The organism is Kitasatospora sp. NPDC048286 (assembly GCF_043201735.1).
Classification (GTDB): Bacteria; Actinomycetota; Actinomycetes; order Streptomycetales; family Streptomycetaceae; genus Kitasatospora.
On sequence record NZ_JBICZE010000001.1, the window covers coordinates 394,724 to 450,406 of the forward strand.

52 protein-coding genes and 1 tRNA gene (1 of these 53 running past the window's edge) are annotated in these 55,683 nt (G+C 73.7%); 22 read left to right on the forward strand and 31 right to left on the reverse strand.

Features of this window, described 5'->3' with window-relative positions; genetic code table 11:
• Window positions 1-511, forward strand: the 3' portion of a protein-coding gene (locus tag ACGF13_RS01875) for an immune inhibitor A domain-containing protein (RefSeq protein ID WP_392867804.1). The gene continues 1,871 nt to the left of window position 1, outside the view; 511 of the gene's 2,382 nt are visible here — the last part of the coding sequence; its start codon lies beyond the left edge, outside the window; it ends in the stop codon at window positions 509-511.
• 159 nt (window positions 512-670) lie between these two features.
• On the opposite strand, the gene ACGF13_RS01880 is transcribed toward ACGF13_RS01875, so the two are convergent.
• Entirely contained in the window at window positions 671-1,882 is a 1,212-nt protein-coding gene (locus ACGF13_RS01880; protein ID WP_392867806.1) for a threonine aldolase family protein, read from the reverse strand.
• A gap of 359 nt (window positions 1,883-2,241) precedes the next feature.
• Between ACGF13_RS01880 and ACGF13_RS01885 the strand changes: the two genes are divergently transcribed.
• Window positions 2,242-3,186, forward strand: a complete 945-nt coding sequence (locus ACGF13_RS01885) for a M23 family metallopeptidase (protein WP_392867809.1) — start codon at window positions 2,242-2,244, stop codon at window positions 3,184-3,186.
• A gap of 15 nt (window positions 3,187-3,201) precedes the next feature.
• Here ACGF13_RS01885 and ACGF13_RS01890 read toward each other — a convergent pair whose 3' ends face one another.
• Window positions 3,202-3,834 (reverse strand): TetR/AcrR family transcriptional regulator, encoded by a 633-nt coding sequence (locus tag ACGF13_RS01890; protein WP_392867811.1) that lies wholly within the window; start codon window positions 3,832-3,834, stop codon window positions 3,202-3,204.
• A gap of 222 nt (window positions 3,835-4,056) precedes the next feature.
• Here ACGF13_RS01890 and ACGF13_RS01895 point away from each other — a divergent pair, with 222 nt between their 5' ends.
• Window positions 4,057-5,652 carry an MDR family MFS transporter gene (locus tag ACGF13_RS01895; protein WP_392867813.1) on the forward strand — a complete coding sequence of 532 codons (1,596 nt, stop codon included), beginning with the start codon at window positions 4,057-4,059 and terminating at the stop codon, window positions 5,650-5,652.
• A gap of 199 nt (window positions 5,653-5,851) precedes the next feature.
• On the opposite strand, the gene ACGF13_RS01900 is transcribed toward ACGF13_RS01895, so the two are convergent.
• Window positions 5,852-6,775, reverse strand: coding sequence for an A/G-specific adenine glycosylase (locus ACGF13_RS01900; RefSeq protein ID WP_392867816.1), 924 nt, complete (start codon window positions 6,773-6,775; stop codon window positions 5,852-5,854).
• 193 nt (window positions 6,776-6,968) lie between these two features.
• Here ACGF13_RS01900 and ACGF13_RS01905 point away from each other — a divergent pair, with 193 nt between their 5' ends.
• Window positions 6,969-7,820: a hypothetical protein gene (locus ACGF13_RS01905; protein ID WP_392867819.1), complete on the forward strand. Its 852-nt coding sequence runs from the start codon at window positions 6,969-6,971 to the stop codon at window positions 7,818-7,820.
• A gap of 197 nt (window positions 7,821-8,017) precedes the next feature.
• Here the strand turns inward: ACGF13_RS01905 and disA are convergent, their stop codons facing one another.
• On the reverse strand, window positions 8,018-9,076 hold the full coding sequence (disA, locus tag ACGF13_RS01910) for a DNA integrity scanning diadenylate cyclase DisA (protein WP_270151163.1): 1,059 nt from the start codon (window positions 9,074-9,076) through the stop codon (window positions 8,018-8,020).
• A 200-nt stretch (window positions 9,077-9,276) separates the two neighbouring features.
• Window positions 9,277-10,800, reverse strand: coding sequence for a DNA repair protein RadA (gene radA / locus ACGF13_RS01915; protein ID WP_392867822.1), 1,524 nt, complete (start codon window positions 10,798-10,800; stop codon window positions 9,277-9,279).
• 238 nt (window positions 10,801-11,038) lie between these two features.
• On the opposite strand from radA, the gene ACGF13_RS01920 reads away from it, so the two are divergent.
• The gene (locus ACGF13_RS01920) at window positions 11,039-12,865 is read left to right on the forward strand and encodes a hypothetical protein (protein WP_392867825.1); all 1,827 of its coding nucleotides are present in this window, start codon (window positions 11,039-11,041) and stop codon (window positions 12,863-12,865) included.
• 213 nt (window positions 12,866-13,078) lie between these two features.
• Here the strand turns inward: ACGF13_RS01920 and ACGF13_RS01925 are convergent, their stop codons facing one another.
• Complete coding sequence (locus ACGF13_RS01925; RefSeq protein WP_392867828.1) at window positions 13,079-14,413, reverse strand: DUF1254 domain-containing protein; 1,335 nt, start codon at window positions 14,411-14,413, stop codon at window positions 13,079-13,081.
• Window positions 14,414-14,644: 231 nt separating this feature from the next.
• On the opposite strand from ACGF13_RS01925, the gene ACGF13_RS01930 reads away from it, so the two are divergent.
• Window positions 14,645-15,685 carry an NAD-dependent epimerase/dehydratase family protein gene (locus ACGF13_RS01930; RefSeq protein WP_392867831.1) on the forward strand — a complete coding sequence of 347 codons (1,041 nt, stop codon included), beginning with the start codon at window positions 14,645-14,647 and terminating at the stop codon, window positions 15,683-15,685.
• A gap of 116 nt (window positions 15,686-15,801) precedes the next feature.
• Here ACGF13_RS01930 and ACGF13_RS01935 read toward each other — a convergent pair whose 3' ends face one another.
• The 5 genes from ACGF13_RS01935 to ACGF13_RS01955 form a co-directional block, all read right to left on the reverse strand.
• The gene (locus ACGF13_RS01935) at window positions 15,802-16,851 is read right to left on the reverse strand and encodes a family 2 encapsulin nanocompartment cargo protein polyprenyl transferase (RefSeq protein ID WP_392867833.1); all 1,050 of its coding nucleotides are present in this window, start codon (window positions 16,849-16,851) and stop codon (window positions 15,802-15,804) included.
• Between the two features lie 223 nt (window positions 16,852-17,074).
• Window positions 17,075-18,499 (reverse strand): family 2B encapsulin nanocompartment shell protein, encoded by a 1,425-nt coding sequence (locus ACGF13_RS01940; RefSeq protein WP_392867834.1) that lies wholly within the window; start codon window positions 18,497-18,499, stop codon window positions 17,075-17,077.
• Window positions 18,500-18,907: 408 nt separating this feature from the next.
• Entirely contained in the window at window positions 18,908-19,456 is a 549-nt protein-coding gene (locus ACGF13_RS01945; protein ID WP_392867837.1) for a methylated-DNA--[protein]-cysteine S-methyltransferase, read from the reverse strand.
• 131 nt (window positions 19,457-19,587) lie between these two features.
• Complete coding sequence (locus tag ACGF13_RS01950; protein ID WP_392867840.1) at window positions 19,588-19,821, reverse strand: hypothetical protein; 234 nt, start codon at window positions 19,819-19,821, stop codon at window positions 19,588-19,590.
• Window positions 19,822-19,989: 168 nt separating this feature from the next.
• Entirely contained in the window at window positions 19,990-20,349 is a 360-nt protein-coding gene (locus ACGF13_RS01955; protein WP_392867842.1) for a hypothetical protein, read from the reverse strand.
• Between the two features lie 563 nt (window positions 20,350-20,912).
• On the opposite strand from ACGF13_RS01955, the gene ACGF13_RS01960 reads away from it, so the two are divergent.
• The 7 genes from ACGF13_RS01960 (at window position 20,913) to ACGF13_RS01990 (ending at window position 28,123) form a co-directional block, all read left to right on the forward strand.
• Window positions 20,913-21,404 carry a sortase-dependent protein gene (locus ACGF13_RS01960; protein WP_392867845.1) on the forward strand — a complete coding sequence of 164 codons (492 nt, stop codon included), beginning with the start codon at window positions 20,913-20,915 and terminating at the stop codon, window positions 21,402-21,404.
• A gap of 82 nt (window positions 21,405-21,486) precedes the next feature.
• Complete coding sequence (locus ACGF13_RS01965; RefSeq protein WP_392867847.1) at window positions 21,487-22,236, forward strand: class F sortase; 750 nt, start codon at window positions 21,487-21,489, stop codon at window positions 22,234-22,236.
• A gap of 124 nt (window positions 22,237-22,360) precedes the next feature.
• Entirely contained in the window at window positions 22,361-23,233 is an 873-nt protein-coding gene (locus ACGF13_RS01970; protein ID WP_392867850.1) for a hypothetical protein, read from the forward strand.
• On the forward strand, window positions 23,230-24,036 hold the full coding sequence (locus tag ACGF13_RS01975) for a response regulator (protein WP_392867852.1): 807 nt from the start codon (window positions 23,230-23,232) through the stop codon (window positions 24,034-24,036). Before ACGF13_RS01970 ends, ACGF13_RS01975 begins: the two co-directional genes overlap by 4 nt.
• Window positions 24,033-25,238: a sensor histidine kinase gene (locus tag ACGF13_RS01980; protein ID WP_392867855.1), complete on the forward strand. Its 1,206-nt coding sequence runs from the start codon at window positions 24,033-24,035 to the stop codon at window positions 25,236-25,238. Before ACGF13_RS01975 ends, ACGF13_RS01980 begins: the two co-directional genes overlap by 4 nt.
• 340 nt (window positions 25,239-25,578) lie before the next feature.
• The gene (locus ACGF13_RS01985) at window positions 25,579-25,782 is read left to right on the forward strand and encodes a hypothetical protein (RefSeq protein ID WP_392867858.1); all 204 of its coding nucleotides are present in this window, start codon (window positions 25,579-25,581) and stop codon (window positions 25,780-25,782) included.
• A gap of 1,396 nt (window positions 25,783-27,178) precedes the next feature.
• On the forward strand, window positions 27,179-28,123 hold the full coding sequence (locus tag ACGF13_RS01990; RefSeq protein ID WP_392867860.1) for a nuclease-related domain-containing protein: 945 nt from the start codon (window positions 27,179-27,181) through the stop codon (window positions 28,121-28,123).
• A 278-nt stretch (window positions 28,124-28,401) separates the two neighbouring features.
• Here the strand turns inward: ACGF13_RS01990 and ACGF13_RS01995 are convergent.
• Window positions 28,402-28,475 (reverse strand) — tRNA-Thr (locus ACGF13_RS01995).
• Window positions 28,476-28,759: 284 nt separating this feature from the next.
• Here ACGF13_RS01995 and ACGF13_RS02000 point away from each other — a divergent pair.
• From ACGF13_RS02000 to ACGF13_RS02010, 3 genes are all read left to right on the forward strand, one after another.
• Window positions 28,760-29,851, forward strand: coding sequence for an ABC transporter ATP-binding protein (locus ACGF13_RS02000; protein ID WP_392867863.1), 1,092 nt, complete (start codon window positions 28,760-28,762; stop codon window positions 29,849-29,851).
• 210 nt (window positions 29,852-30,061) lie between these two features.
• Window positions 30,062-30,517: a hypothetical protein gene (locus ACGF13_RS02005; RefSeq protein ID WP_392867866.1), complete on the forward strand. Its 456-nt coding sequence runs from the start codon at window positions 30,062-30,064 to the stop codon at window positions 30,515-30,517.
• A 141-nt stretch (window positions 30,518-30,658) separates the two neighbouring features.
• Window positions 30,659-31,450: an NDP-sugar synthase gene (locus tag ACGF13_RS02010; protein ID WP_392867868.1), complete on the forward strand. Its 792-nt coding sequence runs from the start codon at window positions 30,659-30,661 to the stop codon at window positions 31,448-31,450.
• A 125-nt stretch (window positions 31,451-31,575) separates the two neighbouring features.
• On the opposite strand, the gene ACGF13_RS02015 is transcribed toward ACGF13_RS02010, so the two are convergent.
• The 7 genes from ACGF13_RS02015 to ACGF13_RS02045 all read right to left on the reverse strand — a co-directional run bounded on the left by ACGF13_RS02015 (window position 31,576) and on the right by ACGF13_RS02045 (window position 38,651).
• Window positions 31,576-33,234 carry a DoxX family membrane protein gene (locus ACGF13_RS02015; protein WP_392867871.1) on the reverse strand — a complete coding sequence of 553 codons (1,659 nt, stop codon included), beginning with the start codon at window positions 33,232-33,234 and terminating at the stop codon, window positions 31,576-31,578.
• Between the two features lie 204 nt (window positions 33,235-33,438).
• Complete coding sequence (gene rlmB, locus ACGF13_RS02020; RefSeq protein ID WP_392867873.1) at window positions 33,439-34,431, reverse strand: 23S rRNA (guanosine(2251)-2'-O)-methyltransferase RlmB; 993 nt, start codon at window positions 34,429-34,431, stop codon at window positions 33,439-33,441.
• 137 nt (window positions 34,432-34,568) lie between these two features.
• Entirely contained in the window at window positions 34,569-35,963 is a 1,395-nt protein-coding gene (cysS, locus tag ACGF13_RS02025) for a cysteine--tRNA ligase (RefSeq protein ID WP_392867876.1), read from the reverse strand.
• A gap of 94 nt (window positions 35,964-36,057) precedes the next feature.
• Complete coding sequence (locus ACGF13_RS02030) at window positions 36,058-36,453, reverse strand: PPOX class F420-dependent oxidoreductase (protein ID WP_392867878.1); 396 nt, start codon at window positions 36,451-36,453, stop codon at window positions 36,058-36,060.
• A gap of 142 nt (window positions 36,454-36,595) precedes the next feature.
• Complete coding sequence (gene ispF, locus ACGF13_RS02035; RefSeq protein ID WP_392867881.1) at window positions 36,596-37,126, reverse strand: 2-C-methyl-D-erythritol 2,4-cyclodiphosphate synthase; 531 nt, start codon at window positions 37,124-37,126, stop codon at window positions 36,596-36,598.
• Entirely contained in the window at window positions 37,116-37,871 is a 756-nt protein-coding gene (gene ispD, locus ACGF13_RS02040) for a 2-C-methyl-D-erythritol 4-phosphate cytidylyltransferase (RefSeq protein ID WP_392868763.1), read from the reverse strand. The genes ispF and ispD overlap by 11 nt, the downstream gene beginning before the upstream one ends.
• A 297-nt stretch (window positions 37,872-38,168) precedes the next feature.
• Window positions 38,169-38,651 carry a CarD family transcriptional regulator gene (locus ACGF13_RS02045; protein WP_014136563.1) on the reverse strand — a complete coding sequence of 161 codons (483 nt, stop codon included), beginning with the start codon at window positions 38,649-38,651 and terminating at the stop codon, window positions 38,169-38,171.
• A 427-nt stretch (window positions 38,652-39,078) separates the two neighbouring features.
• Between ACGF13_RS02045 and ACGF13_RS02050 the strand changes: the two genes are divergently transcribed.
• A complete protein-coding gene (locus tag ACGF13_RS02050) occupies window positions 39,079-39,744 on the forward strand; it encodes a DUF461 domain-containing protein (protein WP_392867884.1) in 666 nt (221 codons plus the stop codon).
• Between the two features lie 102 nt (window positions 39,745-39,846).
• Here the strand turns inward: ACGF13_RS02050 and ACGF13_RS02055 are convergent, their stop codons facing one another.
• Complete coding sequence (locus tag ACGF13_RS02055) at window positions 39,847-40,542, reverse strand: response regulator (RefSeq protein ID WP_392867887.1); 696 nt, start codon at window positions 40,540-40,542, stop codon at window positions 39,847-39,849.
• A gap of 2 nt (window positions 40,543-40,544) precedes the next feature.
• Complete coding sequence (locus tag ACGF13_RS02060; protein ID WP_392867890.1) at window positions 40,545-41,939, reverse strand: sensor histidine kinase; 1,395 nt, start codon at window positions 41,937-41,939, stop codon at window positions 40,545-40,547.
• Window positions 41,940-42,245: 306 nt separating this feature from the next.
• Here ACGF13_RS02060 and phoU point away from each other — a divergent pair, with 306 nt between their 5' ends.
• Window positions 42,246-42,935 carry a phosphate signaling complex protein PhoU gene (gene phoU, locus ACGF13_RS02065; protein WP_392867892.1) on the forward strand — a complete coding sequence of 230 codons (690 nt, stop codon included), beginning with the start codon at window positions 42,246-42,248 and terminating at the stop codon, window positions 42,933-42,935.
• Window positions 42,936-43,162: 227 nt separating this feature from the next.
• The gene (locus ACGF13_RS02070) at window positions 43,163-43,342 is read left to right on the forward strand and encodes a hypothetical protein (RefSeq protein WP_316522953.1); all 180 of its coding nucleotides are present in this window, start codon (window positions 43,163-43,165) and stop codon (window positions 43,340-43,342) included.
• 84 nt (window positions 43,343-43,426) lie between these two features.
• On the opposite strand, the gene ACGF13_RS02075 is transcribed toward ACGF13_RS02070, so the two are convergent.
• Together ACGF13_RS02075 and ACGF13_RS02080 are read right to left on the reverse strand one after the other, a co-directional pair.
• Window positions 43,427-44,023, reverse strand: a complete 597-nt coding sequence (locus ACGF13_RS02075; RefSeq protein WP_392867894.1) for a lytic polysaccharide monooxygenase — start codon at window positions 44,021-44,023, stop codon at window positions 43,427-43,429.
• Between the two features lie 274 nt (window positions 44,024-44,297).
• Window positions 44,298-45,056, reverse strand: a complete 759-nt coding sequence (locus ACGF13_RS02080) for a phosphoglyceromutase (protein WP_392867897.1) — start codon at window positions 45,054-45,056, stop codon at window positions 44,298-44,300.
• Window positions 45,057-45,205: 149 nt separating this feature from the next.
• On the opposite strand from ACGF13_RS02080, the gene ACGF13_RS02085 reads away from it, so the two are divergent.
• The gene (locus ACGF13_RS02085; protein ID WP_392867899.1) at window positions 45,206-46,495 is read left to right on the forward strand and encodes an MDR family MFS transporter; all 1,290 of its coding nucleotides are present in this window, start codon (window positions 45,206-45,208) and stop codon (window positions 46,493-46,495) included.
• A gap of 9 nt (window positions 46,496-46,504) precedes the next feature.
• On the opposite strand, the gene ACGF13_RS02090 is transcribed toward ACGF13_RS02085, so the two are convergent.
• Together ACGF13_RS02090 and mshA are read right to left on the reverse strand one after the other, a co-directional pair.
• On the reverse strand, window positions 46,505-47,059 hold the full coding sequence (locus ACGF13_RS02090) for a YbjN domain-containing protein (protein ID WP_392867901.1): 555 nt from the start codon (window positions 47,057-47,059) through the stop codon (window positions 46,505-46,507).
• Window positions 47,060-47,129: 70 nt separating this feature from the next.
• Window positions 47,130-48,503, reverse strand: a complete 1,374-nt coding sequence (gene mshA / locus ACGF13_RS02095) for a D-inositol-3-phosphate glycosyltransferase (protein ID WP_392867903.1) — start codon at window positions 48,501-48,503, stop codon at window positions 47,130-47,132.
• Window positions 48,504-48,717: 214 nt separating this feature from the next.
• Between mshA and ACGF13_RS02100 the strand changes: the two genes are divergently transcribed.
• Complete coding sequence (locus tag ACGF13_RS02100; RefSeq protein WP_392867906.1) at window positions 48,718-49,551, forward strand: class I SAM-dependent methyltransferase; 834 nt, start codon at window positions 48,718-48,720, stop codon at window positions 49,549-49,551.
• A gap of 253 nt (window positions 49,552-49,804) precedes the next feature.
• Here ACGF13_RS02100 and ACGF13_RS02105 read toward each other — a convergent pair whose 3' ends face one another.
• On the reverse strand, window positions 49,805-50,371 hold the full coding sequence (locus ACGF13_RS02105; protein WP_392867907.1) for an O-acetyl-ADP-ribose deacetylase: 567 nt from the start codon (window positions 50,369-50,371) through the stop codon (window positions 49,805-49,807).
• Between the two features lie 234 nt (window positions 50,372-50,605).
• Here ACGF13_RS02105 and ACGF13_RS02110 point away from each other — a divergent pair, with 234 nt between their 5' ends.
• A complete protein-coding gene (locus ACGF13_RS02110; protein WP_392867909.1) occupies window positions 50,606-52,102 on the forward strand; it encodes a PP2C family protein-serine/threonine phosphatase in 1,497 nt (498 codons plus the stop codon).
• Window positions 52,103-52,215: 113 nt separating this feature from the next.
• Here the strand turns inward: ACGF13_RS02110 and ACGF13_RS02115 are convergent, their stop codons facing one another.
• From ACGF13_RS02115 to ACGF13_RS02135, 5 genes are all read right to left on the reverse strand, one after another.
• Window positions 52,216-52,485, reverse strand: a complete 270-nt coding sequence (locus tag ACGF13_RS02115) for a DUF2516 family protein (protein ID WP_392868765.1) — start codon at window positions 52,483-52,485, stop codon at window positions 52,216-52,218.
• 198 nt (window positions 52,486-52,683) lie between these two features.
• Window positions 52,684-53,199 carry a hypothetical protein gene (locus ACGF13_RS02120; RefSeq protein WP_392867912.1) on the reverse strand — a complete coding sequence of 172 codons (516 nt, stop codon included), beginning with the start codon at window positions 53,197-53,199 and terminating at the stop codon, window positions 52,684-52,686.
• Window positions 53,200-53,201: 2 nt separating this feature from the next.
• Window positions 53,202-53,609 (reverse strand): helix-turn-helix domain-containing protein, encoded by a 408-nt coding sequence (locus ACGF13_RS02125; protein WP_392867915.1) that lies wholly within the window; start codon window positions 53,607-53,609, stop codon window positions 53,202-53,204.
• Between the two features lie 106 nt (window positions 53,610-53,715).
• Complete coding sequence (locus ACGF13_RS02130; RefSeq protein WP_392867917.1) at window positions 53,716-54,519, reverse strand: alpha/beta fold hydrolase; 804 nt, start codon at window positions 54,517-54,519, stop codon at window positions 53,716-53,718.
• A 61-nt stretch (window positions 54,520-54,580) separates the two neighbouring features.
• Window positions 54,581-55,678 (reverse strand): MerR family transcriptional regulator, encoded by a 1,098-nt coding sequence (locus ACGF13_RS02135; protein ID WP_392867919.1) that lies wholly within the window; start codon window positions 55,676-55,678, stop codon window positions 54,581-54,583.
• Window positions 55,679-55,683 lie beyond the last annotated feature (5 nt).

A 55,683-nucleotide genomic window follows, 5' to 3' on the forward strand; every position in this document is an offset into this window, starting at 1 on the left:
CGCGCAGTACTACATCGCGGAGAACCGGCAGTACGTGTCCTTCGACCAGACGCTGAAGACCGGCCCGTACAACTTCGGCTTCGCCGACAAGCCGAACTGGGTCGAGCACTACTCGTACCAGCCCGGCCTGCTGATCTGGTACTGGGACGAGTCGCAGACCGACAACAACGTCAGCGCCCACCCGGGCCACGGCCTGGTCCTGCCGGTCGACTCGCACCCGGCTCCGCTGAAGTGGACCGACGGCAGCCTGATGCGTCCGCGCATGCAGGGCTACGACTCCACCTTCGGCTCCCGCCGCACCTCGGGGCTGACCCTGCACAAGGCCGGCGCCGAGACCGTCATCCCGAAGGCCAAGGGCGTCGACGAGTTCAACGACCTGAAGTCCTGGTGGAACAAGGACAACCCGTACAGCGGTGTCGACGTCCCGAAGACCGGGACCAGCATCGAGGTCGAGAACGAGTCCTCGAACTACCTGGAGACCTGGATCCGGGTCCGCCCGGTCGACAACTGATCGCCACCCCGGTAGCGATCGGCCTGTGACCAGGCAGCTCTGACAACTCCACGTCCGGCCCGTCCCCGCAGCGCGCGGGGGCGGGCCGGACGCTTTTTGTCGGGCCCGGCCGGCGTCGGGCCGGACGCCCTGTCGGGTCGGTCGGGGTCGGGCCGGGGTTCAGGACCGCCCGGCTCCGGGGCCGGCCGGCAGCCGGTCCAGGAAAGCGGCGACCGCCACCGCGACGTCCGCGCCGGTCCAGTCGAGGGCGGGCGCGGCGACCGTGACCTCGGTCATCGAGAGCCCGGGCGGCCCGCACTCGCGCCAGGCGCCGAACAGCCCGATCCCGGTGTCCTCGGCCAGCCCCAGTCCGGCCTCCTCCAAATCCGCGGCCGGGTACGGCAGCCAGAGCTGGAACTGGTGGGTGTGCGGCGGGGCCGGCTGCACCCGGGCGCCGGGGACGGCGGCGACCGCCCGGGCCAGCGCCCCGGCGACCGTCCGGGCGTGCGCCACGTACCCGGCCAGCCGCGGCAGTTCGCGCTCCAGCCCGGCCAGGGCGGCCAGCGCGAACGGCCACTGCTGGTAGAGCTGCCCGCCGTAGCGGTGCCGCCAGGCCCGGGCGGTGCGGACGAAGCCGCCCGGGCCGGCCAGCGCGGCGCCGCTGATGCCGCCGAGCGTCTTGTAGAAGGAGACGTAGACCGAGTCGGCCAGGGCGGCGACCTCCGGCAGCGGCCGGCCGAGGGCGACCGCGGACTCCCAGATCCGGGCGCCGTCCAGGTGCAGCGCCGCACCGTGCTCCTCCCGCACCACCGCGGCCAGCTCCACCAGCTCCGCCCAGCCGGGCAGCACGAACCCGGCGTCGCGTAGCGGCAGCTCCAGGCTCAGCGCGGCGTACGGCTCGTCCAGGGCGCGCAGTTCCCCGGCGGTGGGCTGGCGCGGCGCGGTGGTCGGCCAGAGGCTGCGCAGGCCGGACAGGACGCCGAGCGCGTGCCGCTCGTGCCGGTCGGTGTGGGCCAGCGGATGGGTGACCACGGCGCGCAGCCCGGCGGCCTCGGCGTGGATCCGCAGCGCGGTCTGCTGGGCCATCGTTCCGGTCGGGAAGAAGGCCGCGTCCTCGGTGCCGAGCAGCTCGGCGACCCGGTGCTCCAGGGTGCGGACCACGCCGTCGCCGTACTGGTCCGGACGGCCGTCCAGGTCGGGGGCGGTGTGCGGCTCGGAGGTGGCCCCGGGCTCGCCCGGGGGCCGGCCCGCCAGGTCGGCGAGGCGTTCGCGGATGCTCTGCGGCCGGGCCCCGGACAGCAGCCGTTCGCAGCCGCGCAGGGCGGCGAAGCGGCGGTCCGGCAGGCTCGGGCGGTCACTGGCGTCGGGATCTTCGCTCCTGTTGCCATACATGGCTCGATGGTCCCGCAGCGGACCGGACCGGTCAGCGGTGCGCGCGGAAAGCGGTCCGAGTCCGTCAAACCCCGGCCGCGCGTGGTGCTGGTCACAGGCCTCCGACGCGGTACGACCGGCGGTAGTAGTGGAGCCGGCGGGATCGGCGGTCCGCTCCGAAGCCGTCATGGACGATCGGATCGCATGATCACTACTCCATCGGTTGGAATCTCCGCCGCCACGCTGACTACATGCCGTAGTACGTCACCGCGTTTGGGACTCCGCTCAGTGACCGTTAAACCTGAGTGGTCCCCCGCTCAGCACGCTCCCGAACGGGCCCTTCGTGCTGCCCTCGTACGATCCGTGAGGTACGGCAAGCGATGTCCACCATCCCGCCCGTCGGGCCGGCCCTCCGCCGGCTCGCCGCCCGAGCGGTGGCCCAGGCCGCGGCCCAGGCCGCCGTCTGGCGACCCCGGATCGGCCACACCGTCCGCACCCAGGCCGCGCCGCTGCGCACGCTCGGTTCGCCCCGGCACACCACGCTGCCCGGCAGCCGCCAGCGCGCCGAGCACGACCACGCGCTGGTCTCGGCCGGAGCCGCCGCCGTGCTGCTCGCCGGCGTGCTGCTGGTGGCCACCCCGGGCACGGCCTCGGCGCAGACCGTACGGCCCACCACGCCGGGCAGCTCGGCCTTCACCGTGCCGCGGGCGGAGGTGCCGAACGCCGGGCTGGTCCAGGTGGCCGGCCCCAGCCCGTACAAGCTGCCCGACGACGGGGACTCGGCGCAGCAGTCCGTGGGGGTGGCGGCCAACCTGCTGCCGCTCGTACCGCCGGCGCCGGAGCCCGGGGAGGAGCCCGCCGGAGAGCCGGCCCCGGAGCCCGAAGCGGCGCCCGAGCCCGAGCCAGCACCGGCTCCCGGGTGGTCGGCGCCGGTGCCGAACGCGCCGACCAGCAACCCGTACGGGAAGCCCAACCGCCACTACGCGGCCGGGTACCACACCGGGGTCGACTTCGCGGTGGCTCCGGGCACGCCGCTGCTGGCGGTCGGCGACGCGACCGTGGTGTCGGCCGGTTGGGACGGCGCGTACGGCAGGGAGGTCGTGCTGCGGCTGGCGGACGGGCACTTCGCGCAGTACGCCCACATGTCCTCGGTCTCCGTCTCGGCGGGCCAGCGGGTGTCGGCGGGCGAGCGGATCGGGTCGTCCGGGAACACCGGCAACTCGACCGGCCCGCACCTGCACTTCGAGATCCGCACCAGCAACCGCTACGGCGCGGTGGTCAACCCGATCGCCTACCTCGCGGGGCACGGCGTCACGGACTTCTGAGCCGCCCGACGGTCGTCAGCCCGCGCTGGGGGCGGGGTGGCTGATCCGGGCGCCGATCTCCAGCGCGATGTCCCGGGCCGCCCCGATCGCCTCGTCCAGCTCGGCCGGGGGCGGCTGCTCGCCCCACACGTTCGGGGCGTGCTCGCAGTCCGCGTTGTCCTGCTTGACCAGGAACAGCGACGAGTGGACGGTGAACAGCGCCATCGCGGCCCGCAGCCGGTCGTGGAAGTCCGCGCCCGGCCCGTGCACCAGCTGCATCATGGTGATCATGCGGTCCTTGAAGGCCAGCCCGGCCGGGGACTCGCGCAGCGCGGGCTGGTTCTCGTGGAAGAAGCGCAGCAGCGGGGCCCGCTCGGCCATCCCGTCGGCGAAGCGGCGGATCAGCTCGTCGCGCACCTCCGGGCTCCAGCTCTGCTTGCGGCCCCACGCGATGGTGTCGTCGATCGGCGCGGCCATCCGCTCGACGATGCCCAGGACGATGTCGTCCTTGGTCTTGAAGTGGTAGTAGAGCGCGGCCTTGGTGACGCCCAGGCGGTCGGCGATCTCGCGCAGTGAGGTCTGCTCGTAGCCCTGCTCGGAGAAGAGCTCCAGGGACACCTCGATGATGCGAGCCCGGGTGTCGCTACGGGGGCTGTGCGGAGTGCCCATGGCCTGCCTCATGACTGCGTCGGTGACTGCTGCGGACCCCGGGGCGGTGTCCGCTCCGGGCTCATTCTCCCTGCCCAGAAGGCCGGTCGGGAAACTGGCTTGACGACCGGCTAGTGAACAACCTACCGTGCCGACGGTCGATAAACTAGCCGGGCGACAAGTAAGTGAGCCGCCCCACGGCACCACGCTCCGCCCGCACCACCCTCCGGGAGACCCCACCTCATGTCACAGTCCAAGACCGCCGGCCCGGTGCCGGAGGACAAGACGGCCGAGGAGGAGCAGCCGCGGTCACCGCGCGAGATCCGCCTCGTGATGGTCGGCCTGGTCGTCACCATGCTGCTGGCCATGCTCGACAACCTGATCGTCGGCACCGCGATGCCGACCATCGTCCACGACCTCGGCGGCGCCGAGCACCTGTCCTGGGTGGTCACCGCGTACACCCTGGCCACCGCCGCCTCCACCCCGATCTGGGGCAAGCTCGGCGACATGTACGGCCGCAAGGGCACCTTCCTCACCTCGATCGTGATCTTCCTGGTGGGCTCGGCACTGTCCGGTCTGTCGCAGACCATGAACGAGCTGATCGGCTTCCGCGCCGTGCAGGGCCTGGGTGCCGGCGGTCTGATGGTCGGCGTCATGTCGATCATGGGCGCGCTCGTCCCGCCGCGTGACCGCGGCAAGTACCAGGGCATGTTCGCCGCGGTGATGGCCCTCGCCACCATCGGCGGCCCGCTGGCCGGCGGCTTCATCACCGACCACCTGAGCTGGCACTGGACCTTCTACATCAACCTGCCGCTCGGCGTGATCGCGCTGGCCGTGGTCGTCGTCACCCTGAAGCTGCCGAAGGTCCGCAGCAACGCCAAGATCGACTACCTGGGCGCGATCCTGCTCACCACCGGCATCACCTCGCTGGTGCTGATCACCACCTGGGGCGGCCAGCAGTACGCCTGGGGCTCCAAGGAGATCCTCGGCCTGGCCGCGCTCGCCGCCGCCTCGCTGATCGGCTTCTGCTACGTGGAGCGGCGGGCCCAGGAGCCGATGCTGCCGCTGGGCCTGTTCCGGAACCTGAACTTCACCCTGGTCTCGATCATCGGCTTCATCGTCGGCTTCGTGATGTTCGGTTCGACCGTCTTCCTGCCGCTCTACCAGCAGACGGTCCAGGGCGCCTCGGCCACCAACTCCGGGCTGCTGCTGATGCCGATGATGTTCGGCATGCTGATCATCTCGCTGGTGGTCGGCCAGGCCGTCACCAAGACCGGCAAGTACCGGATCTTCCCGATCATCGGCACCCTCGTGATGACCGGCGGCCTGATCCTGCTCTCCACCATGGGCACCGAGACCAGCAGGTTCACCTCGGCCTGCTGGATGGTCGTGCTGGGCGCCGGCATGGGCTTCCTGATGCAGATCACCATGCTCGTCGCGCAGAACAGCGTCGAGCTCAAGGACATGGGCGTGGCCAGCTCCACCGCCACCCTGTTCCGCACCATCGGCGGTTCCTTCGGTGTCGCGCTGTTCGGCGCGCTGTTCAACAACCGGGTGACCGACACCATGAAGGAGCGGCTCGGCGAGCAGGCCGTCGCCGGTGGCGGCGCGCAGGACCCGAGCCAGATGAGCATGGACGACCTGCGCAAGCTGCCCGAGGCCGTTCAGGACGCCTACCACCACGCGGTGTCCAACGGCATGCACACCGTCTTCCTCTGGGGCGCCGGCGTGGCCGTGATCGCGATCGCCGCGGCGGTGTTCCTGCGTGAGGTGCCGCTGCGCGGGACCGGCAAGGACGAGAAGCAGGCCGAGGCCTCGCTGGAGGCGGCGGCCGTCTGACGGCTCCACCCCGTACGGCGCCCCCGGGAGGTTCGTCCTCCCGGGGGCGCCGTCGTTCCGCGGGCGCTGTGGTTCCGTGGGCACTGTGGTTCCGTGGGCGCCGTCGTTCCGGGGACGGGCGGCTTCGCGGGGGCCGTGGGGGCCGCGGGGGCCGCAGGGCCGGGCGGGGGCCGGGTGGGTTCGGCGCGGGAGGTGCCCGCTACTGGGGCAGCCGGTAGACGCCCTGCTCGACCGGCTCGACCAGGCCGTCCGCCACCAGGCCGTCCAGTGCCCGGGCCCGCTGCACGGCGTCCGGCCAGACCGCGTCCAGCCGGGCCTGCGGCACCGTCCCGTGCGCCTCGCGCAGCACCGCGAGCAGCTTGCCGCGCACCTGGCGGTCCGTGCCCTCGTAGGACTGGCCACGCCGGGCCGGGCCCTCGTACGGCGGGCGGCCGGCCCGCTGCCAGGCGCAGGTGGTGAACAGCGGGCAGTCCCCGCACTCCGGGCCGCGCGCGGTGCAGACCAGCGCGCCCAGCTCCATCACGCCGACCGCCCAGGTGGCGGCCGTCTCGGCGTCGTCCGGCAGCAGCGCGGTGGCGGTGCGGCGCTCGGCGGCGGTGGTGGCCTGGGCCGGGTACTCGACGCCGGTCACCGCGCGGGCGAACACCCGGCGGACGTTGGTGTCCAGCACCACGTGCCGCTGGCGGAAGGCGAAGGAGGCGACGGCTGCGGCGGTGTACTCCCCCACCCCGGGCAGCGAGAGCAGGGTGTCGTGGTCGTCCGGGACCTCGCCGCCGTGCTCCTCGGTGATCGCCACCGCGGCCGCGTGCAAGCGCAGCGCCCGGCGCGGGTAGCCCAGTCGGCCCCACATCCGGACGGCCTCGCCGGGCGCCTCGGCGGCGAGGTCGGCCGGGGTCGGCCAGCGGGTGAGCCACGCCTCCCAGGCGGGCAGCACGCGCTTGACCGGGGTCTGCTGGAGCATGAACTCGCTCACCATGACCGCCCAGGGCGTCGCGTCGGGGGCGCGCCAGGGCAGGTCCCGCTTGCTCGCCTCGTACCAGTCCAGGACGGTCGAGTGGAACAGCGGCAGGGGCATCGGCGGCCGGACGGCGCCGGCGGCGGCAGGGGCGGTGATGGCAGTCATGGCCCTTCGATCCTCCCACGCCCGCCGACCGGGCCGAAGTGGACCGGAGTGGTCCGGATCACCCCCGGGACCCGGCTGAAATCGTCCGGTCGGGGCTCGCTCGAACGGATCAAATGGCGGATCATGTGAAGGAAGGGGCGACTGTGCGGTGTTGGTGAGTCAATCGCCACACACAGTCTCGTAGAGTTTGATCGTGCCTTCTCTGCGTCAACCAGTCGGACCACTGCCGGCCTCGATCTACTGGCGTCGGCGCGTCGTCGTGCTCGTCGCCGTCGCGGCGGTCGCCGCGCTGATCGCATGGCTGATGATCGATCAGGGCGGAGGGGGTGACGGCGGCTCACAGGGCAAGGCCGCACAGGCCGTTCCGTCCGAGTCCCAGAACCAGACACCGGCCCAGGCCATCACGCCCGGCGTCTCCCCGAGCGGCCCCGCGGCGCGCCCGGGCGGCGGCAACGGGGGCGGGCCGGTGGCGGGCGGTGGCGGAACCGAGGTCAACCTCAGCGGTGGCACCGGCGCCGGCGCGGCCAACCCGGCCCCCGGCGGCGCGGCGCCGGCCACGGGCGGCGGCACCGGTGGCGGCGCCGGCGGTACGGGCGGGGCCGCTCCGGCGGTCAACACCCCCGAGATCATGGCGCTGCCGGTCTGCGCCTCCTCCCAGGTGGCGCTGGAGCTGGCGGGCACCCAGAACTCGTACCAGCCGAAGGACAAGCCGCGGCTGGCCCTGACGGTCAAGAACTCCTCCGGCAGCAACTGCCGGGTTGACCTCGGCCGCACCGCCTCCGTGATCACGGTGAGCGGCAGCAGCAACGACCGGGTCTGGTCCTCCGGCGACTGCCCGGCCGACAAGGGCAACATCTGGGTGCAGCTCGGCGCGAACGGCAGCCAGACCGAGACCGTCACCTGGGACCGCAGCCGCAGCAAGCCGCAGTGCGCGACCGCCGACCAGACGCCGCCGCCGAGCGGCACCTACGTGGTGCTCGCGGAGCTCACCGGGGTCGCCGGGGACAAGGTCTCGGCCCGGGCCTCGATCCGCCTGGACGGCTGAGCACCGGTCAACTCCCCTCGGAGCCCCCGTCCGCCGCGCGGACGGGGGCTCCGTCGTGCCCGTCGTGCCCGTCGTGCTCCGTCGTGCCCCGGGGTTGCCGGCGAGGTGGGGTGCGGATGTGCGACGGCCCCCCGGGGAGGTGCTCCCCGGGGGGCCGTCGCCGTGTTCGTCCGGCGTCCGTACGGCCGCGCGTGCGGTCAGACGTAGCGTTCCAGGATGGACGATTCGGCAAGGCGGGACAGGCCCTCACGGACCGAACGGGCGCGGGTCTCGCCGACGCCCTCGACGGTCTGCAGGTCGTCGATGCTCGCGGCGAGCAGCTTCTGGAGGCCGCCGAAGTGTTCGACCAGGCGCTCTATGACCGTGTTGGGCAGACGCGGGATCTTCGCCAGCAGGCGGTAGCCGCGCGGCGAGACCGCGGCGTCCAGCGACTCCGGCGAGCCCGAGTAGCCGAGCGCCTTGGCGACGGTCTGGAGGTCCAGCAGCTCGGCGTGGGTGAGCGCCTCCAGGTCGGCCAGCACCTCGGTGACCGTCCGGCCCTTCTTGGCGGCCCGCTCCGGGAAGTAGTCCCGGGCGACCAGCTCGCGCTCCGGCTCCACGCCCGCGATCAGCTCGTCCAGCTGGAGCGAGAGCAGCCGGCCGTCGATGCCGAGCTCCAGCACGTAGCCGGCGATCTCGGTGGCGATCAGCCGGACCATCTCCAGGCGCTGGGCCACGGCGGTGACGTCGCGGACCGTCACCAGGTCCTCGATCTCCAGGGCGGAGAGCGTGCCGGCCACCTCGTCCAGGCGGAGCTTGTAGCGCTCCAGGGTGGCCAGCGCCTGGTTGGCGCGGGACAGGACGGTGGTGGAGTCCTCCAGCACCCGGCGGGTGCCGTTGACGTACATCGCGATCAGCCGCATCGAGTGCGAGACCGCGACCACCGGGTAGCCGGTCTGCCGGTTGACCCGCTCGGCGGTGCGGTGGCGGGTGCCGGTCTCGTCGGTGGGGATGGTCGAGTCCGGCATCAGGTGCACGCCGGCCCGGACGATCTTGGTGATGTCCTTGTCGAGCACCACCGCGCCGTCGAGCTTGCACAGCTCACGCAGCCGGGTGGCGCTGAACTCGACGTCCAGGACGAAGCCGCCGGTGCACAGGGACTCGACGGTCTTGTCGAAGCCCAGCACGATCAGACCGCCGGTGTTGGCCCGCAGGACCCGCTCCAGGCCGTCCCGAAGCGCGGTACCGGGCGCGATGGCGGTGAGGGAGGCCCGCAGCAGGGCCTCCTCGCGGGAGGCCTTGTCCGCCCCCCGGTCGCTGGCTGCCACGTGACTCCTCCGGTCGACCCGTGCCGCGCGCCTCACGCCGTGCGCCGGTCCGCGGTCTGTTGCTCTGTCGCTCAGTACCGCTCGGTACTGCCTTCTGGCCAATGAGACTGGGGAAAGTCTAACTGTGTGTGGCCTCGGCAGGGCTTGGGTCAGCGCAGTTCGTCGGAGTCGAGCGGCTCCCAGCCGTCCATCAGTTCCTCGGGGTACGCCGCGGGACGCTCCGCGCCCCGGGCGGAGCGCGGGGCCGGCGGCGCCGACGGTGCCTCACCGCGCTGTTCGGTGCGCGGCTTGGCGGCGGAGCGGCGGCGGCCCGGGATGGCCCGCAGCGCCTCGCCGATGTCGGCCACCTCGACCACCTTCATGCCCGGCGGGACCTTGCCCGGGTCCGGCGGGACCAGCGCGTGGGTGAAGCCCAGCCGGTGCGCCTCGGCGAGCCGCCGCTGCACCCCCGTCACCCGCCGCACCTCGCCCGCCAGGCCGACCTCGCCGATCGCCACCAGGTTGCTGGGCAGCGGGGTGTCGGTGGAGGAACTGGCCACCGCGAGCGCCACCGCGAGGTCGGCGGAGGGCTCCGTCAGCTTCACCCCGCCGACCGTCGCGGTGTAGATGTCCTGCTTGCCGAGCTTCACCCCGCCGTGCCGCTCGACCACGGCCAGGATCATCGCGATCCGGGGGGACTCCAGGCCCGAGGTGGTGCGGCGCGGGGAGGGGATCTGCGAATCCACCATCAGCGCCTGCACCTCGGCCACCAGCGGGCGCTTGCCCTCCAGGGTGACGGTGAGGCAGGTGCCAGGGACGGGCTTGTCACGCCTGGTCAGGAAGAGGCCGGACGGGTCGGCCAGGCCGACGATGCCCTCGTCGTGCAGCTCGAAGCAGCCCACCTCGTCGGTGGCGCCGTAACGGTTCTTGACCCCGCGGATGAGACGCAGCCGGGCGTGCCGGTCCCCCTCGAAGCTCAGCACCACGTCCACCAGGTGCTCCAGCAGACGCGGGCCGGCGATCTGGCCGTCCTTGGTGACGTGGCCGACCAGCAGGGTGGCCATGCCGCGCTCCTTGGACGCCCGGATCAGCGCGCCCGCCACCTCGCGGACCTGGGCCGGGCCGCCGGGGGCGCCGTCCAGCTCGGCGGAGGCGATGGTCTGCACCGAGTCCAGGATCAGCAGGCCGGGGTTGACCGCCTCGATGTGCCCGAGCACCGCGCCGAGATCCTGCTCGGCGGCGAGGTAGAGGTGCTCGGAGAGGGCGTTGATCCGGTCCGCGCGCAGCCGGACCTGGCCGGCCGACTCCTCGCCGGTGACGTAGAGCGTGCGGTGCTGCGCGGTGGCCGCCTTGGCGGCGACGTCCAGCAGCAGGGTGGACTTGCCGACGCCGGGCTCACCGGCCAGCAGCACCACCGCGCCGGGCACCAGGCCGCCGCCGAGCACCCGGTCCAGCTCCGGCACGCCCGTCGAGCGGGCCGTCGCGACCTGGCCGTCCACCTGCGCGATCGGGCGGGCGGGCGCGCTGACCGGGCCGGCGGCCGTGGTGCGGATCGGCACCGCGCCGTACTCCTCGACCGTGCCCCAGGCGTTGCACTCCGGGCAGCGGCCGACCCACTTGGGCAGCTGGTTGCCGCACTCGGTGCAGCGGTACGCCGGGCGGGGCTTGGCGGTGGTCTTGGAACGCGGAGGCATGCGGCCCACCGTAGCGCCTGGGTCCGACAGTGCCCGGGCGGACGGCGGCGGGGCCGTCGGCCCGCCCGTTCGGCGGGCTGTCGGCGGGCTCGCGGTGCGGGGAACGTGCGTCCGACCGCGCGTGCGGCCGTGTGTCCGACCGTGGCATCCACACAGATGGGCGATGTTGTTACCCGAAAGAAGTACATACGCCTCGAATGGTCGGGGTCAGCCGGCGGCGTTCTCTACGGTCGGACGGGTGACGACGAGAACTGTTGGGCAGGCCGGGGCGGCGCGGGCCGCATCCGCGCTCGCAGCGTACGACCGGCAGGTGGACGGCCTGTTCACCTACTGCCTCTCGGTGCTCTGCGAGCACGACGCGGCCGCCGACGCCCTGGGCGAGGTCCGCGAGCTGGCGCGGCTGCACGGCGCCCGGCTGGCCGAGCCCGGGCTGCTGCGCGCCTGGCTGTTCTCGCTGGCCCGGTACTGCTGCCTGCGCAGGCTGGCGGGCGGGGCGAGCGGAGGGCCCGGTGTGGGCACCGGGCTGGTGTCCGGGGCCGAGGGGGGCCGGGCCGGGGCGGGTGAGGCCGAGGCGGCCCGGCGGCGGCGCGAGCTGGCCTCACTCGCCTGGCCCGAGGCCGCCGGCACCGACCCCGAGCAGCGCGAGGCGCTGGAGCTGTCCGTCCGACACCGGCTGACCCCGCTGGAGGTGGCGGCGGTGCTGGGCCTGCCGTTCGAACGGACCCGCGCGCTGCTCGCCGGGGCCGAGGCCGAGGTGGCCAGGACCAGGGCGGCGCTGCTGGTGCTCGGCGTGGGCAGCTGCCCGGAGCTGGACCGGCTCGGCGGGGCCGGAGCGGAGTCCTGGCGGGACTGGGTGCTCGGCCCCGCGCTGCGGCGGGAACTGGTGCAGCACGTGGTGGACTGCCCGACCTGCCGGGGGACGGCGGAGCGGGTGGCGGCGAGCCGGGCGGCGGAGGGCTCGGCAGGTGCGGCTGGTTCGGTGCGTGCGGTCGGTTCGGCGGGGCTGGCGGGGCTGGCGCTGCTGCGGGCGCCCGCGGTGGCGGGCCCGGAGGCGGCGCTTCGGGAGGTGGTCGGCCGGGCGGCGGAGCCGGGTCCGCGGTTCGACCAGGGCGGCTTCCCCCGGCACCGGGCGCCGGACGCGGGGCGCGGACTGGCGGTGCGGCGGCGGGTGGTGACCACCGGGGTGCTCGCGGCCGTACTGGCGGCGCCGGTGATCGCGCTCTGGGCCGGGCACCGGGGCGGTGGCGGGTCGGGGTCGGGAGTCTCGGTGTCGGCGGTGCGGGTGGACGAGTCCGGCCGGGCGGGCGGCCGGCGGCCGCAGCCCGCGGTGGACGGCCCGGCGGGGTTGGGTGCGTCCGGCATGCCCGGGACGGAGCTGGCGGGGACCGGGGGCGGGCTGGTCTCGGGCGGTGTCGGCGCGGGCGGTGCCGGCACGGGCGGTGCAGAAACGTTGCTTCCCGGATTTCAGCGACTCAGCTTCCAGGGCGCGGTGATCCCGGTCCCGGCCCACGGCGCGGCCCCGCTCGGCAGCCCGACCCTGGCCGCCGCACCGGTCCCCTCGGTCGACCGGGCCTCCACGACGGACACCGGCGGACCGGCCCCCGCCGGGCTGCTCACCGTCGAGGCCGGCGAGTACGGCAGCCGGACTGTCCTCACCCTCACCAACTCCGGCACCACGGAGATCCGTTGGCACGCGGTGACGGACGCCGGCTGGCTCCGGCTCAGCCGCGACTCCGGCACCCTGGCGCCCGGCCAGCGGATCACCGTGATCGTCACCGTGGACGAGGACCAGGCGCCGGCCACCCACTGGACCGCCCGGATCGCGCTGCCGCCCTCGCAGGCCGTGGTCACCCTGGAGGGCGGGCCGCACAACCGCGGCGGCGCCACCTCCGCCCCGGCCGATCCCTCGCCGTCCTCCACACCGGCGCCCACCGGTTCCGCCACCGCCACCACCTCCGCGACGGCATCGCCCACCCCCGCACAGACCCCCACGACACCACCCGCCTCGGACGCCTCACCCCATCCGACGGCCACCGCAACCGCCTCCCCGTCGGCCCCGAACTAGGCCGAGCTGTCGCCGGGGTGACTGCGCGAGACGTCGACCCGGCCGAACTCCCCCAAAGCCCCGGACCAAGGACGCCCGAGAAGTCGACCAGGCCGACTCCTCACGTACGCAACAGAGCCGGCCACCGCGCGAGTTCGTCGACCGGCCGCCGACTCCCTGGCCGGGGCGCGCGAGAAGTCGACCAGGCCGACTTCTCACGCGAGGGACCGGGCGTCAGACGCGGTGGATCGGGGGGATCTGGTAGGTGCCGTCCAGGACCGGGGGCTCGGGCTGGTAGATGCGGAGGATGGGGCGGAACTCGGCGGGTGGGGTGGGGAGCCAGTTGGCGGCGGCGGTCGGGTCCTCGGGCTGGTCGTGTTGGAGGGTCAGGGTGAGGGAACCGTCCTCGCCGTGGACCAGGCCGGGGGTGCGGTCGCCGATCGAGTAGCGGTCGATCGGGTTCTCGACCAGGTGGTAGTCCGGGACGGAGTACATCGTGACGGACCAGAACGCCCCGGTCGGGGGCGGCTGGTCGAAGTGCAGGGTGTAGCTGTGGAGGCCGGTGAGGGGCCGGCCGTCGGAGTCGTCGTAGGTCATCGCGTACGAGGCCTCGTACGCGTGGTTGCCCCAGAGGCCGGCCCGGGCGGCGGCGGCCCGGCTGAGGTAGGCGGCACGGCGGTCGGGGATGCGCCACTCGGGGTCGTCCAGAGTGCCGGGGCCCAGGTGGTCGGTGTTGTAGTCGAAGAGGTGGAGCGCGCTGCGCCACTCGCCGGGCGGGTGGTCCTCGGGCGGGCGGCTGGCGTCCTCGACCCGTTCGCGGCCGGCGGCCAGGCCCTTGGCCAGTGCCAGCGTCCACTCGGGGGCGGCGGCCTGGTACGGCGAGGCGCCGTCGTCCAGCAGGCCGAGCGGGGCGAAGCGGCGCTGGTATTCGATGTCGGCGGTGGCGGGTGGGAAGGCCTGCATCCAGACCCGCAGCCGTTCGAAGAAGGCCAGCCGCTCGGGGACCGCCTCGTCCGGCTCGGGCAGTCCGGCGGCCAGGCCGCCGGGTTCCAGCGGCTCCAGTTCCAGGGCGGCCTGGAGGGCCCGGACCCGGGGCAGGTCGTCCGGGCCGGCGCAGGCGAAGCGGCCGACGAGGGTGCCGACGGTGGTCGGCAGCTCGATCACCCGGCTCGGGTCCGGCGGGGTGCCGTGCCAGTCGGGCGGGACGATCAGCCAGGTCTGCGCGCCGGTGCCGGTGGCCCGGCGGCCGAGGTAGGCGACGTTGTCCGTCCAGGCGTCGATGATCTGCAGCACGTAGTAGGCGCCCTCGGTGTCCGGGACGCGCAGCACCTGGGGGCCTTCGGAGAGGTCGAGCTGGGCGATCGAGTAGATCGTGTCGTTGTTGACCGAGACGAAGCGGTCGGCCGGACCGGCCAGCCGGGTGGCGTGGCTGATGTGGTTGAACGGCGCCGCCGGCAGGGTGCCCAGGCCACCCCGGGCGAAGCGCTCGACCATGGTGAGGCCGGCGACCAGCGGGTAGCCGTAGACGTACGCGTCTGCGGCCAGGGCCTCCAGCTCGGGCTGGTTCATCACGGGTCCTTCGTCCGGGGCGGGCACCGGGCCGGGGTGCGGTCGCCGACCGCGGCACGGGCGGCACAGGCGGCATGGGCGCACAACCGGCACAAGCCGTACAGATCGGATGCTAAGGCGGCCCCGGAGGCGCGGCACGTCGGACCGGACGCCGTTCGGTGCCGCGGACCCGATATCTGCCGACCGCTAATCCGGGCGTACGGGCCGGGCGTACGAGGCAGGGTCGTCGACATGAAGATCCTCCTGCTTGGGGGCTCGTCCTTCCTCGGACGGGCCTACGCTGCCGAGGCCCTCGCCCGGGGCCACCGGGTCACCACCTTCAACCGCGGCCGCAGCGCCGCCGACCTGCCCGGAGTCGAGGCCGTCCGGGGCGACCGCGACAGTGCCGGGGACCTCGCCCGGCTGGTCGACGGCCGCAGCTGGGACGCCGTCGTCGACACCTCCGCCCAACAGCCCGCCCAGGCCGCGCTCAGCGCCCGGCTGCTGCGCGAGCGGGCGGGCCACTACACCTTCGTCTCCTCCGTGCACGCCTTCGCCGACTGGCCCGCCCAGGTGGTCGACGAGGACTCCGCGCCGCACCCCTGCCCCGCCGACACCCCGCCCGGCCAACCGCCCGGCACCGCCCTGAAGGCCGGCTGCGAGCGCGCCGTGCTGGCCGGGTTCGACACCGAGCGCGCGCTGGTGCTGAACAGCGGACTGCTCGTCGGTCCGTACGAGTTCGGAGGCCGGCTGCCCTGGTGGCTGGAACGGATGGCCCGCGGCGGGCGGGTGCTCGCGCCGGGGGATCCGCGGCGGACCATGCAGGTGATCGACGTCCGGGACTTCGCCGCCTTCGGGCTGGACCTGCTGACGGCCGGTACGGCGGGGCGGTTCGTCACCACGGCGCCGCCCGGCCGGCTCCGCTTCGGCGAGTGGCTGGAGACCTGCCGGGAGCTGGCGGGCACCGCGGACACCGAGCTGGTCTGGGTACCGGACGGGCCGCTGCTCGCCGAGGGGCCGGACCAGGTCGGCGCGTGGACCGAACTCCCCCTGTGGGCACCGGATCTGCCCGACCTGGCGGGCGCCTGGCTGGCCGACACGAGCCGGGCGGAGGCGGCCGGGCTGCGCTGCCGGCCGTTCGCCGAGACGGCGCGGGACACCTGGGAGTGGCTGCGGGCGCGCGGGCCGGCCGGGGACACCGACGCCGAGGGGCGCAAGGGGCGGCCGGGGGCGGCGGTGCGGCAGGGCATCGAACCCGCCAAGGAGCAGCGACTGTTGGCGGCCTTCGGCTGACGGCGGACCGCCTCGGGAGCGCAGACGCGCCGGGACGCGGCAGGAGTGGGAGGTCGGCCCAACCGACTTCCCACTCCCGATGATGCTTCCGAGCAGCGTTGGTGGCGGACGCCCGCTCAGTGCGTGCGGCGGGTGACCAGTTCGGCGAGCGCCAGCAGCTCGTCCGCCGCGGCCGGCTCCGGCACCGCGGCGGCCAGCTGCGCCATCGCCGCGGCCATCCGCTCACAGGACTCGCCCTGCGCCCAGCCGCGCCCGCCGGCCGCCTCGACCGCCGCCGCGCACTGCGCCAACTCATCGGCGTCCAGAGGGCGTTCGATCACGTACAGCTCGGCCAGCCGCTTGCCCTCGGCGGTGCCGGAACCCAGCGCCGCGACCACCGGCAGCGACTTCTTCCGGGCAACCAGGTCCGCGCCGACCGGCTTGCCGGTGACCGCGGGATCCCCCCAGATGCCGATCAGGTCGTCGATCAGCTGGAAGGCCAGGCCGATCTCCCGGCCGAAGCCGTCCAGCGCCTGGGCCGCCTCCTCGGAGGCGCCGCCGTACAGGGCGCCCATCGCGCAGGCCGCGCCGAGCAGCGCGCCGGTCTTGGCCTCGGCCATCGCCAGGCACTCGGGCAGCGAGACGTCGTTGCGCCGCTCGAAGGCGCAGTCGATCTGCTGGCCCTCGCAGAGCTCGACCACGCAGTCCGCGAGCCGGCGGATCGAGCCGTGGGCGGCCGGGTGGCCGTCCTCGGCGAGCAGGCGCAGCGCGAGGGAGTGCATGGCGTCCCCGGCCAGGATGGCCTCGGTGGTGCCGAACACCCGCCAGGCGGTGGGCCGGTGGCGCCGGGTGTCGTCGCGGTCGATGACGTCGTCGTGGAGCAGGGTGAAGTTGTGCACCAGCTCCACCGCGGCGGCCGCGGCGACGGCCTCGTTGGGCTTGCCGCCCAGGGCCTGGGTGGCGGCGAGGACCATGGCCGGCCGGATCGCCTTGCCGGCGGAAGCCTCGGCGGGGGTGCCGTCCGCCTCCCACCAACCGAAGTGGTAGCCGGCCACCTTGCGCATGGTGCCGGGCAGCGAGTCGACGGCGGCCCGCAGGACCGGGTCGACCAGGGCGCGGGTCCGGGCGAGGATGTCCGCCGCCTCGTGCCCCTCTTTGTGGTCCCGCTCCAGCATGGGACTCGTCATGGGTGTTTCCCCCTGTCGGGCGCCTGTCGTGGGACGGCCCGCCGACGGCGGGCCGGGGTTGCGCTGCGGTGCCGGGCGCGGTCACGCACCGCCCATGGCCGCCCTCGGGCGGGGGCGGGCCTGGCCGGTACGCGCCGGTGCGCACCCGGGCGCGCACCGTCCGGCCGGGACCGATGGGTGGCCCCGACGGACGGCGCGGCCCTGCGGCCGGCCCCGCGAGCCGTCAGTACTGCGCGATGTCCACGTTCTCCAGGACGCCGACCGCGTCCGGCACCAGGATCGCGGCGGAGTAGTAGGCGCTCACCAGGTAGGAAATGATGGCCTTGTCGTCGATTCCCATGAACCGCACCGAAAGGCTCGGCTGGTATTCGTCCGGAATTCCGGTCTGGTGCAGGCCAATGACGCCCTGGTTGTCCTCGCCGATCCGCATCGCGATGATCGAGCTGGCGCCCCCGACGATCGGGATCTTGTTGCACGGGAAGACCGGGACCCCGCGCCAGGACATGATCTGCCGACCCTCGACCTCGACCGTCCCGGGGTAGAGGCCGCGCTTGTTGAGCTGCCGGCCGAAGGCGGCGATCGCCTTGGGGTGGGCCAGGAACATCCTGGTGCCGCGGCGGCGGCTGAGCAGCTCGTCCATGTCGTCCGGGGTGGGCGGGCCGGAGTGGGTCTGGAACCGCTGGTCGTACGCGGCGTTGCTGAGCAGGCCGAACTCGGGGTTGTTGACGAGCTCGTGCTCCTGGCGCTCGCGCAGGGCCTCGATGGTCAGCCGGAGCTGGTGCTCGGTCTGGTTCATCGGCTGGTTGTAGAGGTCGGCGACCCGGGTGTGCACCTTGAGGATGGTCTGCGCGACGCTCAGCTCGTACTCGCGCGGCTTCAGCTCGTAGTCCACGAAGGCGCCGGGCAGCTCGTACTCGCCCTGGTGGCCGGAGGAGAGGTCGATCGCGGCCTCGCCGTGCTTGTTCTGCGCCTGCTGGAAGCCGTTCAGGTACTCGATGATCTGCAGCTGGAGCGCCTCGGAGCGGTCGTGCAGCTCCTGGAAGGCGGGCCAGGACAGCGTCAGCACGGTGCCGGAGGTCGCGGCGCGGACGGTGTACGGCCAGTCGCCGCCGTCCTGCCGGACCGCCTCGTCGCCGAGGTGGTCGCCGTCGGCGAGGGTGCCGACCACCGTCTCCTCGCCGTACTTGCCGGTGCCCAGCCGGTCGAGCTTGCCGTGCGCGATCAGGAACACCTCGGCGATCGGCGCCCCGGCCCGGACCAGGACGTCGCCCGCGTTGAAGTCCCGCTGCACGAAGCGCGCGGCCAACTCCTCCAGCACGGCCTCGTCCTGGAAGCCGCGCAGCGCCGGCACCTCGACCAGCGTGGGCGGGACGACCCGCACCTCGGCACCGGTCTTGACGAAGCTCACCCGACCGCGACCGACCGAGTAGCGCAGGCGGCGGTTCACGCGGTAGGTGCCGCCGGACACCTGCACCCAGGGCAGCTTCCTGAGCAGCCAGCGCGGGCTGATGCCCTGCATCTGCGGCGCGGACTTTGTGGTCGTCGCGAGGTTCCGCGCGCCCGCCGTGCTCAGACTCTGCTGCTGCCGGATCTCCGACTGCGCACCTGGCGCGGGCGCTGGAATACCGGCATTGGTTTCGGTCGACATGAGGGGAGCCCTTCGCATACCCGATGAAGTGTCGCCTTGCACATGCGTGTTGCAGCTTCATGGTGGGCCCATTCGAGGGCAGCCCGCAATCACTCGTTCGAGTGGTTCGGAATGGCCGAACAAATAGTACGAATAGATCACCCGATCGATATTGTTCGACTGTTTATTCGAACATATCGGCGTGTCAGGCCCCATCCTCGCGCATCCGCACCCCCGCCGACACCACCCCTTGACACGATGCACGGGTTGACGCGATCCGCGCGTCGACCCGATCCGCGAGCAGCCGCGCGCCGGACCTACTGCGGGCCGTCCCTACAGCGGGCCGGACCTACTGCGGGCCGTCCCTACAGCGGGCCGGACCTACTGCGGGCCGTCCCTACAGCGGGCCGGACCTGCTGCGGACTGTCCCTACAGCGGGCCGTCCCAGTCGAGGGTCGGCTCCAGCACCCCCTCCAGGGTGAGCAGCCAGCGCTTCACCTCGATCCCGACCCGGCCGCCGCCGAAGCCGCCGATCCCGTCCGCCGCCACCACCCGGTGGCAGGGCACCAGCAGCGGGACCGGGTTGGCGGCCATCATCTGCCCGACCGTGCGGGCGGCCAGTCCGGGCTCCGTGACGTCCTCGAACACGCCACTGCGGGCCGCCAGTTCGCCGTAGGTGATGGTCCGGCCGTACGGCACCTCGCGCCAGAGCGTCTGCAGCACCGCGCGGTGCGGGCCCGAGCTGAGGCTCCAGTCGATCGGCAGGCCCAGCTCGCGGGTGCGGCCCGCCAGGTAGGCGCCGATCCGCCCGGTGACGGCCGCGATCTTCGACTCGTCGGTGCAGGGCGGCACTTCACCCCCGCTCGGCCCGCCGTATCCGGCCGACACCACGCCGAGCGGGGTCACCGCGATGCGCATCGGCCCGCTGGGCAGCGGGGTGGGCACGGTGAGCCAGGACATCGACAAGGACTGCGGCACGCTCGGGCCCCCACCCTCCGCCGGACCGGCCGCCGGCCACCCCGGCACCCGGAGGGCGTCCCCGCCCCGCGCGCCATCGTACGGCGGGCGGTCGGCGGCCGAAGCGGCTCCGGTCGAACCTGCCCCTTCCGTCAGAGCTGCCCCTTCAGGCCGCGGGCGTTCGACGCGCACCAGTGCACCAGCTCGGCACGGTCCGGGGTGCGCCCCTCGCACAGCACGGCGAGCTGTTCGTCGGTGATCCGGTCGGGCCCCGGGATCTCCAGCAGGTACGCCAGGTCGGCCAGCACGGTGGCGAGCCGCTGCGCGTCCACGTGGTCCAGGGTGACCGCGGACCCGTGATGGCTGATGGTGAGCGAACCGGGCATGATCGACCTCCTCCGTCACCCCCGACCTCCACCGTACGTCCGGGTCGGCCGCCCCGCCCGCCACGGAGGCGCACGTGCGCGGGAGGGGCAGCCGTTCGCGCTCCGGGGCCGGCCGGGCGCGGTGCGCGGTGGGCCGGGGGTGCGCCCCGAAGCCGTCCGAGGGGTTGGTCAGCTGTCCGGGCCCTCCTCCCAGCGGCGGTTCCGTACCGTCGGCACGGTCAACACTACGACCCCGGCCGCCAGTTGCCAGACCACCCCGAGCAGCAGCACGGCGCCCGCGCCGAACCGGTCCGCCAGCGGACCGGCCGCCGCCGGCCCGAGCGGGCCGAGGGCGAAGGAACCCGGCACGCCGAAGGCCGTCGTCCGGCCGAGCAGCTCCACCGGCACCCGCTTCTGCGTGGTGGTGTCGTAGAGCGTCCCGCAGACCGCCGAGCCGAGCCCGGCCACCGGCGCGCCGACGGCCACCCAGAGCAGCCCCGCCCCCGCCGCGAGCGTTCCGGAGGGCAGGGCCCACGCCGGTGCCGCCACGGACGCCACCGCGAGCGGCCGGGCGGGCGCCCGGCCGGGCATCAGCAGGCCGCCCGGCACCGTACCCGCCCATCACCAGACCCCAGGCGCCGCGCGCGGGCGGCGGGCGCAGGCGGCGGGCGCAGCGGTCGCGGGCGCAGCGGTCGCGGGAGGCGGGCGCAGCGGCAGGCGCGACGTGCGAGCGGCGGACGCGGCGCCAACACCCTTGGCACCGGCGGGACTTCGAAGGCAGCTCCCGCCGGCGGCGGAGCATCGCCGGCCGGACGGCGGCGGCCTCAGGGCGAAGGACGCCACAACCGACGTCACGCCGTTACGCAGCCGATGGGCGGCCGTGACACGACCGGCCGAGGACCGCGACACGGCCCTCCTACCGTCGTCCCCGACGCCACCGGCCGAACCCGCAGAACCGGGCGAAGCGGCCGAAGGCGTCCGCGACGAGGACGCACGCGTCCGGCGCCGACGACGTACGTCCCCGCGACACCAGCACGCCGAGTCCCGCGGACCGCACCGCGGACCGGCGGGCCACCACGTACCGACCGATGCAGACGATGGAGACACCCCGCATGAGCAGGAGCCGTACCCACCACTCCCCCGCCCGCCGCGTCCTGGCCGCCTGCGCCCTGACCGGCGCCGCGCTGCTCGCCACCGTCACCGGCGGGCAGGCCTGGGCCGACGGCGTGCCGACGCCGGTCGCGACCGCCCCCGGCGCCATCCCCAGCGTCGTCCCCAGCGCCGCCCCCAGCATCGCCCCGGGCGGCGGCACGGACGGCGTCCCGGCGCCGAAGACCGCCGTGCCCGCACCTTCGGCCACCCGGGCCGAGGGCGCGCCGGCCGTGTCCGCGCCGAAGGGCACCGCCACCCCGGCCCCGGCCGCCCCCGGTGGCGCCCAGCCGCAGGTCCGCAAGGTGCCCAAGGGCGCCGCGCAGGCCGGTGACGGATCCGCCGCCGCCGACGGTTCCGGTCTGATGCTCGCCGGTGGCGGTGCCGTCGCGGCCGTCGGCGCCGCGGCCCTGGGCTTCGCCGTCCTGCGCCGCCGCTCCGGTGCGCGCGGCTGACACCGGTCCCGAGTCCGCCGGGCACCCCGGCGCCGCTTCCCCGTACCCGGCCAGTCGGGGAAGCGGCGCCGGGGTCGCCCCGGTGGCGGGGACCGCCAGCCACCGACGCTCCAAGGAGCACCAGCGGGACAATCGCCGGGACAACCGGCGGGGACGCCGACGCGCCCCCCGCCCCGGCCCGGGCCCCCTGCGCCGCACCGCCTTCGGCACCGCGGGCCTGCTCTGCCTGGTGCTCGGCACCTCGCTCGCGCTGTCCGGCCGGGAGACCCCGGTGGTGCGGGTCGAGACCTCCGGGCACGGCACCGTCACCGGCACCGACGCCCCGGCGACCACCTCGGCTGCCCCGGCCACGACCGGCGCCGCGGCCACCGCCCCGAAGCCGTACCCGCCCTCGCCGCCGACCCGCCTGCTGGTCCCCTCCGTCGGGGTCGACGCGCCGGTGGCCGAGCTCGGCCTGAACGCGGACGGCACGGTCGAGGTGCCGCCGGCCGACCGGGGCCAGGAAGTCGGCTGGTATCGCAACGGCCCCACCCCCGGCGAGACCGGCCCCGCCGTGCTCATCGGGCACCTCGACACCGTGCACGGCCCGGCCGTCTTCAAGCAGTTGCCGAAGCTGCGGCCCGGCGAGCTGATCCGGATCCGTCGCGCGGACGGCGGCACCGTGGACTTCAAGGTCCGCACGCTGCTCCAGGCCCCCAAGGACCACTTCCCCACCGAGCAGGTGTACGGCGACACGCCGGCGCCCGCGCTGCGGCTGATCACCTGCGGCGGGCAGATCGGCTCGGACGGCCACTGGACGGACAACATCATCGTGCTGGCGGACCTGGCCTGACGGCGGCATGTGCTGAGGTGGGAGACGGAACCGCCCGCCGCCGTCCGCGCGACCTACCAGCGCGGGACGGTAACGGAAGCGACGACCGGAGCGAAGCCGCAGAGCAGGAGGACGAACACCGACCGTGGCAGCAACCCCAGTACCCCGCCGCCGACCCGGCGCCGTCCCAGTGGCCACCCTGGCCGGCCTGGTCGTCGTCCTCGCCCTCGCCGCCCTGGCCTTCGGCCGGGCCACCCCCGGCGACCTGCGCGACCAGGGCCCGGCCCGGACCGTCACACCGCCGGCGGTGTCCCAGCCGCTCTGGCCGCAGCTGCCCACGGCCACCCCGGTACCCACGCCCGCGGCCGGCGTCACCCAGGAAGCCCCGCAGCCCTTACCGGATCTGACCGTCCCCGGCCACGACATCACCGCGGTCGACGTCCGCACCGTCCTCGCCAAGGACCCGAAGCTGGGCCAGGAAGAACGGCTGGCGCTCGGCTCGTGCACCGGCTGCGACATCCGCACCCCCGAGTTCCGCGACCTCACCGGGGACGGGCAGCCCGAGCTCATCACCGCCGTCACCACCCCCGGGCAGGTCGTGCTGCACGTGTACACCCTCGTCGAGGACCACCTGCTGCCCGTCCTCCAGGTGCAGGTCCAGCCGGCGTTCAACGCCACGACCATCGGCACCGAGCTGTGGCTGTTCGAGCCGACCGCCGCCTACGTCGTGACCCGCAGCCACTACGAGTGGGACGGGACCAGGCTCGTCCTGAAGGAACGCACGGACGAGGGCCTCGGCCTGCTCCCGCCGACCAGCCCGGACAGCGGCCGCACGGCCACCGCCGCGCCCGAAGCCGGCCCGGCGCCGATGCGCCCCGGCTCGCTCGTGCCGAAGCAGGCCGCCCCCGAGGCCGCCGTCCCGTCCCCGCGCACCGTCCGGCCGACCGCGGTGCCCTCCGCACCCTCCGTCCCGTCCGTGCCCTCCGCCCCCGCCGTGATCCCGGAAACGAAGCGATGACCCCCGCCGCCACCGCCCCCGCCCCTCCGCACATCCTCCTGGTCGAGGACGACGAGGTGATCCGCGAGGCCACCCGGATGGCCCTGGAGCGCTACGGCTTCCCGGTCACCACGGCCGCCGACGGCCTGGAGGGGCTGGAGGCCTTCCACGCCGTCCGGCCCGACCTGCTCCTGCTGGACGTCATGCTGCCGCTGCTCGACGGGGTCGGGCTCTGCCGCCGGATCCGGGAGGAGAGCCAGCTGCCGATCCTGATGATGTCCGCCCGGACCGACCCGGTGGACGTGGTCTCCGGGCTGGAGGCCGGGGCCGACGACTACGTGGTCAAGCCCTTCGAGAGCGCCGTCCTGGTCGCCCGGATCCGTACCGTGCTGCGCCGCGTCCGGGTCGTCCCGGCGGCCGAGTCCCCGGCCGACGCCCTGCCCGACGCCCCCGTCGCCGATGCCCCCGTCGCGCCCTCGGACACCCCCGGGACGCCGCAGCCGCCGCAGGCGCCGGAGTCCGCCCCTTCCCCGTCCCTCCGCAGATTCGACGGCCTCCAGGTGGACACCGACAGCATGGAGGTCCGGGTGGACGGCCGCCTCGTCCCGCTCACCCCCACCGAACTGCGGCTGCTGCTGGAGTTCACCGCCGCGCCCGGAATCGTGCTGGAGCGCTCCACCCTGCTCGAACGCGTCTGGGACTACGAGTGGGGCGCCGACACCCGGGTCGTGGACGTCCACGTGCAGCGGCTGCGCGCCAAGATCGGCTCCGGCCGGATCGAGACCGTCCGCGGCTTCGGCTACAAGCTGCGGCGCCCGGCATGACCCTGCGCCGCCAGATCGCCACCGCCGTCGCCGCCATCGCCGTCCTGGTCGCGGTGGCCGTCGGCCTGCTGGTCCACCAGGCGATGATCAGTCAGCACGTCGACCAGGCCCGCACCTCCGCACTCACCGCCCTCGACTCCGCGCTGGACGCCTACGTCCGCGACAGCGAGCCGACCGCCCGCGGCGGCGCCGTGAACGACCCGGCCCTGCCCGAGCGGCTGCGCGCCCTCGCCGCCAGCGGCCGGCACGGCTCGCTGCTCGCCACCGACGGCACCGGCGAGTCGATGTGGGCGGCCGGCCCGGTGCAGAACGGGGTGCTGTCCGTCCGGGTCGACTTCGCCCAGGACCGGCAGGCCATCGCCGACCTGGACCGGATCATCCTGCTCACCGTCGTCGCCGCGGTCTTCACCACCGTGCTGGCCGGCGTACTCGTCGCCGACCGGATCAGCCGCCGACTGCGCACCGCCGCCACCGCCGCCCGGGGCATCGCCGCCGGCGGCACGGACACCCGGATCGGCGAACTCGTCGACGGCAAGGACGAGGTGGCCGACCTCGCCGCCGCCGTCGACCTGATGTCCCGCACCCTGCACCGTCGGCTGGAGGACGAGCAGCGCTTCACCGCGGACGTCGCCCACGAACTGCGCACCCCGCTCACCGGACTGGTCACCGCCGCCGAACTGCTGCCGCCCGGGCGCCCCACCCAGCTCGTGCAGAACCGGGTCCAGGCGCTGCGCGGCCTGGTCGAGGACCTGCTGGAGGTCTCCCGCCTGGACGCGGACGCCGAGTCCCCCGACCTCTCCGCCGTCCCGCTGGAACGCGCGGCGCGCCGCACCGTCTCCCTCACCGGCCTGGACGTCGCCGTCGAGATCACCGCCGACCGGCAGGTCCGCACCGACCTGCGCCGACTGGACCGCATCCTCGGGAACCTGATCCTCAACGCCCACCGCCACGGCGCCGGGCCCGTCCACCTGAACGTCGACGGCCTGCGGATCACCGTCCGCGACCACGGCCCCGGCTACCCCGAGGACCTCCTGCGCCACGGCCCGCAACGCTTCCGCACCAACGCCCCCGAACGCGGCCGCGGCCACGGCCTCGGCCTCACCATCGCCACCGGCCACGCCCGCGTCATCGGCGCCACCCTGACCTTCGCCAACCACCCCGACGGCGGCGCGCTGGCCACCCTCACCCTCCCCCCGGACTGACCCCACCCACGACAAAAGGGCCGGCCCGACACCCGTCGGACCGGCCCTTCCCACCTGCCGCAGAGCCCCCTGTCGGGTTCGAACCGACGACCCCCGCTTTACAAGGCTTGGCGTGCGCCACCCGCCCTGACCTGTGCCGCGCCTGGCCTGCCTCTTCCCCGACCACCGCACCGCCGGCGCCCGCGACTGACCGCCACGTACCGCCCAATCTGGCACGCCTGTGGCACGGCCATCGGTCACGCTCAGCCTCGAAGCAGCCTCACCGTCGATCGAGCCGTGGCAGGCTCGGCTCATGTCCCACTCAAGCGCCTTCGACAGACACACGGCCCACCTGACCACAATGGCCAAGGTCTTCCGGCACGACACGGTGGAAGACTGGGTCGCTGCCAACCCCGGCCGTACGCTGGATGATCTCCTGCTGTTCCTCAAAGCGGAGGCTGATGAGGCGCGCGACGCTGCGATCCAAGCTCAGGTGGACGCAGGTACGCCCCGGGAGCGAGCGGCTACGGCGGTCGCCTTGATCAATTACCACGAGAACCGGTGATCTGGTCCGTCGCCCCATCGCCGATTCTCATGAACAAGTTCTGATCAACCAACGGGCTGGTCAGCGGACGGGCACTCGCCCACCCCGATGACCAGCCCGTTTGCCGTCACCGGTTGTCAACGTTGGTCGACCCTGGCAGACCTCGCACGGCCCACACGCGGCCCAAGACCACATGCACAGTCCGGGGACGCCTTCCGCCATTGACCATCTTGGCTAGTGCTGAGGCACTTCACCGATAGCAGTGGACTGCTGCACACCAGCGTTCTGGTCTGCCGCCGGGCGCCATCCGTCACCAAGCAGCAGAGCAACGATGCCGGCTGCCGCCGAGAGTGCGGCAGGCAGGATCTCGGCCGGTGCACGGAGCGCGATCACAATGATCACTACAGCCACTGGCCAGATCTGGGGGACCCTGGTTGACACAGGGGCCCGGGTAGGAGCGAGACTCACTGCAGTGCCTCCTCAAAGAGGTACGTCCTGCCCGCCAGTAGCGCACTCGGTTCCCGCCTCAGCGCCCCTGGCGGGCATCTCCAATGGTGTAGCTGACGGTAACAGCGGCTCATGCCCGGGCGTATGGCATCCCACAGCTAGACACTGGTTCTCGGATGCTCTCAGACGCTGGCCCTCGTCACGTCATGTCGACAGTTAGCGTCTCTACCACGCCTGTTATAGAAAGTCGCACATCGAGCGACTAGATCATCTCGCAGGGTGGCTGGTCAGGAAGCATTTCGAAATGGCTACGTCATCATGACGTATAAACAATCCGTAATCGCGAATGTTGGCCTGAATTCATCGTGCCGCACTTGATCGCGCGGGCGTTGGCGCGATCTTTGGCCGGTGTCCTTTCTGGTCTGGGGTCGAGCATGATCGGGGGGCCGTAAGCTGCTGCGACTCGGTCAGGGCTCTTTGGGCCTGACCGCAATTTGGCCGAGTGGCCCCCCGTTCTTGCTCGACTCGGGTCCCGGGCCAGGGAGGTGGGTAAAGATCGCGCCGGCGCCCGCCCACGGCCCCGGCGGGTTTGTCCTTACGTCGTCCGTCCGCCTTGGCGCGGCCGGCCGCCGCCGTCGCGGGGCGCAGACAGGAGCGGAGGCGAGCGGCGGGCCAGCGCCGCGAGCGCAGCGAGCCTTGAACCAGTAGCGAAACTTGTAACAGTTACCTTCCCGCCCCACCCCATCACCCCAACTCCCCTGCTACCAATCCCCATCCCACATACCCGCCCGCTTGGGTCTGCGCGGCGCTGGCGCCCACGTTCTGGAACCCGTAGAGACCCCTGCATCGCGTCGCCTGCGTCGCCCTGCTGCTGGACGGGCTGGGCCAGCTGGCTGAGACCTCGCGTTCCCGCCGATCGGTGCGTGGGCATGCTCTTCTCGGCCGGGGAAGCCATGCGGGAGGGGGAGACGTGACGGAGCTTGTGGTCAAGCTGTGGCGGGTTCCGGGCAAGGAACGGCTCTACGTCAACAAGGCTGGCGCCCGCGGCGATTCAGTGGCCTGGCTGGACTGCAAGACCGGTGTCGTCACGATCGACAGCCCTGACTTCGAGGCTTCTGCGCTGGACAAGGTCGAGGAGTGGTGCCGATCCTTCGGCAGCCATGTACCGTCGCGCACCGTCCGACGCCGTGAAGAGAAGCGCCCGCCGGCAAAGAAGGTCTCAGTTCAGGTACCGCCGCCTCGCGCCGAGGTTCCGTTCCTGCCTCCGATGCGGGAAGAGGACGACCTCTCGCGGAACCTTCCCGGTGCGGGGCTGGAGAGCCTGGTGCGCGAGGGAGAGGAGAGGTACGGGCTACTCGTCCGCCTCGCGGCCAAGGTATCCCGCCAACGCCTCGGCGATTCGAGCACGCTGCGCGGCCTGGAGGGCGAGCAGATCGTGGGGGCCCGTCTGGAACCGCTGAAGGCTGCTGGCTGGAGGGTCCTTCATGGGGTGCCGCTGCCCTCCGGCTCCGACATCGACCACGTGGTGATCGGCCCGCCAGGCGTCTTCACGGTCAACTCGAAGCACCACCAGGGCGCCACCGTGTGGGTCGGCGACAAGGTCGTGAAGGTCAATCGCAACGGATTCCCGTACCTGGAGAACTCCGAGTTCGAAGCCAGCCGCACCGCCAGGCTGCTGACCGAGTGGTGCGGCTTCGACGTCCCCGTGCACCCCGTCATCGCCATCGTGGGCGCCCAGAAGATCACGCTCGGCGCGGACCCCGGGGTGACGGTCGTAGATGGCGAGCAGATTGCCTCCGTCCTGCCCGCCCGGCCGGCCGTGCTGTCGCCGAACCGGGTGGATCGGATCTTCACCATCGCCCGCCACCGCCACGTCTGGAGCCAGATGGGCAAGCGCGGCAGGAAGGCCCGCTGACTCAGCTCGCCCGCGGCATGTCGAGGAGCATCCGCCTGTCGTGCGTCCGGACGTGCGGGGCCTTCTCGCACTGTAGGACGATCTCCTCCGGGGTAAGCCACGCGAGTTCGTCGGCCCCCACAGCGGTCGACTGCGCCGGAGCAACTTCCGGACACTCGGGAGGGACGACCCGCCGGCGGCTTCTGGCACGCCCGTGGCGCAGCCGGAGTAGGACCCCAGCAACGGCGAAGGGCCAGCTCGACCGGGATCACCCCGGCGAACTGGCCCTTCGTGCTGTGAGCCCCCTGTCGGGTTCGAACCGACGACCCCCGCTTTACAAGAGCGGTGCTCTGGCCAGCTGAGCTAAGGAGGCACGGTGGCCGTCCGCGAGGGATCACGGCGGCACCGGGGGGCAGTCTACCGGGCGCGGGGGACGGGATGGGGGGATATCCAGGGGTTGGTGGGATGGGTGGACGTGATGGAACCGATGCCGAAATCGGGTCGGGTGGGGGCTGACAAGCGGCGGAAGCGCAGGTAGCGTCGCCGGGAGTCGGCTCGTGTAGTGGTTCAGACCACTGGTGGGCCGGCGGAGCACGAACCCACCCCCTTTACTCGGATCGTCCGGCACGTTCCTGCCGGTGAAGGAGAGCAACGACCATGGCTTCTGTCACGTACGACAAGGCGACCCGCGTCTACCCCGGGGCGGACAAGCCCTCGGTGGACGCACTGGACCTGGAGATCGCGGACGGCGAGTTCCTCGTGCTCGTCGGCCCCTCGGGCTGCGGCAAGTCGACCAGCCTGCGCATGCTGGCCGGTCTGGAGGACGTCAACGCCGGTGCGATCCGGATCGGCGACCGGGACGTCACCCACCTGCCGCCGAAGGACCGGGACATCGCCATGGTGTTCCAGAACTACGCGCTCTACCCGCACATGACCGTCGCCGACAACATGGGCTTCGCGCTCAAGATCGCCGGCGTGAACAAGGCGGAGATCCGTACCAAGGTCGAGGAGGCCGCGAAGATCCTCGACCTCACCACGCTGCTGGACCGCAAGCCGAAGGCGCTCTCCGGCGGTCAGCGCCAGCGCGTCGCGATGGGCCGTGCGATCGTCCGCCAGCCGCAGGTCTTCCTGATGGACGAGCCGCTGTCGAACCTGGACGCCAAGCTCCGCGTCTCGACCCGCACCCAGATCGCCGGCCTGCAGCGCCGCCTGGGCATCACCACGGTGTACGTCACCCACGACCAGACCGAGGCGCTCACCATGGGCGACCGGGTCGCGGTGCTCAAGGACGGCCTGCTCCAGCAGGTCGACACCCCGCGCAACATGTACGACAAGCCCGCCAACCTCTTCGTGGCCGGCTTCATCGGCTCGCCGGCCATGAACCTGGTCAAGGTGCCGCTGGTGGACGGCGGCGTGAAGTTCGGCGGCTCGGTCGTCAACATCTCCCGCGAGAACCTGGCCGGCGCCGGCGCCGACAAGACGGTGACCGTCGGCATCCGCCCCGAGCACTTCGAGATCGTCCCGGCAGGCGGCATCGAGGGCGTCGCGGTGACGGTCAACGTGGTCGAGGAGCTCGGCTCGGACGGCTTCGTCTACGGCACCACCCAGATCGGCGGCGAGGACCACGACCTGGTCGTCCGCGTCCCCGGCCGCCAGATCCCGGCCCGCGGCGAGACCATCCACGTCGTGCCGATCGCCAACGAGACCCACGTCTTCTCCACCAGCTCCGGCCTGCGTCTGAGCAACTGACGCGGACTGCGCGTCACCGAACGCCACCAAGTTTCACGACGTGTCACGGCACGTCACGGCACGCCCCGGAGCCCGTCGGACCCTCGCGGTCCGGCGGGCTCCGCCCGTACGCCCCGCGTCAACACGGCAAGGGGACGAAACCGGACACCGTGTCACTCGATGGTGTAACGGAGGGCGACCCGGCCTGTACCCACCGCTACTCTCCTGAGGGTGAAGCAGCTGTTGCGCCGTATCGGCCAGACCGTCGCCCTGACCCTGCCGGTCGTCCTGGTGACCACCGGCACCCTCGCCGTGACCCGGGTCCCGTGGGCCCCGCCGACCGGGCTCGACCAGCAGGTCGTGGCGGCGTCCAGCGGCGACGGCGCCGGGATCGGGCGCTCCAACAACGCGGCCGGCGCCGTGGCCAAGGCCGCGGACGGGCTCGCCCCGCAGGAGTCGCTGCGGGTGGCCCTGCTGGACGAGCTGCGCGCCAAGAACCCTTCCGCCGCGCTGGACCTGCTGGAGCGCTCGATGCGCGAGCAGCCCTCGCTGACGCCCTACTGCACCTCGCTGTCCACCGAGTTGGGCAAGGCGGCGGTGCGCAAGTACCAGGGCGACGTCCAGCGGGCGCGCTCCTTCGCCCGCCCGGTCTGCGACGGTTCGTTCGCGGCCGGCGTCGTCGGCTGAGGACGCCGGGCACGCCGAGCAGGCCGAGCAGGCCGAGCAGGCCGAGGACATAGAAGGCCTCAAGGCCTCGAAGTCCCAAGGCCCGAAACCCGAGGCCACCGAGGCGGCGGACGCCCCCGTCCGCCGCCTTATTGTTCAGGCATGAGCGCTGACTCCGGCCCCGCCGCCGACCTCCCGTCCGCCCCGCACCCGCAGCCCCGGCCGACCACGACGCCCGTGACCCAGGCCGTCATCCTGGCCGGCGGCCAGGGCTCCCGGCTGCGCCCCTACACGGACGACCGCCCGAAGCCGCTGGTCGAGATCCCCGGGACGGGCACGCCAATCCTGGGCCACCAGCTGGCCTGGCTGGCCGAGGAGGGCGTCACCGACGTCGTGGTCTCCTGCGGGCACCTCGCCGACGTGCTGGAGGAGTGGCTGGACAGGGCGGACCTGCCGCTGCGGGTGCGCACGGTGGTCGAGGCGGAGCCGCTCGGGCGCGGCGGCGGGCTCAAGTACGCGGCCAAGGCGCTGCCCCGCCCGGACGAGCCCTGGTACGCCACCAACGGCGACATCTGGACCCGCTTCAGCCTGCGCGAGATGGCCGCCTTCCACCACGAGCGGGACGCCGTCGCGACGCTCGCGCTGGCCCGGCCGCGGATCCCCTGGGGCGCCGTGGAGACCGACCAGTTCGGCAACGTGCTGGACTTCATCGAGGCCCCGCCCTCGCCCTTCCTGATCAACGCCGGCCTGTACGTGTTCAGCCCGGAGTTCGCCGAGCTGCTGCCGGACGTGGGCGACCACGAGCGCACCACCTTCCCCCAACTCGCCCGCGGCAAGCGGCTGGCGGGCTACCAGCTGCCGCAGGGCGTGTACTGGCGGGCGATCGACACCGCCAAGGACCTCACCGAGGCGGCCAAGGAGCTCGCCTCCGGCGCCGGCCGGACCCCCCGCTAGCCCAGACCCTCCGGTAGGCCCGGGCCGCCACACCACGCGGCCGCGGGACGGCGGCACCGCCCGCGAACGGCGATTGGCCGGGCGCTCCCCCACGGAGCGCCCGGCCGATCGCCGTCACCGGTCCCTCAGGTCGCGGTCGGCGCCCCCGGGTGGGAGGTCCGGCCGCCGGACAGGTCGGCCAGCGGCGCGCTGCCCAGCACCCCGCCGAGCAGCCCGCCGGGGTTCGGGCTGGCCTTGGAGCCCGACCCCGCGCCGCCGGCGCCCGGGGTGCCGCGCGACGCGGGTGCGGTGCCGCCCGAGCCGCCCGCCGGGGCGGACGCGGCCGGGGAGGCGCCCGACCCGGCGTCCGCCTTGCCCGGGTGCCCCTTGCCGCTGGGCGTCGGGGTGGCCGGCTTGGCGGACGGCGTGCCGGGCGGGGTGGTCGCGCTCGGGGTGGGGGTGGCGGGGCGCGGCGCGGCGGGCGGGGGCGTGGTGGACGTGCCCTTGCCGCCGGGGGCGCCGGACGGGCTGCCGGACGGCCAGACCGGCGTGCCGTAGTCGGTGGCCGGGCGGTCCGGCGCCTGGTGCGCCCGGGCGCCGGTGCGGACGGCGGCGCCGAGCATCGAGCCGAGCAGCAGGGTCAGCCCGACCACGACCGTGGTGACGACGGTGCCGCGGCGCAGCACCCGGCGGCGCAGCGCCCCGGGCGTGTCCGCGCCGAACCGGCGCCAGGCCTCCAGGTTGAGCCGCCCGTCCAGCGAGGCGAACGGCGCCCCGGCGATCAGCAGCGGGCTCCACGCCGCGAGGAAGATCAGGTCCGGGGTGTCGTAGACCGGGACGGCCCGCCAGCTGACGGTGAACAGCAGCGCGGCGGAGAGCGCCATCGCCGCGCCGGCGGCGAACCGCTGCCAGAGGCCGAGGACGGTCAGCACGCCGACCACGATCTGGGTGAACGACACCACCAGGCCGGCGCCCACCGGGTGCGCCATGGCGAAGGCCAGCAGCGGCTCGGCGACCTTCCACGGGTGCAGCGAGGAGAGCCAGCGCATCATCGAGCCGCGTTCGCCGCCGTCGAAGTACACCGGGTCGCAGAGCTTGCTGAACCCGGCGTAGACCGAGAGCGAGCCGAGGACGGCGCGCAGCGGCAGCAGCACCAGGCCGAGGTCGACCCGGCGGCCCGGGTACCAGGGCTGCCTGCCCTCGGCGTCGGCGGCGGAGACCTCGGGCAGCTCGCCGCTCGGGGTCCAGCCGTGCGGCTCGCCGACCGGTCCGACGCCCGCGTGGGTGGCGGTGCCGGCGCCCTCGCGGGGCTGGCGCGGGAGGGTCCGGACGCCCGCGAGGGAGGGGAGCACCTGGGTGTCCGCCTCGACCAGGCGGACACCGCCGGCCGGGGTGCCGCGCACGGCCTCCAGCAGCCGGGTGGCCGCCATGTCCCCGGGGGGCGCCTGGCCGGTCCAGGTGACGGCGGTGACCCGACCCTTGCGGCGCGGCGCGCCGCCGGCCCCGGCCCCGGCCAGCGCCGGGACGGCGGAGGCGGGCACGACGACCTGCGGGGTGACCAGCGGACGGCGGATCAGGCCCTGGTTGGCGTACGGGTCGCCGAACGCGGCGCCGGTGGACAGCAGTCCGGCCGGGGCCTCGATCAGCGGCGCCACCGGGGCGCCGAGCCGGAGCCGGAAGCTCGCCTGGGTGCTGCTGAGCCGCGAAGGGTCCGACTCCACCTTGACGGTGTTGAGGCCGGGGCCCGCGTCTATCCCGGTGCTGCCGTCGCCGAACAGGGGGCGCCGAGGTGTTCTGGTGTCCACGCCCGTCTAACCGGGTGACGGCCGCTTAGGACACTCTCCCGAGTGGATGTCCGGCACACACTTGAAGTGATCATGAAAAAAGCGATCGGGCCCGGTCGGGCCCGATCGCCTTCACTCTGTTTGCGGGGAATTCGGAAGATCGCCTGCGTTCCGAACCCCGGCCGTGCTGGGCCCCGGGCGCCGGTCAGCGGCGCCCAGTGGTGCTCAGCGCTTGGCCCGCATCCGCGCGGCCTCGTACAGCACGATGCCCGCCGCGACACCGGCGTTCAGCGACTCGGTCAGGCCGGACATCGGGATCCGGACCCGCATGTCGCAGGTCTCCGAGACCAGCCGGGACAGGCCCTTGCCCTCGCTGCCCGCGACGATCACGACCGGCCCGTTCAGCAGGTCCAGGTCGCCGATCTCGGCCTCGCCGTCGGCGGCCAGGCCGACCACCATCAGGCCGGCCTTCTGGTAGGCCTCCAGGGTGCGGGTCATGTTGGTGGCCCGGGCGACGGGCAGCCGGGCCGCGGCGCCGGAGGAGGTCTTCCAGGCACCGGCGGTCATGCCGGCCGCGCGGCGCTCGGGGATGACCACGCCGTGCGCGCCGAAGGCGGCGGCGGAGCGGACCACGGCGCCCAGGTTGCGCGAGTCGGTCACGCCGTCCAGCGCGATGATCAGCGCGTCCTGGCCGGCGTCGGCGGCGTCCGCCAGCAGGTCCTCGGGGTGCGCGTACTCGTACGGCGGCACCTGGAGCACCAGGCCCTGGTGGTTCATCCCGCCGGTCATCTGGTCCAGCTGGGGCCGCGGGGCCTCCATCAGCGGGATGCCGCGGTCGTTGGCGGCCTGGAACGCGTCGCGGACCCGGTCGTCGGTGTCGATGAACTGCTGGACGTACAGCGCGTTGGCCGGCACGTCGCCCTTCAGGGCCTCGACCACGGAGTTGCGGCCGAAGACCAGCTCTGCGCTGCCCGCACCGCCGCGGCCACCGCGACCGCCGCCGCCGGCCCGGCGCATGCCGGCCCGGGCCTTGGCGTCCCGCTCGCGCTTGACCGCGGCGTTGGCGGCGCGCTGCTTCGGGTGGCCCTTGCGCTCCTCGCCGGGAGGGGTCGGGCCCTTGCCCTGGAGGGCCTTCCGGCTGTGCCCGCCGGTACCGACAGACGCGCCCTTCTTCGATCCGGGGTTGCGGCGGTTCCTGCGCTGGCTGTTGCCGGCCATGGCTGTACTTCCTGTCTGTCCGGCATGCCCCGGCCGCCCCGGTGTGCCCGGTGGCGGTCGACGGCATGCGCTACGTCATGCGGGAGGGCCGCACCGGTCCGGTACGGCCCACCCATCACCCCGATCGTCGGATGGGGTTACTGGCTGTTGATCGTCCAGCGCGGGCCGGACGGGGTGTCCTCGATCGCCAGCCCGGCCAGGCCGAGCTGGTCGCGGATGGCATCCGCGGTGGCGAAGTCCTTGCGCTCGCGCGCCGCCTGCCGCTGGTCCAGGACCAGACGGACCAGCGAGTCGACCACACCGTGGAGGTCCTCGCCGCGCTCCGCCCCGGCCCACTGCGGGTCGAGCGGGTCGAGGCCCAGTACACCGAGCATCGCACGGACCTCGGCGAGTCGCGCCACCACGCTCTCCTTGTCGTCCGCGTTCAGGGCGCTGTTGCCCTGGCGGACGGCGGTGTGCACGACGGCCAGCGCCTGCGGCACACCGAAGTCGTCGTCCATCGCCTCGGCGAAGGCCGGCGGCACCTCGGGCGCCGCGTCGACCGTCCCGCAGCGCTCGACGGCGCGCTGGATGAAGCCCTCGATCCGGCCGAAGCCGGCCTCGGCCTCGCGCAGCGACTCCTCGCTGTACTCGATCATCGAGCGGTAGTGCGGGCCCGCCAGGTAGTAGCGGAGCACGATCGGCCGCCACGCCCGGACCATCTCGGAGACCAGCACCGAGTTGCCCAGCGACTTGCTCATCTTCTCGCCGGCCATGGTGACCCAGGCGTTGTGCACCCAGAAGTTGGCGAACTCGTCGCCGTAGGCCTTGGACTGGGCGATCTCGTTCTCGTGGTGCGGGAAGATCAGGTCCAGCCCGCCGCCGTGGATGTCGAAGGCCGCGCCCAGGTACTTGTGGACCATCGCCGAGCACTCCAGGTGCCAGCCCGGACGCCCGCGGCCCCACGGGGTCTCCCAGCTCGGCTCGCCCGGCTTGGCGGCCTTCCACATCGCGAAGTCGCGCTGGTCCCGCTTGCCGGTCTCGCCCTCTCCCTCGGGCTGGCGCAGGTCGTCCAGCTTCTGGTTGGAGAGCGCCAGGTAGTCCGGGTACGAGCGGACGTCGAAGTAGACGTTGCCGTCGGCCGCGTAGGCGTGGCCCGTCTCGATGAGCCCACGCATCATCTCGATCATCTCGGGGATGTGCCCGGTGGCCCGCGGCTCGACGGTCGGCGGCAGGCAGCCCAGCGCGTCGTAGCCGTCGTTGAAGGCGCGCTCGTTCTGGTAGCCGACCTGCCACCACGGCGTGCCGAGCTCGCGCTCCTTGGCGATGATCTTGTCGTCGATGTCGGTGACGTTCCGGACGAAGGTCACCTGGTAGCCGCGGTAGGCGAACCACCGCTGCATGATGTCGAAGTTGAGCCCGGACCGGATGTGCCCGATGTGTGGCGCCGACTGGACGGTAGCGCCGCACAGGTAGATCGAGACACAACCCGGTACAAGCGGGACGAAGTCGCGTACCTGGCGGGTGCTGGTGTCGTACAGACGAATGCTCACAGCGTCAAGCGTAGTGGGCAGCAGGGGGTGCCCCGCCACATTCCCCCGGGAAACGGTGGGCTGTGGCGGGGTCGGACGCTGCCGCGGACGCGGCTCAGATGTTGCCGAGCACCTTGCTCGGGGCGAGCCGGACGATCACCCGGACGTCGTCCGGGCCGTCCATCGTGTACTTGTCCTGGCCCATGTACTTGCCGGCCAGCTCGTCGATCAGCTCCCGGCCGCCCTCGGTGGTCATCGAGACCTCGCCGCGCGCCTCCAGGTACTCGTACGGGCTGTCCGCCGGGTTGATCAGGATCGAGACCCGCGGGTCCCGCACCAGGTTGAGGTGCTTGCGACGGCCCTGGACGGTGGAGAACAGGATGTCGTCGCCCTCCCGCTTGACCCAGACCACGGTGGACTGGGGGCTGCCGTCGGGCTGGATCGTGGAGACCACGGCGAAGCTCTTGGTGTCGAGCAGGGCCCTGGCACGGTCGGAGAGCTGGGCGGACACGGTTTACCTCTTCTCGTCGGCGGTTCGGCCCGAGCGGAAGCCCCGTACGGGCCCGAGCCGAACAGTAGCGACTCGGGCCCCGCGGACACCGGGTGAACACCCGTCAGGGACGGTTTCTTCCCGCCTGCTCAGCGTGGCCGGCTCAACGCCGCTCGTACACCAGGGCGGTGGCGATCGCGGCCAGGCCCTCGGCCCGGCCGGTCAGCCCCAGCCCGTCGGTGGTGGTGCCGGAGACGGACACCGGGGCACCGGCCGCCTCGGACAGCGCGGCCTGCGCCTCGGTCCGGCGCTTGCCGATCTTCGGCCGCACGCCGATCACCTGGACCGAGACGTTGCCGATCTCGAAGCCCGCCGCGCGGACCAGCCGGGCCGCTTCGCCGAGCAGCTTCACCCCGGACGCGCCGGCCCACTCCGGGCGGTCGGTGCCGAAGTGGGCGCCCAGGTCGCCGATCCCGGCGGCCGAGAACAGCGCGTCGCAGGCGGCGTGCGCGGCGACGTCGGCGTCCGAGTGCCCGGAGAGCCCGACCCCGGCGTCCGGCCACTCCAGCCCGGCCACCCAGAGCGGACGGCCGGCCTCGAAGGCGTGCACGTCGGTGCCGATCCCGACGCGGGGGATCACCGGGGCCTGCGGGGCGGCGGGCACCGGAGCGGCGGTCGTCGGATCAGTAGGCATCGGCGGCCCTCCTGCGGGCGAGTACGGCCTCGGCGAGCACGAGGTCCAGCGGACGGGTGACCTTGAACGCCTCCTCGTGGCCGGGCACCACGACGACCCGGCCGCCGTAGCGCTCGACCAGGCCGGCGTCGTCGGTGACCGCGGGCGCGTCGGCGGTGCCCGCGCTCTCCTCGGCCAGCGCCTTGGCGTGCACCTCGACCAGGGTGGCGCGGTCGAAGCCCTGCGGGGTCTGCACCGCGCGAAGGGTGGCGCGCTCGGGCGTGTCGAGCACCGGCTCGGGGCCGCCCGGGTTCGGCTCGACCCGCTTCACCGTGTCGGCCAGCGGCACCGCCGGCACCACCGCCCGCGCCCCGGCCCGGACGGCGGCCGCGACGGTGTCCACCACCTCGACCGGGACCAGCGGGCGGGCCGCGTCGTGCACCAGCACGATCCCGACCTCGTCCGGGATCGCGGCCAGGCCCAGCCGGACCGACTCCTGGCGGGTCGCCCCGCCGGCCACCACCCGGATGTCCTTGTCGTCCAGCCCGTGGCTGTCCAGCAGGGCGACCACCTCGGCCACCCCGTCGGCGGGCGCGGCGACCACGACCAGGCCGACCGCCCGGCTGCGGGCCAGGGCCCGGACGGCGTGCACCAGGAGCGGCACGCCCCCGAGTTCCCGCAGGGCCTTCGGGGCCCCCGGCCCCAGCCGCTCACCGCGTCCGGCGGCGGGCACCACTGCTGCTGCGACTGCTCCTGACGCGTTCAGGTTTCACTCCTTCGGCGAAGTGGGTATGGCCATGGCGTGCCCGGCGGGCGCACCGGGCCCCTTCCGAAGAACCACGGTCCACCGCCCGCCGCACAGCTCCGCAAGCTCCGCACGACAACGGGTGCAGAAACGCTCTTGCAGGCCTGGGCCGGCTGGGGCGGGTGGCGTGGTCCGGACATGCCTCAGCGCCCGAAGTGCCACTGCACCACTCGCGAACGGTTCGTCCGCGGAGTGGTGCGTCGGCACCGGGCGCTGTGAGCGTTGGGCGGCAGCCCGACCGCACTGCGGTGGCGTGCGCTACGAGGCGAGGACCTCGTCGAGCAGCGTCTCCGCCTTGTCCTCGTTGGTGTTCTCCGCCAGCGCGAGCTCGCTGACGAGGATCTGGCGCGCCTTCGCGAGCATCCGCTTCTCGCCGGCCGAGAGGCCGCGCTCGCGCTCGCGGCGCCACAGGTCGCGGACGACCTCGGCGACCTTGATGACGTCGCCCGAGGCGAGCTTCTCCAGGTTCGCCTTGTAGCGACGGGACCAGTTGGTCGGCTCTTCCGTGTACGGTGCCCGCAGCACCTCGAAGACCCGGTCCAGACCCTCCTGGCCGACCACATCGCGCACGCCGACGAACTCCGCGTTCTCGGCGGGCACGCGGAGCGTCAGGTCTCCCTGCTGCACCTTGAGCACCAGGTAGGTCTTGTCCACACCTTTGATCTGGCGAGTTTCGATGGCCTCGATCAGCGCGGCCCCGTGATGGGGGTAGACCACCGTGTCGCCAACCTTGAACGTCATGTGACAGGACCCCTTCCGTGGCTTTCCAGAATAACACGCTTCTCGGCGCACCCGAAGGGCGTTTTCGCAGGTCAGGGCCGGTCTCGGGGCTTGACAAGGACCCCCATGACGTGCTGCGACCAGTGTTCGAGAGGGGCTTCCCGCAGGTCGGAGGCGGTTCCGGGGTTCGGCGAAACCCTTGCGCAACACCCCCGCAACCATGATTGGATCTTGAGCTTTCACCCCTTTTCAGGTCGCGGCCGAATCGTTATTCGATCTTGGTCGAAGCTTGTCCGTCGCGTGACCCGAACATGTCGACCGTACCGCCGGACGGCCTCCGGCGGGCCCCGGGAGTGCGACACGGGGACCACCCCGTGAGGAGCGCATAAGCGAGGTCGATAATCTGAGACCTGACCTACCGACACGTGACCTAGGAGAAGCCGCCGCCGTGAGCCGCAGCCTTCGACGCGGCAGCATCGCCGCCATCGCCGCCATCGCCATCGCCTCGCTGTCCTCCTGCGCCGCCGGCAACACGCCGGACACCCTGCAGATCAAGCCGGACAACGCGGCGGCGACCGTCGGAACGCACCTCCGACTGAACAACATCGTGGTCGTCACCGGCGAGGGCGCCGTCGGCGACCACACCGGTCCCGCGAACGTGGTCGTGAACATCGCGAACACCGCGGACATCCCGGCCGAGCTCCAGTCCGTCACCGTCGGCGGTGCCGCTACCACCTTCGCGGACGCCGCCGGCGCGCCGCTGTCCAGCATCGTCATCCCGGCCGGTGGAGCCGTGGCGATCGGCGGTCAGGGCAACCCGACCGCCACCGCCGCCTCCGCGACCGTCCCCGTCGGCGGCTTCGCCCCGACCGTCTTCACCTTCAAGGACGGCCAGAAGGTCGAGGCCCAGGCCTCCGTGAGCCCGGACTCGGGCGAGCACGGCCACGGCCTCTACCAGGGTTACGGTCCGACCCCGTCGCCGACCGCCACCCCCGCCAAGACCACCACCCCCGGTGCCACCGCCCCGGCCACCGGTACCACCCCGGGTGCCCCGACCACCGGTGGCGCCGTCCCGGCCGGCACCACCGCCCCGGCCGTCCCGGCCGCGCACTGACGCCGCACTCCGCCTCCGGCGGGCCCGCCCGGGCCCGCCGGAGCGACGCGAAGGCCCCCTCCGGCTGCTGCCGGCGGGGGCCTTCCGCGTGGTCGGGACGGTTTACGGCTCGAACTTGTAGCCCAGGCCGCGGACGGTGACCAGGTAGCGCGGCGCGCCCGGGTCCGGCTCGATCTTGGCCCGCAGGCGCTTCACGTGGACGTCCAGGGTCTTGGTGTCGCCGACGTAGTCCGCGCCCCACACCCGGTCGATCAGCTGCATCCGGGTGAGCACCCGGCCCGCGTTGCGCAGCAGCATCTCCAGCAGGTCGAACTCCTTGAGCGGCAGGTCGACCTTGGCGCCGTCCACCGTCACCACGTGGCGGTCGACGTCCATCCGGACCGGGCCCGCCTCGAGGGCGCCCGGGCCGTTGCCGTTGTCCCCCGCGCCGCCGTCCTCGCCGCGGCGGCGCAGCACCGCGCGGATCCGCGCGACCAGCTCGCGGGTGGAGTACGGCTTGGTGACGTAGTCGTCAGCGCCTATCTCCAGACCGACGACCTTGTCGATCTCGCTGTCCTTGGCGGTCACCATGATCACCGGGACGTTGGAACGCACCCGGAGCTGGCGGCAGACCTCCGTGCCGGGCAGGCCCGGCAGCATCAGGTCGAGCAGGACGAGGTCGGCACCATTGCGTTCGAACTGCTCCAGGGCGTCGGGGCCGGTGGCGGCGACGGCCACCTCGAAGCCCTCCTTGCGGAGCATGTACGAGAGGGCGTCGCTGAACGACTCCTCGTCCTCGACCACCAGTACTCGGGTCACGATCAGGCCTCCGGGGCAAGCTGAGGGGTTGTGTCTGACAGGTGTTGTTCCCGCTCCCCGGCGGGGAGCGAACGGGCCTTGCGGTCCGTGGTGAGGGTCGGGGGTGCGGCGGGTCCGGCGGGGTCGCCGCCCGGCGCGTGGTCCGTCCCGTCGTCGAACTCGTCGTCGGGCTCGTCCTCCACCGGGGCCCGCCCGGCGGGCAGGCGGACGGTGAAGGTCGAACCCTGGCCCTCGACACTCCACACCGAGACGGTGCCGCCGTGCGAGGCCGCGACGTGCTTGACGATGGACAGGCCCAGACCGGTGCCGCCGGTCGCCCGGGAGCGGGCGGGGTCGACGCGGTAGAACCGCTCGAAGACCCGCTCGCGGTCCTTCTCGGAGATGCCGATGCCCTGGTCGGTGACCGAGATCTCGATGAGCTCGCCGTCCGCCTCCCCGAGCGCCGCGGCGCTGGAGATCCGGCGGGTGGCGATGGCCACCCGGGTGCGGGGCGGGCTGTAGTTGACGGCGTTCTCGACCAGGTTGCCGAGCGCGGCGGCGAGCTGGCCGCGGTTGCCGTGCAGGTAGAGGCCGGCGATGCCGCCCGCCGCGATCAGGATCTGCTTGGCGGCGGCCTGCTGGCGGCAGCGGTCGATCGCCTCGGCGATCAGCTCGTCCACCGCGACCGGCTCCGGGTCGACCATCAGCCGGTCGTCCTGGACCCGGGAGAGGTCGATGATCTCCTGGACCAGGCTGGCCAGCCGGGCCGCCTCGACCTGCATGCGGCCGGCGAAGCGCTGCACCGCCTCCGGGTCGTCGGACGCGTCGACGACCGCCTCGGAGAGCAGCGACAGGGCACCGACCGGCGTCTTGAGCTCGTGGCTGACGTTGGCCACGAAGTCCCGGCGGACGGCCTCCACCCGGCGCCGCTCGGTCTGGTCCTCGACCAGCACCAGCACCAGTCGGGAGCCCAGCGGGGCCACCCGGACGGAGACCGCGAGCGGCTCCGCCGCGCGGGCCGCGCCCGGCCGGGGCACCTCCAGTTCGACCTGGCGGATCTCGCCGTCCCGGCGGGTGGAGCGGGCCAGCGAGAGCATCTGGTCCACGGCGACGGCGCCACCGCGCACCAGGCCCATCGCGTACGCCGCCGAGCTGGCCTTGACCACCTCGTCGCCCTCGCCCAGCACGATCGCGCAGGAGCGGAGCACGGAGAGTACGGTGTCGACCCCGGGCGGCAGCGGCGGCTCGGGGTTGCCGGTGCCCAGGGACTGGTGCCGGCCGGGGTTCCTGCCGCCGGTTCCGCTGTACCTGCCCTTGGCCTGCTCGCGCTCGCTCCAGCGGAAGGCGATGGAGGCGGTGAGGCCGACGCCGAGCCCGGCTATGGCACAGGCAGCGGCGGCGGCCACGTTCACGTCCATGTGGCCAGCGTAAGCGCACGGCCAGGGCACTCCCCAAGCGTGGGATCAAGGCATCGACCATGCGTTGCCGAGAATTCACCTTCAGGTAGCTGCCGATTCACCGGAGCGGCCGTGCACCGTCGCCCTGACGGCGGAAAGTTGGCCAGGCAGCCCGTGTGGGAGAGATCGGTGTGCCGAACAGCGGCCACCGGCTCGGGTGTGCGCGTACGATGCGCGCCACCAGCAGCGGTCACCCGGACGCCGGAACGACGGTCGGACGGGCTGGCCGGTCGGCACCGCCACCGACACAGCTACTGAGGAGAGAACATGCGCGACGCGTACCACGAGGAACTCGATGCGATCGGCGACAGCCTGGTCGAGATGGCCCGGCTGGTCGGATCGGCGATGGGCCGGGCCACCACCGCCCTCCTCGACGCGGACCTGGCGCTGGCGGAGAGCGTGATCGCCGCCGACGAGAAGGTCAACGACCTCCACCACGAGCTGGAGAACCGGGCCATCGACCTCCTCGCCCGCCAGCAGCCGGTCGCCACCGACCTGCGCATCGTCGTCACCTCGCTGCGGATGAGCGCCGACCTGGAGCGCTGCGGCGACCTCGCCCGGCACGTCGCCAAGGTCGCGCGGATGCGCTACCCCGACACCGCGGTGCCGGGCGACCTGCACTCCACCGTCCTGGAGATGGGCCAGCTCGCCCAGCGCCTGGTGGCCAAGGCCGGCCTGGTCATAGCCACCAAGGACGTCGACAAGGCCCTGGAGATGGAGCAGGACGACGACGCGATCGACTCGCTGCACCGCGAGCTGCTGTCGCACCTGATCGACGAGCGCTGGCACCACGGCATCGAGACCGCCGTCGACATCACCCTGGTCGGCCGCTACTACGAGCGCTTCGCGGACCACGCGGTGTCGGTCGCCAAGCGCGTGGTGTACCTGGTGACGGGCGAGCACGTGGCCGACTTCGTGGCCGCCACCGAGGCCGCCGAGGCCGCGCCGGTCGACTGACCGCCGGTCCCGGTAGCGGCGGTCGCGGTACCGGCGGGCGCGGTACCGGCAGGCGCCGTGGCTGCCCGGCTCACCCCGAGGGGTGAGTAAACCCGTGACGAGGGTGGTGCGGGCGCACGGTCCTCCGTGCGCCCCACCCCTGCGCGCCCGTTGACGTCCCCTCCGTTCGGCGGTTTCACTCGACGGTGGGGGCACAGGAGTGCGCCCGTCCTTAGGAGGGAAGCTCGATGAAGGCCAACCCGACCCGACCGGCAACCGCCCACGACACCGTCGAGCCACTCGCCCCGAAGCTGCTCCCCGTCCTCGCCGCCGGCTGCGGCTGCGGCCCGGGCTGCGGCTGCGGCTGCCAGTCCGGCGCGCCCTGCCAGTGCGGCGGCGCCGACGGCGGCTGCTGCGGTGGCCACTGAGCGGCCCACCGCCCGTGGAGGCCCCGAGGTGCACGGCCTTCCGGCGGCCGTGCACCTCGCTCGTGCCGCCGTCCCCTCGCGGGGTCAGAACCTGACGTCGGTGCAGGAGTAGAAGGCGTTCCCGGTGTCGGCGATCGTCCAGACCGCGACGACCACCTGGTGCCCGGTGCGCCCGCTCGGGATGGTCGCGGTGTGGCTGAGCGTGCTCGGCACCTGCACCCCGCCGTACGGGACGGTCAGGAAGGGCGTCAGGTCCAGGTTGGCCCGGGTGACGGGCCGGCTCGCGTCGTAGCCCGGCTTGGTCATGTAGTACCGGAAGTCCGTGGTCGCGTGCCGGGCGGTGAACGTCCAGGTGAAGGTGAGCTGCCGGCCCGCCGTCACCGGGGTGGTCGGCCAGGCGCCCGCGTGGGGGTCGTCCAGCTCGGCGAAGCGCGCGTTGCCGCCGGCGCAGATGGTGCCGTCCGAGGGGCCGAGGGCCGGGAAGCCCTTGGGGCCCTCGACGCTCTGCGGCTCCCACTGGATGTCGCCGCAGTCCCACGGGACGCCGTCGACGTGGGTGTCGCAGAGCGCGGCGCGGCTGGGCGGGGTCGAGATCCAGCCGTGGGACGAGGCCGGGAAGGCGAGGGTCAACGGGATCGCCAGCGCGGCGACGGCCGCCCCGACGATGTGTCGTGTGCGCATGGTGCTCCTCCGTGGGGGTGGATGGAGTGTGCGCCGGGGCGCAGACGCGCGCGTTGGGGGTGCGGCGGCCCGGACGAGGGGATCCTGGCATGCCTGCGCCGGTCCGGTGCCCTCACGGTAGGAGCCGCCGGCCGAGCCCGTCAATGGTCTGAACCACTTTGCCGACTACCCAACTCCCTTGCCAGGCAATCGGGTTGGCCTCGAACCGACCGAAAACGAACGAAGGCCCCGCCACCCGGTCTGCCCGGGCGGCGGGGCCGTAGCGGCAAGTGGCCTACTTCTTGCCCTGGTTCTTGACCGCCTCGATCGCGGCCGCGGCGGCGTCCGGGTCGAGGTAGCGGCCGCCCGGGGTGACGGGCTTGAAGTCGGCGTCCAGCTCGTACACCAGCGGGATGCCGGTCGGGATGTTCAGGCCGGCGATGGCCTCGTCGGAGATGCCGTCGAGGTGCTTGACCAGCGCGCGCAGGCTGTTGCCGTGGGCGGTGACCAGAACGGTCTTGCCGGCGGCGAGGTCCGGGACGATGGCGTCGTACCAGTACGGGAGCATCCGCTCGACGACGTCCTTCAGGCACTCGGTGCGCGGACGCAGCTCGCTCGGGATCTCGGCGTAGCGGGCGTCACCGGCCTGCGAGTACTCGGCGTCGTCGGCCAGGACCGGCGGCGGGGTGTCGTACGAGCGGCGCCACAGCTGGAACTGCTCCTCGCCGAACTCGGCCAGGGTCTGGGCCTTGTCCTTGCCCTGGAGCGCGCCGTAGTGGCGCTCGTTCAGCCGCCAGCTGCGGCTGACCGGGATCCAGTGCCGGTCGGCCTTGTCCAGGGCGATCTGCGAGGTACGGATGGCGCGGCGCAGCAGCGAGGTGTGCAGCACGTCGGGGAGCAGGCCCTCGGCGGCCAGGAGCTCGCCACCACGGGCGGCCTCCTTCTCGCCCTTCTCGTTGAGGTCGACATCGACCCAACCGGTGAACAGGTTCTTCTGGTTCCACTGGCTCTCGCCGTGGCGGAGCAGGATGAGTCGGTACGTCGTGTCAGCCATGGCCCCCAGCTTAGTGGGGGGCCGGAAAACCCCTGGTGGGGACCTACGACCGCTGTGTAATGTGTGCCCCGCGCATCTGACACTTACATTCGTCGGCTGACCGGGCCTGCCCGCGCCGCTCAGCGGACACCTGCCTCGGGAGCCCCCACATGCTCGTCACCGCCCGGTTCCGAAGAGTGGTCCAGGAGACGGCGGGCGGGCTGCCGCGCCAGTTCTGGTGGCTCTGGGTGAGCACCCTGGTGAACAAGCTGGGCGCGTTCGTCGTTCCGTTCCTGGCGATGTACCTGACCAAGGACCGGGGGTACTCGGCCTCCTACGCGGGCCTGGTGGCCTCGTTGTTCGGCCTCGGCTCGGCCGCCGCGGCACTCCTCGCGGGCGTGCTGACCGACCGGATCGGGCGACGCCCCACGCTGCTGGGCGCCCAGCTCGGCACCGCGCTGTTCACCACCGTGCTCGGCTTCACGGACGGCCAGGTGGCGATCGCCGTGGTGGCCTTCCTGGTGGGCCTGTTCAACAACGCCACCCGGCCGCCCACCTCGGCCGTCATCGCCGACCTGGTGCCGCCCGAGGACCGGGTCCGCGCGTACTCGCTGAACTACTGGGCGGTCAACATCGGCTTCGGCCTCTCGGCCGCCCTGGCCGGTCTGATCGCCACCCACGGGTACCTCACGCTGTTCCTGCTGGACGCGTTCTCCACCCTGGTCTGCGCCCTGGTGATCTTCGTCCGGATCCCGGAGACCAGGCCGCAGGTCGCCCCCGACCAGTCGGCGGGCTCCGCCGAACCCCGGATCAGCCTGCTCTCGGTGTTCCGGGACGCCCCGTTCATGGCGCTGGTCGGGCTGACCCTGATGCTCGCGCTGGTCTTCCAGCAAGGCAGCACCACGCTGGCCGTGGACATGGGCGCGGCCGGGATCACCTCCACCGAGTACGGCCTGGTCATCGGCCTGAACGGGCTGCTGATCGTGGTCCTCCAGATCCCGCTCACCCGGTGGATGCAGGGCCGCTCGCGGACCGGGCTGCTGATCGCCAGCTGTCTGCTCACCGGCTGGGGCTTCGGGCTGGCCGCGGTGGCCGGGTCCTCGGCCTGGCTGTTCGCGCTCTCGGTGGCGGTCTGGACGGTCGGCGAGATCCTCAACACGCCGGTGATGATGGGCCTGGTCGCCGAGCTGGCGCCGGCCCACGGGCGCGGCCGCTACCAGGGCGTGTTCAGCCTCTCCTGGTCGCTCGCCTCGTTCCTCGGCCCGGCGGGCGGCGGGCTGCTGCTCCAGCACGCCGGGCCGGTGGTGCTCTGGACGACCTGCGGGGCGGTCGGAACCGCCACCGCGGCCGGGTACCTGGTGCTGGCCCGCCGGACGGGCGCGGTGGGGCGCCGCCGACCCGTGGCGACGGAGGTCGCGGCACCCGCGGCGGAGCCGGAGAAGGCTCCGGCGGGCGCCTGAAAGGACGGGTCAGCCAGCGTCCGGGGCATCGGCCCCGGGGGCGGGGGCGTCGGCCCCGGGGGCGGGGGCGGCCAGGTGGGCGAAGGCGGCCAGGTTGCGGGTGGACTCCCCGCGCTTGGTCCGCCACTCCCACTCCCGCCGGATCGCCGTGGCGAAGCCCAGCTCCAGCAGGGTGTCGAACGGCTCGTCGGCGTTCTCCAGCACCGCCCCGAGCAGCCGGTCCACGACCTGCGGGGTGAGCGCCTCCAGCGGCAGCCGGCCGGCCAGGTAGACGTCGCCGAGCGCGTCGATCGCGTACCCGACGCCGTACATCCGGGTGTTGCGTTCCAGCAGCCAGCGGTAGACGGCCTCGTGGTTCTCGTCCGGGCGGCGGATCACGAAGGCGTTCACCGAGAGGGTGTGGTCTCCGACCCGCAGGGCGCAGGCGGTGCTCAGCTTCCGGGTGCCGGGGAGGGCCGCCACCAGCGTGTACGGGTCGGCGGCGGCCGGCTCCCAGGCCACCCCGGCGTCGTCCAGGGCGGCGCGCAGGAGGGTCAGGGCCTCGTCCTTGGTGCGGATTGCCATGGGGGTGACGTTACTCGCCGGTACCGGGCGGGCGCAGCCCCGACGCTCGCGACCTCACCCGCTCGCGGCCTCAGGCCAGGCGCTGCCGGGCCCCGGCGAACCGGCCGCCAGGGCGGGCCATGCTGCCGGCGTACACCTCGGCGGTGGTCGCCGCGGCGGTGTCCCAGCCGAACGCGGCCGCGTGCCGGGCCGCCGCCTCGCCGCGCCGGGCCACCAGGCCCCGGTCGGTGACGTACGGCTCCAGCGCGTACGACCAGTCCAGCGGGTCGTGGCCCTGCACCAGGGTGCCGGTCTCGCCGTCCCGCACCGCGACCGGCAGGCCGCCGACCGCGGCCGCCACCACCGGGGTGCCGCAGGCCTGCGCCTCCAGCGCGACCAGCCCGAAGGACTCGCTGTACGAGGGCATCACCAGCGCCGTCGCCGCGCGGTACCAGTCCGCGAGCTGCGGCTGGCCGACCGGCGGGTGGAACCGCACCACGTCGCAGATGCCCAGCTGGGCGGCGAGCTTGTGCAGGCTCTCCGGCCGGGCCAGCCCGGTGCCGGACGGACCACCGACCACCGGCACCACCAGACGCTCGCGCAGATCCGGGCGGCGGGCCAGCAGCGCGGCGACCGCCCGCAGCAGCACGTCCGGGGCCTTCAGCGGCTGGATCCGGCCGGCGAACAGCAGCACCGCGGCGTCCTGCGGCAGGCCCAGCCGGGCCCGGGCGGCGGCGGACGTCGGCGGCCCGCCGGGGCGGAAGACGTCCAGGTTGACCCCGGGGTGGACGACGGCCAGCTGGTCCGGCCGGGCGCCGTAGTGCCGGGCCAGCTCGGCGGCCTCCTCGGTGGTGTTGGCGATCAGCCGGTCGGCCGCCTCCACCACCTGGGTCTCCCCGATCACCCGGGCCGCGGGCTCGGGCGTGTCGCCCACGGCCAGCGCGGCGTTCTTGACCTTCGCCATGGTGTGCATGGTGTGCACCAGCGGCACCCCCCAGCGCTGCGCGGCCAGCCAGCCGACCTGCCCGGAGAGCCAGTAGTGCGAGTGCACCAGGTCGTAGTGGCCGGGGCGGTGGCCCGCCTCCGTCCGCAGCACCCCGTGGGTGAAGGCGCACAGCTGGGCCGGCAGGTCCTCCTTGACCAGGCCCTCGTACGGCCCGGCGGTGACGTGCCGCACCAGCACGCCCGGGGCCAGCTCGACCGTCGGCGCGTCGTCCGAGCAGATCGACCGGGTGAACACCTCGACCTCGATGTCGAGGTCGGCCAGGCGCTTGGCCAGCTCGACGATGTAGACGTTCATCCCGCCGGCGTCCCCGGTGCCGGGCTGGTGCAGCGGCGAGGTGTGGACGCTCAGCATGGCTATCCGGCGCGGGCGGCGGCGGCCGGGGACGAGCGACTGGAGCCGGCCGCGCGCGGGGGCGGCGGACTGGGCACGGCGTACCGAACGGACGGGGTGCTGGATCACCTGGCTGAAGCCTCCTCTGTGCGGCCCGTCTAGGCCGCCCGCACCGGGCCGCCCGTTGTCCGGTGTGCGCTGCCCCGTCCTGGGCACACATCACCACCAGTGTGCCAACCACACGGACCGCGCCCGGCATTCCCGCCGCCGCCCACCGGCCGGACCGACGCCCATCGCCCCAGGTCAGCGCGGTCGCCCCGGCGGCCCGACTACCCTTCTGGGCATGGCTGCCTCCTTCGACCCCGCTCCCGCCGCGCCCGCCCGCGGACGGACCGGACGCCCGGTGGGAACGGTCACCCGGGGCACCACCAACACCAACCGGCTGCGCCGGATGGACCGCTGGATCGCCCACACCCTGGGCCGCGCGCTGCGCACCGCCGAGCGCCCGCCGGTCGCGGTGGACCTCGGTTACGGGGCCGCGCCGTGGACCGCCGTCGAGCTGGCCGGGCGGCTGCGCACGGTGCGGCCGGACGTCCGGGTGGTCGGGATCGAGATCGAACCGGAGCGGGTCGCCGCCGCGCTGCCGTACGCCGAGCCGCCGCTGCTCACCTTCCGGCGCGGGGGCTTCGAGGTACCGCTGGACGGGGGCGCGCCGGCCCAGCTGATCCGGGCCGCCAACGTGCTGCGGCAGTACGACGAGTCGGCGGTGGCCGGGGTGTGGGAGCGGCTGTGCGCGCGGCTCGCCCCGGACGGGCTGCTGGTCGAGGGCACCTGCGACGAGGTCGGACGGCGGCACGTCTGGGTCGCGCTCGGCCCGGAGGGGCCCCGGACGGTGACCTTCGCGGCCCGGCTGGGCGGCCTCGGCCAGCCCTCCGACCTGGCCGAGCGGCTGCCGAAGGCGCTGATCCACCACAACGTGCCGGGGCGGCCGGTGCACGCCTTCCTGACCGACTTCGACCGGGCCTGGGCGGCGGCCGCGCCGTACGGGGCGTTCGGGGCGCGGCAGCGCTGGGCGGCGGCCTGCGCGGCGCTCTCGGGCAGCTGGCCGCTGGTGGACGCGCGCGGCCGGTGGCGGCAGGGCGAGGTCACGGTGCCCTGGTCGGCGCTCGCGCCGTAGCGGCCGGCCGACCGACCGACCGACCGACCGGGGAGCCTGCGGGCGCGGGGACGGCGCGGGAGTTCGCGACAGGCCCGGGAGCGCGGAAGCCTGGTGCACGCCGGAGCTGGTGAGCGATCCGACGCATTCACTCGAACGAGTTATCGAATACCTATGGCGTGTTGACGCCCCGGCACGCCACGATGGTGCCGACCGAGCGGCGACACCACACGCCCCTCGGTCGGCACCACGCCCCACGCGCCACGCCCCACCGTCAGCCGTCCCGCTCGGACAGCTCCCCCCGAGCCCGCTCGAACACCTCGTACATCTCCGACCCGAACAACACGAACCGCACCTCCGCCAGCTCCGCCCCCGCCTGCGCGTCACCGCCGTCCAGCACCTCCGCGACGGTGCCGAGCGCGATCCGGGCCGCGTCCGCCGGCGGCCAGCCGTAGATCCCGGCCGACACCGCCGGGAAGGCCACCGTGCGCGCGCCCAGCGCCGCCGCGGTGCGCAGCGACTCGCGATAGCAGGAGGCCAGCAGCCCCGCCCGCTCCTCGTAGTACTCCTCCGCCCGGTACACCGGCCCGACGGTGTGCACCACCCACCGGGCCGGCAGCCGCCCGGCCGTCGTCGCCACCGCCCGACCGGTGGCCAGCCCCTTGCCCCAGTGCGAGGCCCGCAGCTTGCGGCACTCCTCCAGGATCTGCGGCCCGCCCTTGCGGTGGATCGCGCCGTCCACCCCGCCCCCGCCCAGCAGGGACGAGTTGGCGGCGTTCACCACCACGTCCACCGACTGTTCCGTGATGTCACCCTCCGCCAGAGTGATCCGCGTCGTCATCGCCCGTTCCTCTCCCCCGGCCGCCCGGCTCCCGCCGGGCCGGGGCCGATTCGTCGTCCTCGTCCAGTCACCACACCGCCACCGGCGTGGCAATAACCACAACGGCGCCGGTCGGCCAGAGAAATCCCCGGAGATCACGTTATGGTCGCGAGAAGTTCCCCGACGCGCGGTGCCAGGCGGGCACTGCGGACGGACGCCGACCGTTACGCAGTCGGGGAAAGGGAGGAACCACCGATGCCCGCAACGGGAGACGGGCGGGCACCTGGTGCCGCGGACCTGCCGGGCGCCCATGACGGCGCCCCCGTCGGTCATGCCCGCAACCGCGCCACGACCGGACCGGCCACGACGGCTCCCCCGATACCCCACCCCCGCTCGCGGGCCGCGCACGCCTCCCACCCGTCCCACGTCTCCGACCCGGCCGGCCCGCCGACCGCGGACGGACCGGCCGACGGCGCGCCGCTGCGGCTGCTGGTCATCGAGGACGACGACTCGGACGCCCAGCTGATCAAGGCCGCGGTGGCCGACAGCGGCACCTCGATCGAGATCCACTGGGCCCGCGGCCTGGACCAGGCCACCGAACTGCTCGCCCCGCCCGCACCCTGGGCCCGGCGCGGCCGCTCCCGCACCCCCGAGTTCGGCTGCGTGCTGCTCGACCTCGCCGCGGCCGCCGACCTGCCGCACCCGTCCGACTCCTCGGACGGGCTGGAGGGCCTGCACGAACTGCTCCGCCGGGCCCCGCACACCCCGGTCGTGGTGCTCACCGACGCCGCCGGGGCCGAACTCGGCGCCGCCGCCGTCGCGGCCGGCGCCCAGGACTTCCTGCTCAAGCACGAGACGGACGGCCCGCTGCTCGCCCGCGCCCTGCGCTACGCCGTCGAGCGCAAGCGCGCCGACGAGTCCCAGCGCCGCCTGGTCGAGGCCGAGTTGCGCGGCCAGGAGAACGCCCGCCTCCAGCGCCACCTGCTGCCCACCCCGCTGCTCGACGGCGCCGGGCTCTCCTTCACCCGGCGCTACCGCCCCGGCCGCCGCCGCGCGCTGCTCGGCGGCGACTTCTACGACGCCGTGCGCACCGACGACGGAGCCGTCCACGTCGTGATCGGCGACGTCTGCGGCCACGGCCCGGACGAGGCCGCGCTCGGCGTCGCGCTCCGGATAGCGTGGCGCACCCTGGTCTTCGCCGGCCTCACCGGCGAGGCCCTGCTCACCACCCTCCAGCACGTGCTGGAGCACGAGCGGCGCAGCGACGAGATCTTCGCGACGCTCTGCATGCTGGTCATCGGGCCCGGCGGGGTCGGCAGCGACCTCGACTCGCTCGGCGCCGCCGAGCGGGCCCGGCTCTACCTCGCCGGACACCCGGCACCGCTGCTGCTCGGCCGGGACCACGCCCCGATCACCCTGCCCGCCGACCTCGCCGGGCCCGCGCTCGGCCTGCTTCCGTGCCACGACGGGCAGGCCGCCTGGCCCGCCCACGAGCTCGAACTGCGGCCCGGCTGGCGGCTGTTGCTCTACACCGACGGGCTGATCGAGGGACGGGTCGGGGCCGGGTCGCGCCGCCTGGGCCAGGACGGGCTGGCGGACCTGGTCGGCGACCACCAGGCCGCCGGGCTGACCCGGGGGCGGCTGGTCGACAGCGCCATCGCCGAGGTCGAGGAGCTGAACGGCGGCGCGCTGACCGACGACGTCGCGGTGCTGCTACTGGAGCGCAACCCGGTGCAGCTGATCCTCGGCTGACGGGCTCGAAGGCGCGGACGCGGAGGCGCGAGCGCGGAGGCCTGGGCGCGCGAACGCGGCGGCCCGGGCGGGTGAACCCACCGCCCGGGCCGTCGCGTTGTCCGTCGCAGGGCCTACCAGGGGCCGTACGGGCCGGTGTTGCTCCGGCCGCCCCGGCCGCCGCCCCCGGTCAGCGCCCGGATCGCCGGGCGGACGTCCACCACGTAGACGATCGAGGCGACCAGGCCGGCCAGGGTGCCGATGCCGGTGAAGAAGTTCACCCCGAACAGGAAGTCCCACCCGAAGGAGATCGCCAGGATCGCCACCCAGAAGCCCTTGGTCTTCTTGTCGGCGGCCCGGTAGGCGTCCTCCCGGCGCGTGGCCGCGTCGACCAGCGCGAACATCTTGTAGGCCAGGATGGCGATGGTCGCCCACCAGATCGGGTTCAGGTAGGAAAAGGCCAGAATCTGAAACACTCCGACCATTTCGATCTCCTCTGCTCTCGACTCCGGCGATGCGACCGCCGTCCATCCTGGCACGACGACCGTCCGCAACGGGGTCAACGTCCCACGGTCACCGGTTGTGCCCCGCGGGGCACGAGGTCACTCCGCGGCGTCGGCGGCGTCCTTGCGGGCCCGGGGGGACTTCTTCGGGGCGGGCACGTCGTCGCTCTCCGCCACCGGCTCGGCCTCGACCCGCTCGACGGTCAGCTCGACCCGCTCGGCCTCGTCCGCCTCGCCGGGGCGGGCCTTGTCCACCACGACCTTGCCGCGCTCGGCCAGCTCGTCGTACGTCTCCTTGGCCTTCACGGCCAGCTCGACCGCGCGGGCCACCTGCTGCAGGGCGAAGCCCTGGGCCCGCTCCTGCAGCGCCCTGAGGTCCGTCGGCAGGGCGGTGACGGTCTCGGTGACCCTGGCCTGCGCCCCGGTCAGCAGCGACTGCGCCTCCTGGAGCCTGGCGGTGGCCATCTCCTGCGCGCCCTTGCGGTCCGCCGCCAGCGCCTCGACCCGGCCCGGCACCTCGCGCAGCTTCTCGTAGGCGAGGTCCCCCGCGCCGGCCAGGGCGTACAGCGGGGTCGGGTCGCCGAGGGTCTTCTTGATCTCGTCGGTGATGGGCATGGTTACCGGTCCTCCCGGTGGGTGTTCTGGGTGGCGGCGCCGTCGGCCGTCGGGGTGGGAACCGACGCGGCGTTCTCCTTGAGGAAGGCGTCGTAGACCGCGAGCAGCGCCTGCTTCTGCTGCTCGTTGATCAGCGGATCGGCCAGGATCGAGGCCCTGAGCTCCAGGCCCTCACCCCGCCGCTCCTCCAGGATCCCGGCCTGGACGTACAGCGTCTCCGCGGAGATCCGCAGCGCCTTGGCGATCTGCTGGAGGATCTCCGCGCTCGGCTTGCGCAGCCCGCGCTCGATCTGGCTGAGGTACGGGTTGGACACGCCGGCGGCCTCCGCCAGCTGCCGCAGCGAGTACTGGGCGTTGCGGCGCTGCTCGCGGATGTACTCGCCCAGCGAGCCGACGTTCAGTGAGGCCATGCGGACAGCCTGCAGCACCCTGCTTGCAAATGCAAGCAGGGTGCTAGCGGCAGCAAACGCGCCGGGGCGGGGGCCGGGCCCTCGAACCGGCCCGCGGGTGGGGCCGTTACGCCAGGTGGGCGAGGAGGAGTTCGGTGAGCCGTTCGGGGGTGCGCAGCGGGAGGTAGTGGTCGGCGTCCGGGACGAGGTGGCCGCGGGCGCCGGGGATGTCGGAGGCGAGCCGCCGGGCGATCGCCGCGATCTCCGGGTGGTCGCGGTCGCCGTGGACGACCAGGGTGGGCGCGGTGACGGTGCCGAGGACCGGCTCGGCCTCCCGGGCCGGGGCGCCGGCGAGGTGGTGCTCGCTGACGATCCGGCGGGCCGCGTTCTCCTCGACCATCGTCGCGATCAGCTCGCCGCCCGGTGCGGTGCGGCCCATGGCCGCCCAGACGGAGAGCTCCAGCTCGGCCAGCGCGGCCGCGTCGCCGCGCCGCCGGGCCTCGGCGTAGGCGGTGGTCTCCGGGGACGGCGGCCAGTCGTGACCGCTCACCGAGGCACCGACCAGGCCGAGCGCGGCGACCCGGTCCGGGTGGGCCAGGGCGAAGTCCAGCGCGGTCTCCCCGCCCATGCTCAGGCCGACCAGCGCGGCACCGCGCAGACCGAAGTGGTCCAGGACGGCGCCCAGGTCCGCGATGTCGTCGAAGACCTGCTCCGGCGCGCTGGAGCGGCCGAGGCCGCGGGCGTCGTAGCGGATCACGTCGTGGTGCCGGGACAGCTCCGGGACGACGGCGTCCCACAGCCGGGAGTCCATGCCGGAGCCGTGCAGCAGCACCACCGGGCTGCCGGAGCCGCGGCGCTCCGCCCACAGCAGGCCGCCGCCGGAGACGGGGACGTGGACCTCGGTGACGCGGGGTTCGATGTTCCGGCTCATGCGGTGATCATTCCAGAGCCCCTGTCAGGCCGTTCGGTCAGGCGGCCCGGGCGCAGGAGGGTCAGGGCGTCTCGGGCAGCCGGATGGGCATCAGGACGGAGAAGGTGCCCGCCCGGCCGGGGGTGCGGACGGCCAACGGGGCGATCGGGCCGCCGAGTTCGAGGAGCAGCTGTTCGGGCCGCCCGGCGTCGAGGGCGTCGAGCAGGAAGTCCCGGTTGACGGCCAGTCGGTAGCCCTCGGGCGCCGGGTCGTCGGCGACGGTCAGGCGGCCGTCCCCGGTCAGGGTCAGGACGGTGACCTCGCAGTCGGCGCCGTCCGGGCCGGAGGGCAGGGTGCGGGTGGCGCCGGCCTCGACGGCGGCGCGCAGTTCGGCGGCGGACTGGGTGATCCGGTGCTCCGGTTCGAGCCGGGTGACGGCCCGGTGGTCGGGGTAGTCGAGGTCCGGGGCGACGCCCTCGATCCGGTGCTCCCCGACCTCGGCCCGGACCGGCCCCCCGCCGAGGGTGAGCACCACGTCCGCCGGTCCGGCGCCGAGCAGCGCGCGCAGCGCGTCCACCAGCGCGGTCGGGACGATCGTGCCGGCCACCGGCCGCTCGGGCGTCCCGCCGGTGGCGGGCACCTCGGCGAGGGCCATCCGGTAGCGGTCGGTGGCGACCAGGCGCAGCACCGGGCCGTCCGGCTCGAAGAGCACCCCGGCGAGCGCGGGCAGCTCCGGGTCCCCGCAGACCGCGAAGCGGACCGCGTCCAGGGCGGCCGCGAGGTCCTCGGCCGGGACGGTGAGCCGGAGTGCGGCGGGGGTGGTGGTCATCGGCTGCTCCCTCTGGTCGATCATCGCGTGGATCAGGGAGAGCTCGCGGCGGGCGTCGGCGAGGCCGTCCTCCAGCCGTCGCAGGTGCGCGTCGAGCACCTGCCGGGCCTCGCCGCCGCCGGGTGCGGCGCCGAGCACGGCGCGGATGCCGGCCAGCGGCAGGCCGACCCTGCGCAGCCGGGCCAGCAGCCGGGCGTCGGCGAGCTGGCCGGGCCGGTACCAGCGGTAGCCGGTCTGCGGGTCGACCCAGGCCGGGGTGAGCACCTCGGCGCCGTCGTAGTAGCGCAGGGTGCCGACGCCGAGGCCGCTGGCGCGGGCCAGTTCGCCGATGCTGTGCAGCTCGCTCTCCATGCCCG

Coding starts and splice junctions, on each gene's coding strand:
- ACGF13_RS01985 (WP_392867858.1), top strand. CDS start 25,579: ATGGCCAAGGTCTTCCGGCACGACACGGTGGAAGACTGGGTCGCTGCC.
- ACGF13_RS02000 (WP_392867863.1), top strand. CDS start 28,760: ATGGCTTCTGTCACGTACGACAAGGCGACCCGCGTCTACCCCGGGGCG.
- phoU (WP_392867892.1), top strand. CDS start 42,246: ATGCGCGACGCGTACCACGAGGAACTCGATGCGATCGGCGACAGCCTG.
- ACGF13_RS02125 (WP_392867915.1), bottom strand. CDS start 53,609: ATGGCCTCACTGAACGTCGGCTCGCTGGGCGAGTACATCCGCGAGCAG.
- ACGF13_RS02120 (WP_392867912.1), bottom strand. CDS start 53,199: ATGCCCATCACCGACGAGATCAAGAAGACCCTCGGCGACCCGACCCCG.
- ACGF13_RS02105 (WP_392867907.1), bottom strand. CDS start 50,371: ATGACGACGCGGATCACTCTGGCGGAGGGTGACATCACGGAACAGTCG.
- ACGF13_RS02100 (WP_392867906.1), top strand. CDS start 48,718: ATGGCTGCCTCCTTCGACCCCGCTCCCGCCGCGCCCGCCCGCGGACGG.
- ACGF13_RS01960 (WP_392867845.1), top strand. CDS start 20,913: ATGAGCAGGAGCCGTACCCACCACTCCCCCGCCCGCCGCGTCCTGGCC.
- ACGF13_RS02090 (WP_392867901.1), bottom strand. CDS start 47,059: ATGGCAATCCGCACCAAGGACGAGGCCCTGACCCTCCTGCGCGCCGCC.
- ACGF13_RS02075 (WP_392867894.1), bottom strand. CDS start 44,023: ATGCGCACACGACACATCGTCGGGGCGGCCGTCGCCGCGCTGGCGATC.
- ACGF13_RS02060 (WP_392867890.1), bottom strand. CDS start 41,939: ATGGACGTGAACGTGGCCGCCGCCGCTGCCTGTGCCATAGCCGGGCTC.
- ACGF13_RS01940 (WP_392867834.1), bottom strand. CDS start 18,499: ATGTCGACCGAAACCAATGCCGGTATTCCAGCGCCCGCGCCAGGTGCG.
- ACGF13_RS02080 (WP_392867897.1), bottom strand. CDS start 45,056: ATGGCTGACACGACGTACCGACTCATCCTGCTCCGCCACGGCGAGAGC.
- ACGF13_RS01895 (WP_392867813.1), top strand. CDS start 4,057: ATGTCACAGTCCAAGACCGCCGGCCCGGTGCCGGAGGACAAGACGGCC.
- rlmB (WP_392867873.1), bottom strand. CDS start 34,431: ATGGCCGGCAACAGCCAGCGCAGGAACCGCCGCAACCCCGGATCGAAG.
- ACGF13_RS01980 (WP_392867855.1), top strand. CDS start 24,033: ATGACCCTGCGCCGCCAGATCGCCACCGCCGTCGCCGCCATCGCCGTC.
- ACGF13_RS02085 (WP_392867899.1), top strand. CDS start 45,206: ATGCTCGTCACCGCCCGGTTCCGAAGAGTGGTCCAGGAGACGGCGGGC.
- ACGF13_RS02010 (WP_392867868.1), top strand. CDS start 30,659: ATGAGCGCTGACTCCGGCCCCGCCGCCGACCTCCCGTCCGCCCCGCAC.
- ACGF13_RS01930 (WP_392867831.1), top strand. CDS start 14,645: ATGAAGATCCTCCTGCTTGGGGGCTCGTCCTTCCTCGGACGGGCCTAC.
- ACGF13_RS01935 (WP_392867833.1), bottom strand. CDS start 16,851: ATGACGAGTCCCATGCTGGAGCGGGACCACAAAGAGGGGCACGAGGCG.
- ACGF13_RS02110 (WP_392867909.1), top strand. CDS start 50,606: ATGCCCGCAACGGGAGACGGGCGGGCACCTGGTGCCGCGGACCTGCCG.
- ACGF13_RS01890 (WP_392867811.1), bottom strand. CDS start 3,834: ATGGGCACTCCGCACAGCCCCCGTAGCGACACCCGGGCTCGCATCATC.
- ACGF13_RS01900 (WP_392867816.1), bottom strand. CDS start 6,775: ATGACTGCCATCACCGCCCCTGCCGCCGCCGGCGCCGTCCGGCCGCCG.
- ACGF13_RS01925 (WP_392867828.1), bottom strand. CDS start 14,413: ATGAACCAGCCCGAGCTGGAGGCCCTGGCCGCAGACGCGTACGTCTAC.
- ACGF13_RS01880 (WP_392867806.1), bottom strand. CDS start 1,882: ATGTATGGCAACAGGAGCGAAGATCCCGACGCCAGTGACCGCCCGAGC.
- ACGF13_RS01975 (WP_392867852.1), top strand. CDS start 23,230: ATGACCCCCGCCGCCACCGCCCCCGCCCCTCCGCACATCCTCCTGGTC.
- ispF (WP_392867881.1), bottom strand. CDS start 37,126: ATGCCTACTGATCCGACGACCGCCGCTCCGGTGCCCGCCGCCCCGCAG.
- radA (WP_392867822.1), bottom strand. CDS start 10,800: ATGCCTCCGCGTTCCAAGACCACCGCCAAGCCCCGCCCGGCGTACCGC.
- ACGF13_RS02130 (WP_392867917.1), bottom strand. CDS start 54,519: ATGAGCCGGAACATCGAACCCCGCGTCACCGAGGTCCACGTCCCCGTC.
- ACGF13_RS02115 (WP_392868765.1), bottom strand. CDS start 52,485: ATGTTCGCGCTGGTCGACGCGGCCACGCGCCGGGAGGACGCCTACCGG.
- ACGF13_RS02070 (WP_316522953.1), top strand. CDS start 43,163: ATGAAGGCCAACCCGACCCGACCGGCAACCGCCCACGACACCGTCGAG.
- ACGF13_RS02135 (WP_392867919.1), bottom strand. CDS start 55,678: ATGGAGAGCGAGCTGCACAGCATCGGCGAACTGGCCCGCGCCAGCGGC.
- ACGF13_RS01885 (WP_392867809.1), top strand. CDS start 2,242: ATGTCCACCATCCCGCCCGTCGGGCCGGCCCTCCGCCGGCTCGCCGCC.
- ACGF13_RS01950 (WP_392867840.1), bottom strand. CDS start 19,821: ATGCCCGGTTCGCTCACCATCAGCCATCACGGGTCCGCGGTCACCCTG.
- ACGF13_RS02045 (WP_014136563.1), bottom strand. CDS start 38,651: ATGACGTTCAAGGTTGGCGACACGGTGGTCTACCCCCATCACGGGGCC.